Annotated in this window: 46 protein-coding genes and 6 pseudogenes; 19 read left to right on the top strand and 33 right to left on the bottom strand. The window is 69.0% G+C overall.

The genetic code is table 11. From position 1 onward, the window contains the following. Positions 1–497: 497 nt before the first annotated feature. Together ltrA and B9S61_RS22260 are read left to right on the top strand one after the other, a co-directional pair. Complete coding sequence (gene ltrA, locus B9S61_RS22255; RefSeq protein ID WP_181007482.1) at positions 498–2,219, top strand: group II intron reverse transcriptase/maturase; 1,722 nt, start codon at positions 498–500, stop codon at positions 2,217–2,219. Positions 2,220–2,400: 181 nt separating this feature from the next. Continuing rightward, a complete protein-coding gene (locus B9S61_RS22260) occupies positions 2,401–3,777 on the top strand; it encodes an IS1380 family transposase (protein ID WP_103543850.1) in 1,377 nt (458 codons plus the stop codon). A 427-nt stretch (positions 3,778–4,204) separates the two neighbouring features. Here the strand turns inward: B9S61_RS22260 and B9S61_RS22265 are convergent. The 3 genes and pseudogenes from B9S61_RS22265 to B9S61_RS22275 form a co-directional block, all read right to left on the bottom strand. Further along, a pseudogene (locus tag B9S61_RS22265) lies at positions 4,205–4,465 on the bottom strand (transposase); the annotation flags it as partial. 10 nt (positions 4,466–4,475) lie between these two features. After that, positions 4,476–4,946 carry an ArsI/CadI family heavy metal resistance metalloenzyme gene (locus B9S61_RS22270; RefSeq protein ID WP_103543852.1) on the bottom strand — a complete coding sequence of 157 codons (471 nt, stop codon included), beginning with the start codon at positions 4,944–4,946 and terminating at the stop codon, positions 4,476–4,478. Between the two features lie 30 nt (positions 4,947–4,976). Then, positions 4,977–5,741: pseudogene (locus B9S61_RS22275) on the bottom strand (flavoprotein); the annotation flags it as partial. Between B9S61_RS22275 and B9S61_RS22280 the strand changes: the two are divergent. Further along, positions 5,652–5,972 carry a hypothetical protein gene (locus tag B9S61_RS22280; protein ID WP_374936234.1) on the top strand — a complete coding sequence of 107 codons (321 nt, stop codon included), beginning with the start codon at positions 5,652–5,654 and terminating at the stop codon, positions 5,970–5,972. The pseudogene B9S61_RS22275 and the gene B9S61_RS22280 sit on opposite strands and share 90 nt — an antisense overlap. An 11-nt stretch (positions 5,973–5,983) precedes the next feature. Here B9S61_RS22280 and B9S61_RS22285 read toward each other — a convergent pair whose 3' ends face one another. The 3 genes from B9S61_RS22285 to B9S61_RS22295 all read right to left on the bottom strand — a co-directional run bounded on the left by B9S61_RS22285 (position 5,984) and on the right by B9S61_RS22295 (position 8,635). After that, positions 5,984–7,048 (bottom strand): ArsO family NAD(P)H-dependent flavin-containing monooxygenase, encoded by a 1,065-nt coding sequence (locus B9S61_RS22285; protein ID WP_103543853.1) that lies wholly within the window; start codon positions 7,046–7,048, stop codon positions 5,984–5,986. Positions 7,049–7,220: 172 nt separating this feature from the next. Further along, on the bottom strand, positions 7,221–8,330 hold the full coding sequence (gene arsB / locus B9S61_RS22290) for an ACR3 family arsenite efflux transporter (RefSeq protein ID WP_103543854.1): 1,110 nt from the start codon (positions 8,328–8,330) through the stop codon (positions 7,221–7,223). After that, positions 8,327–8,635, bottom strand: coding sequence for a helix-turn-helix transcriptional regulator (locus tag B9S61_RS22295; RefSeq protein WP_103543855.1), 309 nt, complete (start codon positions 8,633–8,635; stop codon positions 8,327–8,329). The genes arsB and B9S61_RS22295 overlap by 4 nt, the downstream gene beginning before the upstream one ends. A 92-nt stretch (positions 8,636–8,727) precedes the next feature. On the opposite strand from B9S61_RS22295, the gene B9S61_RS22300 reads away from it, so the two are divergent. From B9S61_RS22300 to trxA, 3 genes are read left to right on the top strand one after another with little or no spacing between them, the layout of a single operon-like run. Continuing rightward, a complete protein-coding gene (locus tag B9S61_RS22300; protein ID WP_103543856.1) occupies positions 8,728–9,141 on the top strand; it encodes an arsenate reductase ArsC in 414 nt (137 codons plus the stop codon). After that, positions 9,138–10,178 carry a thioredoxin-disulfide reductase gene (trxB, locus tag B9S61_RS22305; protein WP_103543857.1) on the top strand — a complete coding sequence of 347 codons (1,041 nt, stop codon included), beginning with the start codon at positions 9,138–9,140 and terminating at the stop codon, positions 10,176–10,178. The genes B9S61_RS22300 and trxB overlap by 4 nt, the downstream gene beginning before the upstream one ends. Positions 10,179–10,213: 35 nt before the next feature. Further along, positions 10,214–10,537 carry a thioredoxin gene (gene trxA, locus B9S61_RS22310; RefSeq protein WP_103543858.1) on the top strand — a complete coding sequence of 108 codons (324 nt, stop codon included), beginning with the start codon at positions 10,214–10,216 and terminating at the stop codon, positions 10,535–10,537. A 78-nt stretch (positions 10,538–10,615) separates the two neighbouring features. Here trxA and B9S61_RS22315 read toward each other — a convergent pair whose 3' ends face one another. Next, a complete protein-coding gene (locus B9S61_RS22315; protein ID WP_103543859.1) occupies positions 10,616–11,017 on the bottom strand; it encodes a helix-turn-helix transcriptional regulator in 402 nt (133 codons plus the stop codon). Positions 11,018–11,183: 166 nt separating this feature from the next. Here B9S61_RS22315 and B9S61_RS22320 point away from each other — a divergent pair, with 166 nt between their 5' ends. After that, on the top strand, positions 11,184–11,909 hold the full coding sequence (locus tag B9S61_RS22320) for a three-helix bundle dimerization domain-containing protein (protein WP_103543860.1): 726 nt from the start codon (positions 11,184–11,186) through the stop codon (positions 11,907–11,909). A gap of 70 nt (positions 11,910–11,979) precedes the next feature. Here B9S61_RS22320 and B9S61_RS22325 read toward each other — a convergent pair whose 3' ends face one another. The 6 genes from B9S61_RS22325 to B9S61_RS22350 form a co-directional block, all read right to left on the bottom strand. Continuing rightward, positions 11,980–12,267: a hypothetical protein gene (locus B9S61_RS22325; protein ID WP_103543861.1), complete on the bottom strand. Its 288-nt coding sequence runs from the start codon at positions 12,265–12,267 to the stop codon at positions 11,980–11,982. A 5-nt stretch (positions 12,268–12,272) separates the two neighbouring features. After that, a complete protein-coding gene (locus B9S61_RS22330) occupies positions 12,273–13,073 on the bottom strand; it encodes a response regulator transcription factor (RefSeq protein ID WP_258039789.1) in 801 nt (266 codons plus the stop codon). Positions 13,074–13,130: 57 nt separating this feature from the next. Beyond that, the gene (gene pstB, locus B9S61_RS22335) at positions 13,131–13,982 is read right to left on the bottom strand and encodes a phosphate ABC transporter ATP-binding protein PstB (protein WP_103543888.1); all 852 of its coding nucleotides are present in this window, start codon (positions 13,980–13,982) and stop codon (positions 13,131–13,133) included. A gap of 62 nt (positions 13,983–14,044) precedes the next feature. Next, on the bottom strand, positions 14,045–14,953 hold the full coding sequence (gene pstA / locus B9S61_RS22340) for a phosphate ABC transporter permease PstA (RefSeq protein ID WP_103543863.1): 909 nt from the start codon (positions 14,951–14,953) through the stop codon (positions 14,045–14,047). Then, complete coding sequence (gene pstC / locus B9S61_RS22345; protein WP_258039790.1) at positions 14,950–15,897, bottom strand: phosphate ABC transporter permease subunit PstC; 948 nt, start codon at positions 15,895–15,897, stop codon at positions 14,950–14,952. The genes pstA and pstC overlap by 4 nt, the downstream gene beginning before the upstream one ends. Continuing rightward, positions 15,894–16,871, bottom strand: coding sequence for a PstS family phosphate ABC transporter substrate-binding protein (locus B9S61_RS22350; protein ID WP_103543864.1), 978 nt, complete (start codon positions 16,869–16,871; stop codon positions 15,894–15,896). The genes pstC and B9S61_RS22350 overlap by 4 nt, the downstream gene beginning before the upstream one ends. Positions 16,872–17,230: 359 nt before the next feature. Between B9S61_RS22350 and B9S61_RS22355 the strand changes: the two are divergent. From B9S61_RS22355 to B9S61_RS22365, 4 genes and pseudogenes are all read left to right on the top strand, one after another. Further along, a pseudogene (locus tag B9S61_RS22355) lies at positions 17,231–19,253 on the top strand (PhoX family phosphatase). A gap of 647 nt (positions 19,254–19,900) precedes the next feature. Further along, positions 19,901–20,107, top strand: coding sequence for a hypothetical protein (locus B9S61_RS41630; RefSeq protein ID WP_219819941.1), 207 nt, complete (start codon positions 19,901–19,903; stop codon positions 20,105–20,107). After that, entirely contained in the window at positions 20,107–20,859 is a 753-nt protein-coding gene (locus tag B9S61_RS22360; protein ID WP_219819942.1) for an AAA family ATPase, read from the top strand. Before B9S61_RS41630 ends, B9S61_RS22360 begins: the two co-directional genes overlap by 1 nt. 9 nt (positions 20,860–20,868) lie before the next feature. Then, on the top strand, positions 20,869–21,285 hold the full coding sequence (locus B9S61_RS22365; RefSeq protein WP_103543865.1) for a MerR family transcriptional regulator: 417 nt from the start codon (positions 20,869–20,871) through the stop codon (positions 21,283–21,285). Positions 21,286–21,432: 147 nt separating this feature from the next. On the opposite strand, the gene B9S61_RS22370 is transcribed toward B9S61_RS22365, so the two are convergent. The 3 genes from B9S61_RS22370 to B9S61_RS22380 form a co-directional block, all read right to left on the bottom strand. After that, the gene (locus tag B9S61_RS22370) at positions 21,433–21,852 is read right to left on the bottom strand and encodes a hypothetical protein (RefSeq protein ID WP_103543866.1); all 420 of its coding nucleotides are present in this window, start codon (positions 21,850–21,852) and stop codon (positions 21,433–21,435) included. A gap of 980 nt (positions 21,853–22,832) precedes the next feature. Next, positions 22,833–24,434 carry a peptide chain release factor 3 gene (locus tag B9S61_RS22375; protein ID WP_103543867.1) on the bottom strand — a complete coding sequence of 534 codons (1,602 nt, stop codon included), beginning with the start codon at positions 24,432–24,434 and terminating at the stop codon, positions 22,833–22,835. Beyond that, positions 24,431–24,883 carry a MerR family transcriptional regulator gene (locus tag B9S61_RS22380; protein WP_103543868.1) on the bottom strand — a complete coding sequence of 151 codons (453 nt, stop codon included), beginning with the start codon at positions 24,881–24,883 and terminating at the stop codon, positions 24,431–24,433. The genes B9S61_RS22375 and B9S61_RS22380 overlap by 4 nt, the downstream gene beginning before the upstream one ends. Positions 24,884–25,848: 965 nt before the next feature. On the opposite strand from B9S61_RS22380, the gene B9S61_RS40980 reads away from it, so the two are divergent. Next, complete coding sequence (locus B9S61_RS40980) at positions 25,849–26,007, top strand: hypothetical protein (protein WP_181007480.1); 159 nt, start codon at positions 25,849–25,851, stop codon at positions 26,005–26,007. 145 nt (positions 26,008–26,152) lie between these two features. Here the strand turns inward: B9S61_RS40980 and B9S61_RS22385 are convergent, their stop codons facing one another. Together B9S61_RS22385 and B9S61_RS22390 are read right to left on the bottom strand one after the other, a co-directional pair. Then, entirely contained in the window at positions 26,153–26,623 is a 471-nt protein-coding gene (locus B9S61_RS22385; RefSeq protein ID WP_103543869.1) for a hemerythrin domain-containing protein, read from the bottom strand. Positions 26,624–26,927: 304 nt separating this feature from the next. Next, entirely contained in the window at positions 26,928–28,430 is a 1,503-nt protein-coding gene (locus tag B9S61_RS22390; protein WP_103543870.1) for a SulP family inorganic anion transporter, read from the bottom strand. 408 nt (positions 28,431–28,838) lie between these two features. Here B9S61_RS22390 and B9S61_RS22395 point away from each other — a divergent pair, with 408 nt between their 5' ends. After that, positions 28,839–29,237, top strand: a complete 399-nt coding sequence (locus B9S61_RS22395; protein WP_103543871.1) for a MerR family transcriptional regulator — start codon at positions 28,839–28,841, stop codon at positions 29,235–29,237. Between the two features lie 88 nt (positions 29,238–29,325). Here B9S61_RS22395 and B9S61_RS22400 read toward each other — a convergent pair whose 3' ends face one another. Continuing rightward, positions 29,326–29,769: a MerR family transcriptional regulator gene (locus B9S61_RS22400; RefSeq protein ID WP_103543872.1), complete on the bottom strand. Its 444-nt coding sequence runs from the start codon at positions 29,767–29,769 to the stop codon at positions 29,326–29,328. A 249-nt stretch (positions 29,770–30,018) separates the two neighbouring features. On the opposite strand from B9S61_RS22400, the gene B9S61_RS22405 reads away from it, so the two are divergent. After that, positions 30,019–30,759 carry a spermidine synthase gene (locus B9S61_RS22405; RefSeq protein ID WP_103543873.1) on the top strand — a complete coding sequence of 247 codons (741 nt, stop codon included), beginning with the start codon at positions 30,019–30,021 and terminating at the stop codon, positions 30,757–30,759. 114 nt (positions 30,760–30,873) lie between these two features. Here the strand turns inward: B9S61_RS22405 and B9S61_RS22410 are convergent, their stop codons facing one another. Together B9S61_RS22410 and B9S61_RS22415 are read right to left on the bottom strand one after the other, a co-directional pair. Then, positions 30,874–31,656 (bottom strand): hypothetical protein, encoded by a 783-nt coding sequence (locus B9S61_RS22410; protein ID WP_103543874.1) that lies wholly within the window; start codon positions 31,654–31,656, stop codon positions 30,874–30,876. A gap of 110 nt (positions 31,657–31,766) precedes the next feature. Then, positions 31,767–32,381 carry a TetR/AcrR family transcriptional regulator gene (locus B9S61_RS22415; protein ID WP_103543875.1) on the bottom strand — a complete coding sequence of 205 codons (615 nt, stop codon included), beginning with the start codon at positions 32,379–32,381 and terminating at the stop codon, positions 31,767–31,769. 110 nt (positions 32,382–32,491) lie between these two features. Between B9S61_RS22415 and B9S61_RS22420 the strand changes: the two genes are divergently transcribed. Continuing rightward, positions 32,492–33,931: an MFS transporter gene (locus B9S61_RS22420; RefSeq protein ID WP_258039791.1), complete on the top strand. Its 1,440-nt coding sequence runs from the start codon at positions 32,492–32,494 to the stop codon at positions 33,929–33,931. On the opposite strand, the pseudogene B9S61_RS22425 reads toward B9S61_RS22420, so the two are convergent. After that, positions 33,928–35,103 (bottom strand): annotated as a pseudogene (locus B9S61_RS22425) (ABC transporter ATP-binding protein); the annotation flags it as partial. The gene B9S61_RS22420 and the pseudogene B9S61_RS22425 sit on opposite strands and share 4 nt — an antisense overlap. Before the next feature lie 57 nt (positions 35,104–35,160). On the opposite strand from B9S61_RS22425, the gene B9S61_RS22430 reads away from it, so the two are divergent. Beyond that, complete coding sequence (locus B9S61_RS22430) at positions 35,161–35,841, top strand: TetR/AcrR family transcriptional regulator (protein WP_103543878.1); 681 nt, start codon at positions 35,161–35,163, stop codon at positions 35,839–35,841. A 441-nt stretch (positions 35,842–36,282) separates the two neighbouring features. Then, positions 36,283–36,831, top strand: a complete 549-nt coding sequence (locus B9S61_RS22435) for a restriction endonuclease (protein ID WP_258039792.1) — start codon at positions 36,283–36,285, stop codon at positions 36,829–36,831. Positions 36,832–36,869: 38 nt separating this feature from the next. Here B9S61_RS22435 and B9S61_RS22440 read toward each other — a convergent pair whose 3' ends face one another. The 4 genes from B9S61_RS22440 to B9S61_RS22455 form a co-directional block, all read right to left on the bottom strand. Continuing rightward, positions 36,870–40,622 (bottom strand): AAA domain-containing protein, encoded by a 3,753-nt coding sequence (locus tag B9S61_RS22440; RefSeq protein ID WP_103543880.1) that lies wholly within the window; start codon positions 40,620–40,622, stop codon positions 36,870–36,872. Next, positions 40,619–41,035, bottom strand: a complete 417-nt coding sequence (locus B9S61_RS22445; RefSeq protein WP_103543881.1) for a hypothetical protein — start codon at positions 41,033–41,035, stop codon at positions 40,619–40,621. The genes B9S61_RS22440 and B9S61_RS22445 overlap by 4 nt, the downstream gene beginning before the upstream one ends. Positions 41,036–41,179: 144 nt before the next feature. Continuing rightward, positions 41,180–42,091: a hypothetical protein gene (locus B9S61_RS22450; RefSeq protein ID WP_258039793.1), complete on the bottom strand. Its 912-nt coding sequence runs from the start codon at positions 42,089–42,091 to the stop codon at positions 41,180–41,182. An 893-nt stretch (positions 42,092–42,984) separates the two neighbouring features. Beyond that, positions 42,985–43,814, bottom strand: a protein-coding gene (locus tag B9S61_RS22455; protein ID WP_374936235.1) for an IS5 family transposase whose coding sequence is annotated in 2 segments (ribosomal slippage) — positions 42,985–43,464 and positions 43,467–43,814 — 828 coding nt in all. Because the reading frame shifts where the segments join, the coding sequence is not laid out codon by codon here. A 112-nt stretch (positions 43,815–43,926) separates the two neighbouring features. Between B9S61_RS22455 and B9S61_RS22460 the strand changes: the two are divergent. Then, a pseudogene (locus B9S61_RS22460) lies at positions 43,927–44,716 on the top strand (IS5 family transposase). A gap of 75 nt (positions 44,717–44,791) precedes the next feature. Here B9S61_RS22460 and B9S61_RS22465 read toward each other — a convergent pair. The 6 genes from B9S61_RS22465 to B9S61_RS22490 form a co-directional block, all read right to left on the bottom strand. Continuing rightward, a complete protein-coding gene (locus B9S61_RS22465; protein WP_103543883.1) occupies positions 44,792–45,655 on the bottom strand; it encodes a cytochrome c biogenesis CcdA family protein in 864 nt (287 codons plus the stop codon). Between the two features lie 7 nt (positions 45,656–45,662). Continuing rightward, positions 45,663–46,253, bottom strand: coding sequence for a redoxin domain-containing protein (locus B9S61_RS22470; RefSeq protein ID WP_103543884.1), 591 nt, complete (start codon positions 46,251–46,253; stop codon positions 45,663–45,665). A 90-nt stretch (positions 46,254–46,343) separates the two neighbouring features. Continuing rightward, positions 46,344–46,787, bottom strand: coding sequence for a Crp/Fnr family transcriptional regulator (locus tag B9S61_RS22475; protein WP_258039794.1), 444 nt, complete (start codon positions 46,785–46,787; stop codon positions 46,344–46,346). Positions 46,788–47,053: 266 nt separating this feature from the next. Then, positions 47,054–47,263: a hypothetical protein gene (locus B9S61_RS22480; protein ID WP_146064917.1), complete on the bottom strand. Its 210-nt coding sequence runs from the start codon at positions 47,261–47,263 to the stop codon at positions 47,054–47,056. Next, a complete protein-coding gene (locus B9S61_RS22485) occupies positions 47,260–48,906 on the bottom strand; it encodes a ricin-type beta-trefoil lectin domain protein (protein WP_103543886.1) in 1,647 nt (548 codons plus the stop codon). The genes B9S61_RS22480 and B9S61_RS22485 overlap by 4 nt, the downstream gene beginning before the upstream one ends. 250 nt (positions 48,907–49,156) lie before the next feature. Further along, the gene (locus B9S61_RS22490) at positions 49,157–50,170 is read right to left on the bottom strand and encodes a LacI family DNA-binding transcriptional regulator (protein ID WP_181007481.1); all 1,014 of its coding nucleotides are present in this window, start codon (positions 50,168–50,170) and stop codon (positions 49,157–49,159) included. 206 nt (positions 50,171–50,376) lie between these two features. Between B9S61_RS22490 and B9S61_RS22495 the strand changes: the two genes are divergently transcribed. Beyond that, positions 50,377–51,342 carry a glycoside hydrolase family 6 protein gene (locus B9S61_RS22495; protein WP_103543887.1) on the top strand — a complete coding sequence of 322 codons (966 nt, stop codon included), beginning with the start codon at positions 50,377–50,379 and terminating at the stop codon, positions 51,340–51,342. A gap of 232 nt (positions 51,343–51,574) precedes the next feature. Here B9S61_RS22495 and B9S61_RS22500 read toward each other — a convergent pair. Next, positions 51,575–51,780 (bottom strand): annotated as a pseudogene (locus B9S61_RS22500) (hypothetical protein); the annotation flags it as partial.

The following is a 51,780-nucleotide window of genomic DNA, read 5'->3' on the forward strand; positions in this document are numbered from 1 at the left end:
GACATGAGGAACACCGCGTCAATGGCAAAGCGGTCGGCGGTGGGAACTCCTTGCATTGAGAAGTGCGACACGACGCGAGCTGCATTGAAAGAGGCTCAAGGGAACCTCTGGTTTCCAGCGTAGGTCACCGTGGGAGTCGGTTTAGAGAGGGCGCCCTGTCCGGACGTAACTGTTGGCAGTGGAACACGGGAACCCCGTACGGGTCCGGCTGGTCAGCCGGTAAGCCGGAGGCAACGAAGGCAGAACTCCAGTGCGGGAACAGGATGTCCCAAGAAGCGAATGCCGCTGGGGCGAAAGCCCAGAGGAAAGCTCGGGTCTTGGGGACTCTCCCCCTCCGGGTATAACTCGGCGGATACCAGTTTTGTAGCTGGGCTTGAAAGAGCGCTGACGTGGGACAGGTAGGCCATGTAGAGCCAACGGGCAAAACCTTGCACCGAGGCGCAAGTTAGACAGGAGGAGGGGCGACAATGTCTTTGGTGTCGCAGTGCGCCCTCCCGATGAACGGACCCGAGGGCGACGCAGAATTCTGGGCCGGTATCGATTGGCGCTCAGAAGAAGCATCCGTAAAGCGGCTGCGCCAGAGGATCTACAGGGCTGCACGGAACGGCGACATGAAGCGGGTGCGCAACCTGCAAAAGCTCATGCTGCGATCCAAGGCGAACAGCTTGACAAGTGTTCGCCGGGTGGCACAGCAGAGCACCGGAAAGAAGACGGCGGGTATCGATGGGGTCGTCGCGCTGACTCCGAAAGATCGGGGTGCTCTGGCGAGGAAGACTCTCGCTGAACCGGGCATCCCGGCAAAGCCCGTCAAGCGTGTGTACATCCCGAAGGCAAACGGGAAGACCCGGCCGTTGGGCATTCCTGTCATACGCGACCGCGCAAATCAGGCGAGGGTGAAGAACGCTCTAGAGCCGGAATGGGAAGCGCGGTTCGACGGTCGAACCTACGGGTTCCGGCCGGGGCGCGGATGCGCTGACGCGATCGGGGCCATCTTCCAGATAGCCTGCCAGAAGACCGCAAAACGGCTGTGGGTTCTCGACGCGGACCTGTCGGCGGCCTTCGACCGCATCAGCCACAGTTACCTCATGGACTCCATCGGCCTGTTTCCGGGCCGGCAGCAGATCAGAGGATGGTTGCGTGCTGGGGTCATGGAGCAGGGCACTTACGCACACACGATCGAAGGCACGCCGCAAGGCGGAGTCGTCAGTCCTCTGTTGCTCAATGTGGCCCTGCACGGGATGGGGGGCGCGATTAACGCAAATGTTCCCGCCAGAGGGACAAGGCATGTTCCCCCCGCTCTTGTTCTGTACGCCGATGACTTCGTGGTGTTGTGCGCCTCGGAGACGGAGGCGCATGATCTGCAAACGAAGTTAGCTGTCTGGCTCCAGCCGAGAGGGCTTTCTTTCAACGAGGAAAAGACGCGTGTCGTCCATCTCGCTGATGGATTTGACTTCCTCGGATTCAATGTCAGGCGCTACGACCAGAAGCTGATCATCAAGCCGAGCAAGGATGCAGTACAACGGGTCAAGAAGAAGATAAGGACCATCATCCGACAACACCGGGGCGCACCCGCCGAACGTCTGGCTGGCGCCCTCGGACCTCTTGTTCGAGGATGGTCCATCTACTATCGGCACGTTGTCTCGAAGGAAACTTTCAGGAAGCTGGACGACTTCACGCACCACGCCTTGAGAAGGTGGGCGATCTACTGCAATCGACGGAAGACGCCCCGCTGGCTCCGGGAGCGGTATTGGGGGAAGTTCGACAAAAGTCGAGAGGACAGGTGGGTCTTCGGCTCCAAAGCCGGATACTTGCCCAAGTTCGCCTGGACCGGAATCGTCCGGCACGTGATGGTCAAGGGAGACTCCTCCCAGGACGACGCGGAACTGGACAGCTACTGGAGAAAACGAGCCCGAAAGCGGATGCCAGGAGTGGAATCCAAACGGATTCTTTTGCTAGCAGCCCGACAGAAGGGACTGTGCCCCAGATGCGGGCAGGACCTGATCGAAGGCGCAGGGTACGACCCTGATGACGTCAACGATTGGGCCCGTTGGTTCACGGCCTCATACCGGGGAATTCATGTGCACCATCTGCAATACCGCAGCCGGGGTGGAAGCGACCACCTCGACAATCTGGAAGTTGTACACACTCTGTGCCACCGGCAGCTGCACGCCGGTGACCGGAAGAATGGCACCGAACTGAGCGGCCATAGGCCCGCTTGAGCCGTGTGCGCTGGAAGGCGCAAGCACGGTTCTGAGGGGGCGGGGACGCAGCAATGCGTCCCCGCTACCCGACCGAGGTGGGGCGTCCGAGGCTTGATCAAATAGGCGGAGAGTACTCCTGACCTGCAACGATGTGACTTGTCTAGGGTCATGTCGCCGTAGGGAAAGAAGCACTCTCCAGGTGAAGAAGCGTATCGGGTCCTACCCGTCTGTCCGCACCGAGGGCGGCGGCCGGGCGGTGGTCTCGCAGGCCGGGGGCGTGCTGCTGGTCGAGACCGTCCGCAAGGCCGGCTTGGACACCGCGATATCCGCGGCGCTGACGCCGTGGCGGAAGCCGCGGGCGGTGCATGATCCGGGGAAGATCCTGCTGGACGTGGCCCTGGCGGCGGCGCTGGGCGGAGACTGCCTCGCCGATGTCGGCATGCCGCGGGCCGAGCCGGCCGTGTTCGGGCCTGTCGCCTCCGACCCGACGGTCTCCCGCCTGATCGACACCCTCGCCGCCTCCGGCGACCGAGCTCTGCAGGCCATCCGGGCCGCGCGCGCCGAAGCACGCGAACGAGTCTGGCGGTTGGCCGACCGGGAAGCGCCCGATGCCGACGGGACGGTGACCGTCGATCTCGACGGGGTGCTGGTGATCGCGCACTCCGACAAGGAGGACGCGGCCCCGACCTGGAAGCGGACCTGGGGCCACCACCCGCTGACGGCCTTCGTCGACCACGGGCCGGGCGGCACCGGAGAGCCGGTGGCAGCCCTGCTCAGGCCCGGGAACGCGGACTCGAACACCGCCACCGACCACATCACCGCCACTCAACTGGCCCTGGCCCAACTGCCGAAGAAGTACCGGCGCGGACGTCAGCCCCTGATCCGCACCGACTCCGCGGGCGGCACCCACGCCTTCGTGTCCTGGCTCGCGAAGCGAGGACGCTGGCTGTCCTACTCGGTCGGCATGACGGTCACCGAAGCGATCCACGAACACGTGCTGAAGGTCCCCGCCCCGGCCTGGACGGCGGCCATCGAGACCAATGGTGAGGTCCGTGACGGGGCCTGGGTCGCCGAGCTCACCGGCAGGCTGCTGGACGGCTGGCCCACGGGCATGCGACTGATCGTCCGAAAGGAACGGCCGCATCCCGGGGCCCAGTTGAGGATCACCGACGCGGACGGCATGCGGATCACCTGCTTCGCCACCAACACCTCTGACCGGCCGATCGCCGAACTCGAGCTCCGCCACCGCCTGCGGGCCCGGGCCGAGGACCGCATCCGGGCCGCCCGCACGACCGGACTACGCAACCTGCCCCCGCACCACACCGCCCAGAACAAGGTCTGGCTCGAGATCGTCCAGATCGCCCTCGACCTGCTGGCCTGGATGCCCATGCTCGCCCTGACCGGCCAGGCCCGCCTCTTCGAGCCCCGCCGGCTGCGGCTCCGCCTGTTCTCCGCGGCCGCCCAGCTCGTCACCACCGGTCGGCGCCGCATCCTCCGCCTCGCCCGCCACTGGCCCTGGACCCATGAAATTACCGGCGCCCTTGAACGGCTTGCGCTCCTGCCGAACCCCGGCTGAACAGCAGATTCGCCTGTCCCTACGAGAAGAGGATCCAGCCCGGAGCAGTGGAACCCGGCGCCCACCCGAGGCGACACTCGGGCCGTCGGAATGCCCGCCATCAGCCACCGAGAGCGAAACGGTCCACCGACTCCGTCGGCGGACCATGCAAGATCGAGGCTAGCCTTTCGGCGTGTACACGCGCCCCTGACGCAGCGTGCCTGCCAGCCGCACTCTTGCCCGGTCCTCGCACCAACGCGCTGCTTCCTCCATCAGCACAGCTGCCAGCCGTTCCGAGTTTGCAGCAAAGCATGCGGTGCCGTCCCGGAGGTCGGGATGACGTAGCCGGAAACCTTTCGGGCCACTCCGATCAGCCCACTGACAGCCACCCCTTGGGATACGCCGCCGAACTCACGCACGACCCTCCGCCTCACCGTGCAGGCCACTCGTTCGCCCGCTTCAACTCGGCGTTCTCCTTCTTCAGCGCCTTGAGCTGGGCGGACTCCTCCGTCGTCGTTCCCGGACGCTGCCCGGCGTCGACCTCCTGCTGCTTCACCCAGTTCCGCAGCGTCTCTCGGGAACCGATGTCCAGCTTCTCGACGACGGACTGCAGGGCTGCCGTCTCAGTCCGATGGTCGCCGCGCACCTCGGCGACCATGCGCACCGCACGACGGCGCAGCTCAAGGGGGTAACGGGAGGGTCGTGCCATGACTCAATCCTTACACGGAATCGAGTCTCCACTTCACTCGGGGCGGTTCAGCGGCGTCGGCCGCTTCCCTGGCGTCGGCGTCAGCGGGGCCTGCGCTCTGCTTGGTCAGGGTGTCGGTGTCGCCCTTGACCACGTAGACCTCGCAGGGCTCCTGGCCGGGGCCGCGGACCCAGACCTTGTCCTGCAGGGCGTAGCAGCAGACCGTATCGTTCTCCTCGGCCGTCGCCAGCCCCGCTGCGCTCAGCCGGGTGGTGGCGGCATGGACAGCTTCCGTGCTGTCGACCTCGACCCCGAGGTGGTCCATGCAGGTCGCCGCGTCCGCCTCGCCTTCGATGAGAACGAGTTTGAGTGGGGGCTCGGCGACGGCGAAGTTGGCGTAGCCTTCGCGGAGTTTGGCGGGCTCGGTGCCGAAGAGCTTCGTGTAGAAGGCGATGGAAGCGGAGAGATCCGGTACCCGTAGGGCGAGTTGCACGCGGGACATGGTCAACCTCCTGAGAACGGGGTCGGTGTGTCAGCAGCCACCCGAGGCGGCCGGTGCGCCGACACCGATCTGCAGCGTGGCGGGGGCGGCGCAGCAGCCTCCGCCTTCGGCGCTCTGCTCGGCGTCGGGCTCGTCGAACAGGCCCGCGCCGCCGCACACTCCGGTCTCCGGCAGGGTCAGCTCGACGCGTTCGGCCGCCTCGTGGTCGCCGGCGAGCGCGGCCGTGATGGAGCGGACCTGTTCGTAGCCGGTCATGGCGAGGAACGTGGGGGCGCGGCCGTAGGACTTCATGCCGGCCAGGTAGACGCCCTGCTCGGGGTGGGAGAGCTCCTTGACGCCGTGCGGGTAGACGGTGCCGCAGGAGTGGGCGTTCGGGTCGATCAGCGGGGCGAGTGCGGTCGGGGCCTGGAGGCGCTCGTCGAGGCCGAGACGGAGCTCGGAGAGGAAGGAGAGGTCGGGGCGGAAGCCGGTCAGGACGATGACCTCGTCGACCGGGTCCAGGCGGCGGCCGTCCTCGGCGACGAGGACCAGCCGGTCGCCGTCCCGTTCGACCGCTTCCGTACGGAATCCGGTGACGGCGCTGGCGTACCCCTTCTCCACCGCCGCCTTGGCGCGCAGGCCGAGGGCGCCGCGCGCAGGGAGTTGGTCGGCCTCGCCACCGCCGTAGGTGGCGTCGCCGATGCTCCGGCGCAGGATCCAGACGGCGTGCGTGTCCGCCTCATCCCCGGCCAGGTCGGCGAGCAGGGCGAGGGCGGTGAAGGCGGAGGCGCCGGAGCCGACGACCGCCGTGCGCTTCTGGAGTTCGACTACCGGACCTCCGCCGACGGCACGTATCCGATCGTGCTGGTCAGTTACGAGATCGTCTGCGACAAGGGCAATGACGCCGAGACCCTCCCGGCGCTCAAGTCATTCCTGACCTACACCGCCAGTGACGCGGGTCAGGCACCACTGTCCCGGATCCACTACGCGCCACTTCCGGCGTCCGTGGCCGCCGAGGTACGAGAGGTGATCGCCACCCTGGGCTGACCGCCTGCGGCTCATCTTCCGGCGTCGAGAAGCCCGGCGATCTCCCGCGCCGCGTCGCGGGCCGTCCGTCCGACGCCGATGAGCGTGGCGGAGGCGGGGCCCGTCCAGTCCCCGTATCCGAGGAGGTGCAGCCGGGGGTCCGCCACGGCGCGCGTGCCCTGGGTGGCGATGTGGCCGTGCGGGCCGCGCAGGCCCAGGGGCGACAGGTGCGAGAGGGCGGGCCGGAAGCCGGTGCACCAGATCACCGCGTCGGCGGGCGCCCGCGTGCCGTCGGCCCAGACGACGCCGTCACGGTCGAGCCGGACGAACATGGGCGACCCCTTGAGCCGCCCGGCGTCCCTGGCCTCGCGCACGGGCGCTACGGCGACGATGTCCCCCAGTGAGGCGACGCCCCCGGTGTCCGTGCGGCCCTCGTCGAGGGCGCGGCGGCGGGCGGTGGCCGCGTCGAACAGGGCACGGCCGTCGATGTCGTCGGCGAGGAAGCGGGGCGGACGCTGGGTCACCCAGGTCAGTTCGGTGTCGTGGGCGAGGTCGGCGGCAATCTGTGCGCCGGAGTTGCCGCCCCCGACGACGATCACGCGCTGGCCCGCGAAGTCCCGCGGTCTGCGGTAGGAGACGGTGTGCAGTTGCCTGCCCTCGAAGTCCCCGCGGCCGGGGACGCCGGGGAGGAAGGGACGCCACCAAGTGCCGGTCGCGCTGATCACCGCGCGTCCGTGCCACGTGCCGGAGTCGGTCTCCACTCGCAGCAGCCGTCCGTCGTCGTGCACGCCGACCACCCGGACCGGTCGCCGCACGGGGAGGTCGTAGCGCTTCTCGTAATCACTCAGATAGGCCACCACGTGCCCAGCGTCCGGGTACTCCTGGCCCGGCTGCGTCGGCATGAGGCGGCCGGGGAGGGAGGAGAAGGCGGCCGGGGAGAACAGGTGGAGCGAGTCCCAGGTGTGCTGCCAGGCCCCGCCGGGGGTGGCCTGGGCGTCGAGGACGACGAAGTCCAGGCCCTGGCGGCGCAGGTGGTAGCCGGCGGCGAGCCCTGCCTGGCCGCCGCCGATCACCACCACGTCGGTGTGCTGTGTCATGCCGCCTGTACCACCGCGCACGTGGTGCACCGAGCGGTGCGGGCCATGACCTTGCCGGGTCGTCCGAGGAGGGGTCCTCCGCGCACGACGCGATGGGCGACGAGCGTGTGCCCGTGGCAGACGCCGACGGCCGTGCTGGTCGTTCCCGGTGCGCGGCGGTCCAGGCAGTGCATCAGTGGTTCCCGCCCTCAGTGGTCAGAGCGGACGGGGTGAACTTCTTGCGCCAGGCCAGGGACACGTAGACGAGGCCGATCAGGACGGGCACCTCGATGAGCGGTCCCACGACGCCGGACAGGGCCTGGCCCGAGGTGACGCCGAAGGTGGCGATGGCGACGGCGATGGCCAGCTCGAAGTTGTTGCCGGCGGCGGTGAAGGCGAGGGTGGCCGTGCGGTCGTAGGCGAGGCCGATCGCCTTGCCCAGCAGGAAGGTGCCGGCCCACATCACGGCGAAGTACACCAGCAGCGGCAGTGCGATGCGTGCGACGTCGAACGGCTGGGAGGTGATCGTCTTCCCCTGGAGAGCGAAGAGGATGACGATCGTGAACAGCAGGCCGTAGAGCGCCCACGGGCCGATCTTCGGAAGGAACTTCGACTCGTACTTCTCGCGGCCGAGCTTCTTCTCGCCGATGCGGCGGGTGAGGAAGCCGGCCAGCAGGGGGACGCCGAGGAAGATGACGACGTTCAGGGCGATCTCCCACATGGAGATGTCCAGGTGTTCACCGTCGCCCAGGCCCAGCCAGCCGGGCAGCAGGTCGAGGTAGAACCAGCCGAGCAGACCGAACGCCAGGACCTGGAACACCGAGTTGAGCGCCACGAGCACGGCCGCCGCCTCGCGGTCGCCGCAGGCGAGGTCGTTCCAGATGATGACCATGGCGATGCAGCGGGCGAGCCCGACGATGATCAGGCCGGTGCGGTACTCGGGCAGGTCCGGCAGGAAGATCCACGCGAGCGCGAACATCACCGCCGGGCCGACGATCCAGTTGATCACCAGCGACGAGGCCATGAGCCTGCGGTCGCCCGTGACGGCGTCGAGCTTGTCGTAGCGGACCTTGGCCAGGACCGGATACATCATGATCAGCAGGCCGATGGCGATCGGCAGGGAGATGCCGCCGATCTCGACCTTGGCGAGGGCGTCGTTCAGGCCCGGGACGGCTCGGCCCAGACCGAGGCCGACGGCCATGGCGAGGAGGATCCAGACGGCGAGGAAGCGGTCGAGCGTCGACAGCTTCGCGACGACCGAGGACTCCTCGGTGCTCGTCGCGGGTGTTTCGGTGCGGGTCACGGACAGGCCCTCTTGTTGTCGGCGGCGTTGCGGGCGGACTCGGCCAGGTCGGCGAACTGACCGGCGAGCGAGGCGATGACGTCCGGACGCACCTTGTAGTACGTGTAGCGACCGCACGGCTCCGTCTCGACGACACCCGCCTCGCGCAGCACTCTCAGGTGGTTGGAGAGGTTGGTCTGCCGGGCGCCGGTCTCCTCCACGAGGTGGGAGGTGCACAGCGTCTCTCTGGCGAGCAGGGTCACGATCTGCAGCCTGAGCGGGTCCGCCAGAACCCGGATCAGGTCAGTGTCGACTGACGTCATCATGTACTGATACTCTCACATCAGTGGTGACTGACACCACCGGGTGCTGAAGTCATTCGCGCCTGATGCCGTCGTGAGACAAGAGAGACCTCCTGATGTCCGACAAGCCCTCCGTGCTGTTCGTCTGTGTCCACAACGCCGGCCGCTCGCAGATGGCCGCCGCGTGGCTGACCCACCTGGCCGGGGACCGCGTCGAGGTCCGTTCCGCCGGCTCCAACCCGGGCGACGACGTCAACCCCGCCGCCGTGGAAGCGATGCGCGAGGTCGGCATCGACATCTCCGCCGAGGTACCCAAGATGCTGACCGTGGACGCGGTCAAGGAGTCCGACGTCTGCATCACCATGGGCTGCGGCGACACCTGCCCGGTCTTCCCCGGCAAGCGGTACCTGGACTGGCAGCTGGAGGACCCGGCCGGCCAGGGCGTCGAGGCCGTCCGCCCCATCCGCGACGAGATCAAGGTGCTGGTCGAGGGCCTGATCAAGGAGATCGCCCCGGAGCCGCAGGCATGAGCACCGCCACGGACGTCCGCGACGTCATCATCATCGGGTCGGGACCGGCCGGCTATACCGCCGCCCTCTACACCGCCCGCGCCGGCCTGACCCCCCTCGTCTTCGGCGGCGCGATCCTCGTCGGCGGCTCGCTCACGACCACGACCGAGGTCGAGAACTTCCCCGGCTTCCCCGACGGTGTCCAGGGCCCCGAGCTCATGGAAAGCATGCGGGCCCAGGCCGAGAGGTTCGGCGCCGAGATGATCGACGACGACATCGTCGCCGTCGACCTGACCGGTGACGTCAAGACCGTCACCGACACCGCCGGTACCGTCCACCGCGCGAAGACGGTGATCGTCGCCACGGGCTCCGGCTACCGCAAGCTCGGCCTGCCCAAGGAGGACGAACTGTCCGGGCGAGGCGTGTCCTGGTGCGCGACCTGCGACGGCTTCTTCTTCCGCGCCCGCGACATCGTGGTCGTCGGCGGCGGCGACACCGCCATGGAGGAGGCCACCTTCCTCACCCGCTTCGCCCGGTCGGTGACCGTCGTGCACCGGCGCTCCACCCTGCGCGCCTCCCAGGTCATGCAGAACCGCGCCTTCTCCGACGACAAAATCTCCTTCGCCTTCGACAGCGAAGTCGCCGCACTCCACGAGGAGAACGGCATGCTGTCCGGCATGACGCTGCGCGACACCCTGACCGGCGAGACGCGTGAGCTGGCCGCGACCGGCCTGTTCATCGCCATCGGCCACGACCCGCGCACCGAGCTCTTCAAGGGGCAGCTGGACCTCGACTCCGAGGGTTACCTGCAGGTCGAGTCGCCTTCGACCCGCACGAACGTCCCGGGCGTCTTCGGCGCCGGCGACGTCGTCGATCACACCTACCGCCAGGCCATCACCGCGGCCGGCTCCGGCTGCGCCGCGGCGCTCGACGCCGAGCGGTATCTCGCGGCCCTGTCCGGTGCGGCCCTGTCCGACGCGGCCCTGTCCGACGCGGCCCTGTCCGACGCGGCCCTGTCCGGTGCGTCCGTGCCGGCCGAGGTCGTCGCGGTCGCCTGACGGCAACCCGTTCCACCCCGTACGAGGAGACCCACATGGCCCTCAAGAACGTCACCGACGACTCCTTCGACCAGGACGTCCTCCGGAGCGACAAGCCCGTGCTCGTCGACTTCTGGGCGGCCTGGTGCGGTCCCTGCCGCCAGCTCGCCCCCTCGCTGGAGGCGATCGCGGCCGAGCACGGCGACGCGATCGAGATCGTGAAGCTCAACATCGACGAGAACCCGGGCACCGCCGCCAGGTACGGCGTGATGTCCATCCCTACGATGAACGTCTACAAGGGCGGCGAAGTCGTCCAGACGATCGTCGGCGCCAAGCCGAAGGCCGCGCTGGAGCGTGAGCTGGCCGACCACCTCGGCTGAGCCGCGAAGGCAAGGGGCCGGCCTCGCGGAGGACCGGCCCTTGCGCCGCGTGCGGTTCCGACTCGCCCGGTACTGCGGTCACACCCGGTCGGGAGCGCGCGTCGCCGCGCTGCCGACCGCCGGGTCGAGGATCGCGCGCACCTTGTTCAGACCGTCGTAGTTCACCGAGTACCAGGACCAGGTACCGCGGCGTTCGCGGTTCAGCAGGCCCGCCTCGGTCATGATCTTCAGGTGGTGACTCACGGTCGGCTGCCGGAAACCCAGGCAGTCGGCGAGGTCGCAGACGCAGGCTTCGCCGGCCGGCGCACGCTCGATGATGCGGAAGATCTGCAGCCGCGTGGGGTCGGCGATGGCCTTGAGCATGAGGGCAAGGCGCTCGGCCTCGTACCGCTCGATGAGCAGGCACGCGAGGCCGGGGCTACAGGTCTCAGCCGTGGTCTCGCCCGCTTCCTCCGCGGCGCCCAGTTCAGTGATAGCCATCTATTCACCATAGGCGTGGCCCATCCGTCAACCGTGTGTTCGAGGACACAGCGGAGTCCTTGTTCACCAACCGTTCACTTAAGCCCGCACCTATCCAGAAGATAGACACTTGCCTATTATCTGTGGTGAGCGAGGCGGCGTGAGCCGTCCACCGAGGAGCCGCCCCATGGACGAGCACATTCCTCTCGGCCGACACCGCCGAGCAGCCCCACCCCTGCGGGACATCGCCCCTCTACTCGAACGGATCACGGCCCGCCTGGCCGCGCGCCACGGCAGGGCCTTCTCCGCCGAGACGGTCGAGCGCTACGTGGAGGAATGCTCGTGGGTGCTGTCGGCGAAGGCCCGTGTGGGCACCCACCTTGCGGTGTTGGTCGAGCGGTTCGCCGATCAGCGGCTCGGTGCCCTGGCCCGCGGGATGGGGCTGTCACCGAAGCCGGTGCCCGAGGTGCTGTTCGTGTGCACCGAGAACGCCGGCCGCTCTCAGCTGGCTGCGGCTCTGCTGCGGCACCGGGCGGGCGACGGCGTCCGGGTGCTGACGGCCGGTTCCGATCCCGGCCCGGCGATCGCGCCGGTCGTCCTCCGGCTGCTGGCTGAGGAGGACCTGGACCCGGGCGAGGAGTTCCCCAAGCCACTCACCGCCGAGGTCGTCACCGCTGCCGACGTCGTCGTCACCCTGGGCTGCGGCGACGCCTGCCCGGTCCGGCCCGGACGCCGCTACCTCGACTGGGACCTGCCCGACCTGGGCGGCCTGGACATCGAGAGCGCACGGGCGGTACGGGACGCGCTCGCCACACGCGTCGACGCGCTGGTGGGTGAACTCCTGGCGGCAGAGGTTCCCGGGCCTGAGAGTGCCCCGGTGCATCCTCCGGGGGGTCGGCCGCTCGGGCGCTGAGGCTGTTGCGTGAACCGGCCGGCGGGGCACCGCCAAGCAGCCCGCCGGCCGGAGTCCATGGGGTGCCCTCTCATGTGTCCGCGTCTGTCAGACACAGTGAGATCAGCGTCCGGGCCTCGGCCAGCGTGCCGGCCGTGATGATCTCCATGAGGGTCTTCGGGTCGGTGGTGAAGGTCTGCCACGCCGTCTGGTCCGCCGCCCGGAACCGGACCTGGACCTTCCTGGAGAGCCGGCCCTTGCGGTGGAAGAGGGTGCCGACGTCGGGGATGTGGTGTCGCCCGTGCACGATGCCCCACCTCGGGTAGCGCCTCGCCCACAGCGGCAGCTCGATGTAGGAGCCGTCCTCGGGTCCGGCCACCGTTCTCAGGTCCCTGTCCCCTTGGTGGCCCGCGTGGTGGACGGCTGCGGGCCCTTGGCCTGCGCGCAGGAGGATGCGCACTCCAGCCGGTATCCCATCCCGCGGATCGCGTCGATGGAGCAGCAGCTGTCCCCCTCTTCCCTCAGCTTGGTGCGCACCCGGCGCACGTGAACGGTGAGGGTGTTGCTCTCCGGCGCTTCCGTCCCCCACAGGGCCTGGGTCAGTTCGCGGCGGGTGATGAGCTTGTTGGGGCGCTCCATGAAGTAGCGCAGCAGCAAGAACTCACGGACCGGCAGCTGGAGTGAGCGGCCGCGGATATAGACGTGGAAGCCCGCGGGGTCGAGCTCTATGTCGCCGACCTTCAGGGGGACGGCGGAGCCGTCGCCCTCGTGCCGGCCGGAGCGGAGGAGGGGGGTGATCTCCTCGATCCGGTAGGGGCGGGCGACGAAGGCGATCGCGCCTGCCGCCACCGCCGCTGTCGCCTCCTCCGCTCCCTCGGCGCCGGCCCCCACCAGGACCGGCACCGGGTGGAGCCGGGCGATCAGCTCGGTGACTTGTGCGGCGCCCACGACGGGCAGGGGGGCGGCCAGCAGGACCGCGCGGGGTCGGCGTGCGCCGACCTGGAGCAGTGCTTCGGCGCCGTCGTGGCAGACGAGGGCGCGAATGCCCACGTCCTCGAAACGGGCCAGAGCCTGGGCGGCGAGTGCCTCGTCGGGCTCGGCCAGCAACAGGTCGGGCTGGCCGTCGTCAGGGCCACCGGAACCGCCGGCTGCGGTCGTCGGGGGCGGATGTGCCTCGGGTGTCACCCGTATTACTCCTTCACGTGCGGTGCGCAAAGGTGCGGACGTCGGAGTTGGCATCGGTCAGCCGAAGCGGCCGGAGATGTAGTCCTCGGTGCGCTGGTCGCAGGGGTTGGAGAAGATCAGTTCGGTCTCGTCGTACTCGACGAGACGGCCGTGGCGTACGCCCTTGTCGTCGACGTCGGCGGTGAAGAAGGCGGTGCGGTGCGAGACGCGGGCGGCCTGCTGCATGTTGTGCGTGACGATGACGATCGTGAACTCCTGGGCCAGGTGCTCCATGAGGTCCTCGATCTTCGCGGTGGCGATGGGGTCCAGGGCCGAGCAGGGCTCGTCCATGAGGATCACCTCCGGCTTCACCGCGATGGTGCGGGCGATGCACAGCCGCTGCTGCTGACCGCCGGAGAGGGCGAGCGCCGAGGTCTTGAGCTTGTCCTTGACCTCGTCCCACAGCGCGGCGTGGGTGAGGGTCTCCTCAACCAGGTCGTCGAGGTTGCCCCTGAAGCCGCCGACCCGGGGACCGTAGGCGATGTTGTCGTAGATCGACTTGGGGAACGGGTTGGGCTTCTGGAAGACCATGCCGATGCGGCGGCGCACCTCGATGGGGTCGACGTCGCGGCCGTACAGGTCCTCGTCGTGGTAGTGGATCTTCCCGGCGACGCGGGCGGTCGGGATGAGGTCGTTCATGCGGTTGAAGCAGCGCAGCACGGTGGACTTGCCGCAGCCGGACGGACCGATCATCGCGGTGATCTGCCGCTCTCCGATGGTCATGTTGACGTCGCGGACGGCCTCGTGGTCGCCGTAGAAGACGGAGAGGCCGCCGACTTCGAAGACGGGGCTGGTCAGGGCCGGTGCTTCGCGGAAGCTGACCTGTGGGGTCTTGGTGCCGCCGGTGGCGGCGTCGGAGGGTGAGGTCATGTCGGTCTCCTGCACAGCGGTCGCTGTCGTCTTGAGGGAGCTGGGCGTCTCGGGCACGGCGGTCACCACCGGCGGCTGTAGCGGTTGCGGAGCCAGATCGCGGCGGCGTTCATCACCAGCAGGATCGCCAGCAGGAGGATGATCGCGGCGGCGGCCAGGTGGTGGAACTCCTCCCGGGACTGGCTGATCCAGTTGTAGATCTGGACCGGGAGCACGGTGTACTCGCTCTGCAGGCCCTCGGGGTTGAACATGACGAAGGTGACCGCGCCCAGCATGATCACCGGCGCCGCCTCACCGATCGCGCGGGACAGCGCGAGAATCGATCCGGTCGCGATGCCCGGTACGGCGGCGGGAAGTACCTGACGCCAGATCGTCTGCCACTGGGTGGCGCCCAGGGCCAGCGACGCCTGCCGGATGGACCTGGGCACGGCCCTGATCGCCTCCCGAGAAGAGATGATCACCACGGGCAGCACCAGCAGGGACAGCGTCAGCGACGCGGTGAGCACCGTGGTGCCCAGGGCGAGTTGCCGGGCCAGCAGGCCGAGTCCGAGGATGCCGTAGATGATCGAGGGCACAGCGGCCAGGTTCTGGATGTTGACCTCGATCAGCCGGTTGTACCAGCGCTCCTGGTCCGCGTACTCCTCCAGGTAGACCGCCGCCATGATGCCGGTCGGCAGGCAGAACAGCGCGGTGAAGGAGATCACCCAGATCGTGCCGTAGATCGCGGACTGGGCGCCGGCGTTCTCGGGGCGGCGGATGGAGGGGAAGTTGGTCCACAGCCGGGAGTCCAGGCGGGGCCACGCCTCGACGAGGACGTAGGCCAGCAGGGAGACCAGGAAGACGATGCCGAGGGCGAGGCAGGCGAGCAGCAGCCAGCGGAACAGGCTCTCACCCGGCCGGAACCGCGGGCCGGCCAGCATCCCGCGGCGGGCCTCCGCCGTCGGCACCGCGTCCTTCACGGGGGCGGTCATTCGTACACCTCCCGGTACTTGCGGACCAGCCGGATGCTGATCAGGTTCATCACGAAGGTCGCCAGGAACAGGAGAGCGCCCACCGCGAAGATGGTGTTGTAGGAGATCGAGCCGACCGGGACGTCACCGGAGGCGGCGCGCGCGATGAACGCGGTCATGGTCTCCATCTCACCCAGCGGCTTGATGGTGAACTCGGCGCTCACGCCTGCCGCGATGAGCACGATCATCGTCTCGCCGACGGCCCGGGAGATGCCGAGGACGCAGGCGGCGACAATGCCGGACAGGGCGGCCGGGACGACGACGCGGACCGAGGTCGTACGCTTGCCGGAGCCGAGCGCGAAGGAACCCTCACGCAGTGCGTGCGGCACCGCGGACAGCGCGTCCTCGGTGAGCGAGGCGATGGTGGGCACGATCATCACGCCCATCACCAGACCCGCCGCCAGGCCGTTGCGGACGTCGAGTGTCCAGCCGCTCGGCAGGATGTCCTTCAGCAGCGGGGTGATGAAGGCCAGCGCGAAGAAGCCGTACACGACGGTGGGGATGCCCGCGAGGACCTCCAGACTGGGCTTGAGCCACTGCCGGAGCCGGGGGTCGGCGTACTCACTGAGGTAGATCGCCGCACCGAGACCGACCGGAATGGCGATCAGCAGGGCGATACTGGTGATGACGAGAGTGGCGGCGACCAGCGGCAGCACGCCGAAGTGCTTCTCGGCGAAGAGCGGCGTCCACTGCGTACCGGTGAGGAACTCGGAGACGCTGACCGTCCGGAAGAATTCCACGGCCGGGGGGATCAGCGAGACGACGATCCCCACGGTGGTGGCGACCGACACCAGGGCCGCGGTCAGCAGCATCCCCTTGATCACGGCTTCGCCGTAGCGCGGACGCGTCCGCCGCAGGGACCGGGAGACGGCCCCCGCGGCGGACGAAGCGTCGGAAGCGGTCACTTGGCGGATTCCTTCAGCTTCGCCAGTGCCGCATCGAGTTCCTTCTCCTGCTGGGCGTTGAGCGGGATGAACTTGGAGTCCTCGGCGATCTTCTTGTGGTTCTCCACGTAGTACTCGACGAAGTCGACCACCTCGGGCTTCTCCAGCGCCTTGGCCGAGGGGTAGATGAACAGCTGCCGGCCCAGCGGCTTGTACGAACCGTCCTGCACGGTTTCCACGCTCGGTGTGACACAGCCGTCGCCGCCGTCGACCTGGAGCAGCTTCAGCTTGTCCGCGTTCTCCTCGAAGTAGGAGAAGCCGAAGTAGCCCATGCCGCCCTTGGTCCCGGACACGCCGGTCACAGTGACGTTGTCGTCCTCGCTGCCGCTGTAGTCGGTGCGGGAGGCGCCCTCCTCGCCGTTGATGGCCTCGGTGAAGTAGTCGAAGGTGCCGGAGTCGGTGCCCGCGCCGAACAGTTTCAGCGGCTCGTCGGGGAACTTGGGGTCGACCTGGTTCCAGCTGTTCACCTTGGAGCCGGGCTCCCAGATCTTCTTGAGCTGCTCGACGGTCAGGCAGTCGGCCCAGTCGTTGTCCTTGCTGACCACGACGGAGAGGCCGTCGTTGGCGACGGAGAACTGCTCGTACTTGACCCCGTTCTCCTCGCAGGTCTTGATCTCCTCGTCCTTGATCGGACGGGAGGCGTTGGAGATGTCGGTCTCGCCGACGCAGAACTTCTTGAACCCGCCGCCCGTGCCGGACGTGGCGACCGTGACCCGGACCTTCGGCTGCTCCTCGGCGTAAAACTCGGAGGCTGCGCTGGTCAGCGGAGCCACGGTGCTGGAGCCGTCGATCTTGACCGCGCCCGACAGTTCATCACCGCTGCCACCGTCACCCGAGCCGGCGTCACCGCCGCCGCACGCGCTCGCCGCCAGCATCACAGCAGCCGTCAGGACCAGGGGTGCCTTGGCCCGGCGCAACGAAGTGGAAATGTTCACGACTCTCGACCCTCGCGTCTGCCGGATGTCCCGGCGGTGGACGGGTGCGCTGCGCGCTCCGCTCTGACACTTGGATCAAAGTCTGACTATATGAACACGCAGTGTATGGGAGACCTCTCCCGCATGAACTATAGCTACCCATCTATATAGACTGATCTTGTTCTATATGACGGCGGGATTCCGGAAGCCACAGGGTCCCGCCGGCCGCACGGGATCAGAGTTCGGCCGGTGTTCACCGTTCGGCTGCGTCGGCGCACGCGGGGCACACCCAGCGTCATTCATCGACATCCACCTATACATCGGTGGCGACACTCCCGTCCCCCAAACGCGTGGAGGAACTTGTGCCCGAACAGCCCGACATCCGCACCGGCCTGCCCCTGCTGCCCGCCGGCCACAACACTGCGCGGTCAGCCCTGACCTGCCGCTACCGCGGCGCCGACGCCTGCTCCCACGACGCCCCGAACCGCTCCCTCACCCCGTACTTCGGTGACATCGTGCAGCGGGCCCTCTCACGCAGAGGCGTCCTCAAAGGCAGTGCCGTGATCGCCCTGGCCGCCGGTGGAACCACCCTCGCGGCCTCTCCCGCACCCGCGGCGCCCACGGCAGGCCGCCGCCCTCCGCGCGGCCTCGGGTTCGAGCCGGTCGCCCCGAACACCGCGGACGCCGTGACGGTCCCCGACGGCTACGCCCAGCAGGTGGTCATCCGCTGGGGCGACCCGGTCCTCGCCGGGGCTCCGCGCTTCGACGCCCGCCGACAGAGCCCTCGGGCCCAGGCGTGGCAGTTCGGATACAACGCCGACTACATGGCCCTGCTCGGCCTGCCGCACCGCCGCGACCACCAGCTGCTCGTGGTCAACCACGAGTACACCAATGAAGAGATCATGCACTTCAGCTACGACCCGGCCGATCCGACACGTGACCAGGTGGAGATCGCCTGGGCCGCCCACGGCCTCACCGTCCTGGTGGTTCGCGCCGACAACCGTTCCGGCCGCCTGTGGCCGATGGCCGGCGACCCGTTGAACCGCCGCATCACGGCCACCACGCCCATCCGGTCCACTGGCCCGGCCGCGGGCAGCGACCTCCTCAAGACACACGCCGACCCCACCGGCCGCACGGTCCTGGGCACCCTGAACAACTGCGGCGGCGGCATCACGCCCTGGGCAACCGTCCTGTCGGGCGAGGAGAACTTCAACCAGTACTTCGCGAACGCAGCCACCGTCAACGACCCGGTCGCCAAGACGCGCCTGGCCCGGTACGGCCTGCCCACCGGGGCGAGCGGCCGCAAGTGGGGGCGCTTCGACGACCGCTTCGACATCGCCAAGGAGCCCAACGAGCCCAACCGGCACGGCTGGATCGTCGAAATCGACCCGTACGACCCGACGTCGACCCCGCGCAAGCGCACGGCCCTGAGCCGCTTCAAACACGAGGCCGCCGAGCCCCGCCTGACCCGCGACGGCCGGGTCGCGCTCTACATGGGTGACGACGAGCGCTTCGACTACCTCTACAAACACGTATCGCCCCACTCGTACCGCAAGGGTGTCAGCCGCACCGCCCGCGAGCACAACATGAGGCTGCTCGACGAAGGCACCCTGTACGTCGCCAAGTTCACCGGCGACAGTCCAGCAGATGAGGTCGACGGCACCGGCCGGCTGCCCGAGGACGGCGCCTTCGACGGCGGCGGCGAGTGGATCCCACTCGCCACGAGCGACATCTCCCACGTGCCCGGCATGAGCGCCGACGAGGTCGACGTCTTCACGCGACTGGCCGCCGACAAGGTCGGCGCCACGAAGATGGACCGCCCCGAGCACGTCGAACCCCACCCCCGCACGGGCCGCCTCTACGTCGCCCTGACCAACAACAAGGACCGCGGCGCCACCGGCAGAGCCGGCCCCGACGAGGCCCGCAAGGGCAACAAGCATGGTCACGTCCTGGAACTGGAAGAGCGACGCGGCGGCGCCGCCTCCAAGTCCTTCAGCTGGCGCCTGATGCTGGTCTGCGGCGACCCCGACGACCCGTCCACGTACTTCGTCGGCTTCGACAAGAGGCGGGTCAGTCCGATCTCCCGCCCGGACAACCTCGCCTTCGGCCCCCACGGCAACCTGTGGATCGCCACCGACGGCAACGCACTCGTCTCCAACGACGGGCTCTTCGCCGTGCCGGTCAAGGGGTCCGAACGCGGACATGTACAGCAGTTCCTCACCATGCCCAAGGGCGCCGAGTGCTGCGGCCCGACCATCACCGAGGACCGCGTCCTCGTGGCGCCCCAGCACCCGGGCGAAACCAACGGCGCCACGGCCGAGAACCCGGGCTCCGTGGCCCGACGGACCGGGCGGCATTCCGCGGCCGTCGGTCGTGACGGTGTGGAAGGAACGGCGCCAGTAAATGGTGCCAACCGCGCACCCGGGCGGTGACCGACTGCGCAGGCGGCAGCGGCCCCCTACGTCGGCTTTCCACCGACTGCACCCCAGAAGGCACAGGAGTACAGAACGCGCCGCATCACGTGCTGGCCGGACGCCAGCCCGGGTCGTCAACCAGCATGATCACGACCCTGACCCGCTTGCCCACCGCTTCGCGGGTCCAGCCTTCACCACCACATCCCCATCGGTCGTCGCCAGGATGGTCCGATGCACCGCGCGTGCATCGCTGCCACCGACGAGGGCCTCTCCGCACGGCGGCACTGAGACGCCTAGCGTGGCGGCTGCGCCCGGTTGAAAGCCTGCGCCGCCAGGACGCCGCCCGCTGAGATCCAGATTCGTCACCTTGCAGGCCGGCGATTGCTCACCGCCCACCGAGGAAGACGCCGCCGTGTTCTCGGTTGGGCCGGTCCGCGTCGGTCGTGATCTTCAAGTGGTGGCCACGGCCGGTCGTTGGACTCGGCGTCATTCTGAGCTCCCGGACAACCGGCCCCATCCCGGCAGCAACCGGTCGGCCTGGGCCGTACGATGCAGACGCTGGTGCTTCCACCGGCACCTGGGTACAGATCCAGCGGACCTCATTGACAGCGGCGGGCAAGAAAGGGTGACAGGCGTATGGCAGCGAACGCCGGCCACCTGAAGGCCCTGGTGCGCGCGCACGCCTCAGCGGACGACGATCTTTTCTACAGCGTCGCCTTGCAGGTGGCGGCGAAGTCGGCGCGTCAGGGCCAGGGGAAGTTCGCTGTGGAGCTGAGGGAACTGGTCGAGGCCGCTCGAACGAAGCAGAGCACAGAGCTGGTGGCCGTGCTGCCACTCCAGTAGTGCAGCCCCGGGGCGAGCTGTCGAGTCTGCTGACCGCGGGCTATCCCGACACCCAGCTCGATGACATGACCCTTGACTCGGAACTACGCGCATCGCTGGACCGGGTACTGCACGAACAGCGGCAACGCGCCCGTCTGGAGCGCTTTGGTTTCACCCCCGTGCACCGGATCCTGCTGTCCGGCCCCCCGGGAACCGGCAAGAGCATGACCGCCGCCGCCCTAGCCGGTGAGCTGAAGCTGCCGTTGTTCACCATCCGTCTAGACGGGTTGATCAGCCGGTTCATGGGCGAGACTGCGGCCAAGCTCCGCCTGGTCTTCGACGCCGTCGCCCAGACGAGAGCGGTGTACCTCTTCGATGAGTTCGACGCTCTGGGGGCGGAGCGGGCCGCGGGCAACGACGTCGGTGAAGCCCGGAGAATCCTGAACTCGTTCCTGCTGTTCCTGGACGAGGCTCCCTCGGAAAGCCTGGTCGTGGCGGGTACCAATCATCACCAGCTCCTGGACCGGGCGCTGTTCCGCCGCTTCGACATGATCGCCACTTACGGTCCGCCTACCGCTGACGAGGCCGTGCAGGTGATACAGCGTCGGCTAGCCGGAATGGACACAGGGACAGTACGGTGGGACGCCGTGACAGACAGTGCATCGGTGGTGCCCTGGCGGGCCACCACGCTGACACCGCGCTCCGAGCCTGCTGGCGGGGGCGGGCCGAGCTTGGCCCGCGTGAAGACCGCCATGGGCATGCCGCGACGCTGATGGACGGCCTTGAGACGGCCGAACGAGAGTCGGCACAGCTCGCCCAAGAGATACCCGACGCCTTCCAGCCGGACGGGCCTGTCCCTGCGCACGATCCGTCACTACGAGGAAGTGGGTCTCGCCGTACCCTCCGCCCGCAGCAGGGGCGGGTTCCGCCTCTACACAGAATCCGACGTCGAACGCCTCATGGTGATCCGCCGGATGAAGCCTCTGGACTTCTCCTTGGAGGAGACCCGGGAGCTGCTCGATCTCATCGACAGCCTCAAGGCGGCCGGTGAGGCCGGTGGAGACACCGAGCGTTTGCGGGAGCGGCTGGATTCCTACCGCCAGGTCGTCGACGCTCGGTGCGAGACGCTGCGTGCACGTCTGGAAATGGCCGAGGACTTCGCCGCCGCACTGCACCGCAGGCTTCCCACGAGCGACTGACCCCCCGTCCTTTCCACTGCGCAGCGTCCCCACTTCTGCACCCGCGCCTCGCGTCACCCGTGCAGCTCGAGGCTGTCCGGACCGGACGGCCGGGGTCAACCGAGAGCGGCTGCCGTGGCGGTACCACAGGTACTGCCTCGCCCGCGTTCACGGGTGGAGCAGGTGGAAACGGCCAGGCATGGGCTCCACACGCAACGGGGCGCGGACGTCGAGCGCTGAGGTGCCGTCGATGTCGAGCCGGTAGGCGCCCCATGGACGTGCGTAGCGCAGACGCCGGACGCGTCGGGTAGCGAAGGCGTCGCTGTGCACCTCGAGACGGCCCTGGACCGTCAGGTCGATACGGAGGGGCTGCTCGGCGGGGGCGGTGATTTTCTCGTTGTCCAGGAGCAGGGAGGCGCTGCCGGCGTGGGGCTGAAGACAGGTGATGGTTGCCTGGCGGACGGCGATATCGAGGTCGCCGCCGGGAAGATGGATGCCGATGACGTGTCGCCGGTGGGCGCTGAAGCCGATCAGTTCGGAAGGACTCCGGTCCGGTGGGCGTTCGACGAGCAGGGGCAGGTCCCACAAGGCCGCGGCGCGTAGGCCTGATCCCGCAAGGAGCCGCCCGCGTACAGCAGGAAGTGGACGCGGGGTCGTTGCCGGCTCCGGGGCGCACGAGGGCTCCGCTCGGTCGAGGGCACCGGGCTGAGCTCGACGCTCCGGACACCCTGGTTCGTCAGGCGCCGGCACAGAGTCACGGCCCGTTCGTGGTCCGCACTGCCCCCGCGCAGCACACCGACCACCGCCCGTGCCGCTGGCAGTTCGCCGGCGAGCCGCACGGCAGCGGACAGCAGGCGCTCCTGGTCGAGTTCACTGCCTGCCGGATCTGCCCCGGGAGTGCGGCTGGTGCGGGACGGCATACATGCTCCTGACGTGCTCATGGGATGCGGGTGCCAGAGCCGGGAGGGGCCGCGCTCGGACGGAAGGCGGATTCGCGAGACCAGGTCTGAGGTCAGGGCAGGACGCCCGGCCTCGCGAGCGGCAGTGCATGACTGCCCCGGGCGTACCCGCCTCGCCCCGACCACACCTTCCGGGGGCGGGACTTTAGCGGGCACCCGACCGCACATCTCTAACCTAACGCGAGAGTTACCCGTGTGGGAAATCGCTCGCGCAGTGGGGTCGAACGTCCCTTCAACTCTGCTTACACGATAGATTTGATCATGTCGGTGGGATTCCTGGACATGTCCCGCCAACGCGGCGGCCCCGGTAGGTCCTCCACTCGACGGTGGTACCGGGGCCGCCACCTCGCACGCCGGTCCGGGCCGACAGCTCCGCCTTCTTGCCGTCAGCCCCGGTTCCATGTCTCGCACCGTGGAACGAGGGTCCGCTCCCCCTTCCCAGGCCCGGCCGGCTGGCCGCCGCTGGGGCGCGCGGCCGAGTCCTCCGGGAGCACGACCATCATGCTCACCGACGCTTCTGGAAGGTGAGGTTCGGCTGCTCCCGAGACAGGACTTGCCAGGCGTGGCCCGGGCTGCGGTTTCTGCGAGAAGAGCCGGGTCCGGCGAGCATCACTCGTGCGCGGCGAGAAGGGTGTCGAGTCGGGCGGCAGGAAATTCGCGCTGGAAGGAGTTCGCCTGCCAGCGGTCCGGGAACAGCGCGAGCTGGGCCTTGTCGCGAATCCTGGTCAGTGCCTCGCCCTTGACCAGCCGGGAGCGGTTGAGGGCGTCGGCGCCGGCCGCGTCGGTGGCCCGCGCCAGGTGATAGGGCAGCATCTCCAATTTCACAGCGGCGGAGAATTCTCCCGCCATCCGTGCGCTGACGACGTCGAACTGCATCGGTCCCACCGCCGCGAGGACGGGCGCCTGATCGCCTCGCAGGTCGGAGACGAGGACCTGGACGACTCCTTCCTCGTCCAGCTGCGCGATGCCGCGCCGGAACTGCTTGGATCGGCTCAGGTCGACCGGGCGGACCACGGCGAAGTGTTCTGGCGCGAAGGTCGGCATGGCCGGGAACACGGCCGGCTGGCCGGCGTAGAGGGTGTCCCCCACGCGCAGGGCTGCGGCGTTGACGAGACCGACCACGTCACCGGGGTAGGCGATGTCGACCATGGAGCGGTCCTGGCCGAACACGCTGTGCGCGTACTTGGTGGCGAACGGCTTGCCGGAGGCTGCGCGAGTGACCGTCATACCGCGCTCGAAGATGCCCGAGCAGATCCGCATGAAGGCGATCCGGTCGCGGTGGGCGGGGTCCATGTTGGCCTGCACCTTGAACACCAGTCCGGAGAACGGGGCGCTCACCGGCCGGGCTCCCCCGCCCTCCAGCTCGCGCGGCCCGGGTGGCGGGGCGAGGTCGACGACCGCGTCGAGCAGCAGCCGTACGCCGATGTTGGAGACGGCCGCGCCGAAGAACACCGGCGTGGAACGGCCGGCCAGGAACGTCTCCTGGTCGTGTACGGCGCCGTCGATCTGCAGGAGGTCCAGTTCCTCGAGCGCCTTGCCCCAGTCCGCTCCCTCTTCCAGAGCGGCCTGGTGGGCGGAGACGGTTTCCTCGATCGCTTCGCGCGCGCCGCCGGGGGTGCGGGTGTAGCGCAGCATCCGTCCGGGCTGCCGTACGTCGACCAGTCCGCGCAGGTATCCGGCGTCGCCGACCGGCCAGGTGACGGGGGTGGGCTTGAGGCGGAACTCCCGCTCGATCTCGTCGAGGAGCTCCAGGGCCTCACGGCCGGGCCGGTCCCACTTGTTGACGAACGTGATCACCGGGATGCCCCGGTGACGGCAGACGTCGAAGAGCTTGCGGGTCTGCTCCTCCAGACCCTTGGCCGCGTCGATCAGCATCACGGCGCAGTCCACCGCGGCCAGCACCCGGTAGGTGTCCTCCGAGAAGTCCGCGTGACCAGGGGTGTCCAGCAGGTTCAGCACGCATTCCCGATGAGCGAACTGCAACACGGCGGAGGTGACCGAGATACCCCGGGCCTTCTCCATCTCCATCCAGTCCGAGGCGACCCCGCGCCTTCCGGCCTTGCCGTGCACCGCGCCCGCCTCGGTAATGGCGTGCGCGTGCAGGGCGAGGGCCTCGGTCAGCGTCGACTTGCCCGCGTCCGGGTGGCTGATCACCGCGAACGTCCGCCGACGGGCCGCCTCGGACGCCGCCCAGTCACTGCTCGCGCTCATCGGACGGCCTCCGTACCGCCGTCGGCCGCCGTGGCGGCGTCCATCACCCGGGCCAAGTGGTCGTGCAGGGAGCGGGCGAACTCCTCCGCCCGCCCCAGTTCCCGGCGCAGGTCGTCGCACCGCGCATCGGCATCGACCCAGTACTCGCGCAACTGTGTCACCAGTTCCTCGTGTGCTTCGCTGTCATTTTCCGGCAGCGGTGATCCGTCGGCGGGCAGCTGCTCCAGCAGGTCCAGCACGCCTCGTACGTCCTCCAGGCACAGCCCCAGGGGCCGCATGCGCCGCGCCAGCGCCAGCCGGCGCACCTCGGCCTCGGTGTAGAGCCGGAAGCCGCCTTCGCTGCGCTCGCTGGGGGTGACCACACCGACGTTCTCGTAGTGGCGGATCGTCCGCAGGGACAGACCCGTGCGCTCGGACACCTCGCCGATCTGCATCAGCCTTCCAGCCACGGCCTCACCGCCTCGCGTCGCCTGTCGGCTCATCTTGCAACTACAAATCTACCGTGACGTTAGGGTAGATTGACAATCGCTGCTACGAGGACGGTTCCGACAGGCCGCCGTCGTCGTCAAGCGGCGCCGTCCCCTTTCCCCCGAGGGACGGCGCCGCCCCCGATCTCCCACGGGCGGGGGCCAACCCTGGCCGTCGGCCGCCCACCCCGCTTCCCAGGAGTCCGAACGCCATGCGCATGGGTGTGGACCTCGTCTTCGCGGAAGGCTTGGGCCCGCCCCGGCCGCGGTCGGGGTCCGGGCTACGCCCGGATCTCGTCTGCCGCGCGCCGGGCAGGGTGAGCAGCTTCGGCGCCGTCCCCGAGCAGCGGCCGGCGCAACTTCCGCCACGGCCCGGGAACGGCTTCGAAAGCAGGCCGACAGCGGCAAGCGTCACTACTCTAACGGAAGGTAAGAGTTGAAGCTCAAGTCCTCCGCTCCAATGTCCTGCGCGCCTCCACGTGGGGAAAGAGTGCGCGCCCGGGCCGGCGGTGTTCGAAGGTGGACATCGACGGGCTGGGCACAACGGCCGGCTGGGAGCTGAGCCGTGAGCACGACGCAACCCCTCGCGCAGGCATGCCAGAGCCGCGCCGGGCCGCGAAACCTGCAAATGGCAGGGCTGCGCAGCGGTCTCGCGGTCCGCGGCCGGTGGCGGCCCCGGGATTGGCGCACCGACGCGCCCGCCCCTGTGGCCCGAGGCGGGACCAACGATCACCACCCTGGCCGCCATTTCTAACCTAACGCAAGAGTCAAGAGGCGCATAGACGCCGTCAGCGCGGGAGCGCCGAAGTCCACCCCTGCCGTACGGAAAGAGTGCGGACCCCAGTCGAGCCACTGCAGAGATCCCCCTCGGCACGGCACTTCCGGGCCGCCACTCCCCACAGGCGTGATGCCGGCAGCCTTGGTCGGCGCCGGCAAGCGACTCGTCCATGACGGGCGACGACGTGCTGTCTGCCCACGTGGACAAACCGCTTCTGCCGACGGTTTTCCTCCGCACCTTGCCCGAGTGCTACGACATGCACCTCGAGGAAGGCCGCGACGTACCTCGCCCGCGAGAAGCAGCCGCGGTCATTCCGCAGGGTGCGTGACAAGCAGCTCATGCCGCTGATCGAGCAGGCCCGCGCGGAGTCGAGCGGCACCTGCACCACCGGATCACCCGGGCCTGCGCCGCAGGGGTTCCGACGTGTCATCCGGCGAAGCGGTCACCACCGCCACCCGTTGTCCGGCACGGGGTCATATCGGACCCAGCACCTCTCCGGGTGCGGCTGCCAGCTCCAAGGTGTCGAGCACAGTGAGCAGTTGCCGCTCCTCGTACCGGAAATGGTTCTCCATGATCGCGGCGATGCCCTCGAGGTGACGGTCGAGCTCCTCGGGCGGCGCGGCCCGGTCGACCGCGGCACGGAGACTGCCGAGCAGGTGCGCGATCATCGCGTGATCCTGCTCGAGCGAGCGCAGCACCGGGCGGAGCTCCGGATGCGCAGCCGCGACGGCCGGGAACAGGGTGCGGTCTTCGCCCTGGTGATGGCCGTCGAGGGCTGTGCAGAAACCATGGCAGTACAGCAGCAGTTCACGGGTGGCGGCCTCACCGGGGGTGCCGCCGGCAAGGGAAGCGCGGGTCACGGACAGCGCTTCTCGTAGTCGGCTGTGCACCTGGCGGAGTTCCTGGCTCCAGGCGACGAGCCTGGTCGTCTCGCGCTCAGACACGCGCGAGCGAAGGGTGCGACGAGTGCATCGTCGACCTCCTTCGGTCCGGCGCCTCCATGCCTGACACGGTCTGCCACCGGCACGCGACGCTTGTCACACACTACCGGGCCTCATGCCCGTCGACACCGCTGTCGTCCCATCCGCTGAGCCTCCCTGGCCGCCCAGGAGCGAAGCAGGCGCTTGCCGTTCGGGAGAGCGGACGGACACGGACCGGACCTGCGGTGGGGACGGTCTCCCGAAACGCCCCTGCCATGGACAGGCCGCCTGCCCCGCGTGGGTGGTGCGGGGCAGGCGGCCTCACGGGTCAGTGACCGCCGGTGAGTTGTCCGGCCAGGCGCTGGTGCATGTCGGCGCTGGGCTCGTTGAGGCCGACGATGGTGACCTTCTTGCCGCGCTGGGCGTACTTGGTCTCGATGGCGTCGAGCGCGGCGACGGAGGAGGCGTCCCAGATGTGGGTGCCGGACAGGTCGATGACGACGTCGTCCGGGTCGTCCTTGTAGTTGAACTGGTAGACGAGGTCGTTGGAGGAAGCGAAGAACAGTTCGCCGGTGACCGCGTAGACGACCTGCTTGCCGTCGGGGTCGACGACGCCGGAGACGTTGGCGAGGTGCGCGACCCGCTTGGCGAAGATGATCATCGCGGCGATGGTGCCGACGACCACACCGATGGCCAGGTTGTGGGTGGCGACCACACAGATGACGGTGACCGCCATGACGATCGTCTCGCCGACCGGCATGCGCTTGAGCGTCTTGGGCTGGATCGAGTGCCAGTCGAACGTGCCCACCGAGACCATGATCATGACGGCGACCAGGGCGGCCATGGGGATGTCGGAGACGATGGGGCCGAAGACGACGACCAGGATGATCAGGAAGGTACCGGCCAGGAAGGTGGACAGACGGGTACGGGCACCCGAGACCTTCACGTTGATCATGGTCTGGCCGATCATGGCACAGCCGCCCATGCCGCCGAAGAAGCCGGTGACGATGTTGGCGATGCCCTGGCCGATCGACTCACGGGTCTTGCCCGAGTGGGTGTCGGTGATGTCGTCGACCAGCTTGGCCGTCATCAGCGACTCCATCAGGCCCACCAGCGCCATGGCGAGCGCGTAGGGCGCGATGGTGGTCAGGGTGTCCAGGGTGAAGGGCACGTCGGGCAGTCCGGGCACCGGCAGGGACGAGGGCAGTTCGCCCTTGTCGCCGACGTTGGGGACGGCGATGCCCGCGGCCACGGTGATCACCGTCAGCACGACGATGGAGACCAGCGGCGCCGGGATCACCTTGGTGACCTTCGGGAAGAACACCATGAGGGCCAGGCCGCCGGCGAGGAGCGGGTAGACGGCCCACGGGACGTCGTGCATCTCCGGCACCTGGGCCATGAAGATCAGGATGGCCAGGGCGTTGACGAAGCCGACCATCACCGAGCGCGGCACGAACCGCATCAGCTTCGCCACCCCGAGCGCGCCCAGGATCACCTGGAAGACACCGGCCAGGATGACGGCGGCGATCATGTAGCCGAGGCCGTACTCCTGGTTGAGCGGCGCGATGACCAGGGCGATGGCGCCGGTGGCGGCGGAGATCATCGCCTTGCGGCCACCCACCACGGAGATGACGACGGCCATGGTGAAGGAGGCGAACAGGCCGATGCTGGGGTCGACGCCGGCGATGATCGAGAAGGAGATCGCCTCGGGGATGAGCGCGAGGGCGACGACCAGGCCGGCCAGCACCTCGGTGCGCAGGACCTTCGGGGAGGCAAGCCAGTCGGGCTTGGACATGCGGAACCTGGGAGCCGCGGACAGCGGTGAGGACATGCAACCGTTCCTGTTCAGGCGCACGCGTCCGTTGCCGCTGGACACACGCGCAGGGCGTACGTGATTCCACGAGAGAGCGGAATCTCCCGGCAGCCCGGCCGCCTCGGCGGGGGCCTTGCCGGACAGGGCGGCAACCTTCTGGTCGCCGGTCAGGCATCATTGCCTGGAAGTCTTCGGTGCCGTTACAGGCTCCGTCGCGGCCTGCGCTGCGGCGGTTGCGCCCCTACCGTGCGTGGAACCGCGGAGGCGAGCACATCCGGAAGTCTACCCTGACGTGAGCACAGGGTGCGCGGTGCGGCTTGTGAATCGCAGGTGAACAGCACACGAGTTCCTGTGATTGTTCTCACGTAGACTGGCGCACTTGACTGTTTCGAAATCAGGCGGATCACAGAGGGAGATGGCTCAGCGATGACGGAACCCCGGCAGATGCAGATCGGCGAGGTAGCCGAGCGGACCGGTTTGTCGTTGCGCACCATCCGTCATTACGAGGAAGTCGGCCTGGTTATTCCCTCGGCCCGCAGCAAGGGCGGCTTCCGGCTGTACACGGCGGCGGACGTGGACCGGCTGATGGTGATCCGCCGCATGAAGCCGCTCGACTTCTCCCTGGAGGAGATGCGCGACCTGCTGGACATCACCGACCGGCTCTCCGCGTCCGACGATGCCCCCACCGGAGAGGAGAGGGACCGGCTGCGGGAGCGGCTCGACTCCTACCGGAAGGTGGCCGACGCGCGCTGCGAGACACTCCGCGCCCGGCTGGCGATGGCCGAGGACTTCGCCGCCACGCTCCGGCAGCGACTCACACACTGACCCGGCGGCAGAGCGCACGGCAGACGACCGATCACCACGAACGTCCGCCGCCCGACCGCCCCGGACGCCGCACAGTCGCTGCTCATGCTCACCGTGCCGCCTCCCGGCCGGCCTCGTCGGCTTCCATCAGGCGGGCCAGGTAACCATGCAGAGATTGGGCGAAGTCCTCGGCGGAGGCCAGCTGACGCCGGAGGTGCTCACACCTCGCGTCGGCCTCCACCCAGTACGAACGCAGTCGCGTCACCAGTTCGCCATGTACTTGCTCGTCGGTCTCCGGCAATGGCCTGCCGCCATCCGGAAGTTGTTCCAGTACGTCCAGCACGGCGCGGACGTCTTCGAGGCAGAAGCCCAGGGGCCGCATGCGCCGCGCCAGCGCCAGCCGCCGTACTTCGGCCTCGGTGTAGAGGCGGAACCCGCCGGCGCTGCGCTCGCTCGGCGCCACCACGCCGACCTCCTCGTAGTGGCGGATCGTCCGCAGGGAGAGTCCCGTGCGCTCGGACACTTCGCCGATCTGCATCAGCCTTCCGCCCATGGACTACCGCCTCACTCCGGATGTCGGCGCCCTCGCCGGCTACGAACTTACCCTCGCGTCAGGGTAAGTTCGCAAGAGTGAAACGAGGCCGACTCTCGCGCTCGAGCCAACGGCCGGATCCCCGGCCGCCATCGGTACCTGCCGTAGCGTCTGCCACGCAGCCCGCGTTGGCTGCCGCGTCGTCAACCACTGCACCATCCCGGCGCATACGACTCACCGGCATCGAGGCGATGACCGGGAAGGGATTCCATGAGTGTACGTTTCGAGGAGATCGACTGGCGTCCGACACGGCTGGGGGACATCAGCCTGCGGCGGCGTCGGCACCCGGCCTCGGGTGATGACGTGTACGAGGTCAAGCTCGGCGACGAGTTCCTCATGTCCAGCCTCTTCACCGAGGGCGAGATCGCCCTCGCCCGACTGGGTCTGGCAGGGACTCCCGGCGGCGACCTGGACGTCGCCGTAGGCGGACTCGGCCTCGGATACACCGCCCGGGCAGCATTGGACGACGCGCGCGTGCGCTCGCTGATCGTCGTGGAGGCGCTGGGGGAAGTGATCGGCTGGCACCAGCGCGGGCTTGTGCCTCTGGGTGACGCCCTGACGTCGGATCCCCGGTGCCGCATGGTGAACGGCGACTTCTTCGCCATGGCCGGCGACTCTCAAGGACTCGATCCGCAGGAACCCGGTCGCCGCTTCCACGCCATCCTGCTGGACATCGATCACTCACCGCAGCATGTCCTCCATCCGGGTCACACCGCGCTCTACCAGCCTGCGGGACTGCGTGCCCTCACGGACCGCCTCTATCCCGGCGGTGTCTTCGCGCTGTGGTCGAACGACCCGCCCGACGAACAGTTCGGCTCCGCACTCGCGCAGGTCTTCGCCGAACACGAGGCGCACGTGGTGACCTTCGACAACCCTCTGCAGGGCGGCACCGCAACCAACACGGTCTATCTCGCGAAGACGGACCCGGCATCCTCTCCCGTGCAGGAGTGACCCCAGACGGTAAGGCGCGCTCGTCCCAGTGAGGCGGCCCGCGCACCATCAGGAGCCGGCCGGCCGGTCTCCCCCTCCCTCGGTGAGCAGGTCGAAGGCTCGTCGTATGCCTGCTCAGCGCAGACCGGCGGCCGGGTCGGTGACGAGCCAGCCACGGGCGCCCCAGAAGTCGACCGCCCGGCAGATGGTGCCCACCGCCCGCCTCGAGCGGTCACTCCCGTCGGCCCAGTGGCCGTTGCACCAGTCGGCCAGTTGCCGGGCGGCGCCGTCCGTGTCCAGCACGCTCAGCCGGTTGTGGGAACCCAGGTGGGTGCCGAGCAGCAGCATGGCGGTCGCGTCGGCCTGGCCCGACGCCTCGGTCATGAAGGCGCTGATCGCCTGCCGCACGGTGGGCACCACGGGAGGCGGTGCCGTAGGCGTGGTCTTCCGGCGACCCGACCGCGACCTGGGCCTGGGCGTGCCCTCCGCCGCCCGCTTCGGCTCGGTCGAGGCCACTGCTTCCCGCGCGGGCGCCGCCGGTGGCGGCGTCTTCCCCTCCGTCGGCGGCGTTGCCCGCGTCACCGGCTCATGCCCCCCGCCGTTGAGGCAGAGTGCGACGTAGTCGCTGGGGACGGGTACGTTCTCGGCGATGGAGGTCTGGAGTGCTTCGGCGTCGCAGACCCGGCACAGCGGCAGCTCGCGCCAACCGATGATCGACAGCTGGGTACCGCGCGAATAGCGGGTCATAGCCTGCGGGCGGTGCACGATGTCCGTACCGCCACAGCCCGCGCAGCGAGGACCGCCACGCATCCACCGGGCCCCGCACCTCAGACAGGTGACCTTGATGTCGCCCTCGACCGGCTCGCCGCGCAGCTCCTCGCTCTCTCCGCACGACGGGCAGTCCGCTACCCCGGCCATGGCTCGTCCTCCCTCGCATGCGTACTGCGGAACTCCTGAAGAGTCTACGGTGACGTAAGGGTTGCCTCGGCGGGTAGGGCTCGGCTCAGCAGTACGCCTGCCGCTGCGGGTCAATGCGCCTCGGAGGACGTGAACAGTCGGTCGAGGTGATACCCCAGCAGTTGCGTGGCGGCCTGCGGGGTGCGCTGACCGACCATGACACACGTTCCGAGTCCGTGGCTCAGGGCAAGCAGCCGTGCCGCCTCGGCGTACGGATCGGCCACTGCGTCGAGCACGCCGTCGTTCTGTGCCTGCCGCAACAGCTCGGCGAGCTGTGCCTCCAGTCGGTTCGGCCCTTCGACGAAGGGCTGGGCAGCCAGCTCCGGGTCGGTCATCGCCAACATCGCGCAGGACGTCCACAGCAGGTGGAAGGTGCGGCTCGCCTCGTCCGTGGGCAGGGCCTCGGCGAGCAGGGCCTCAACGCGCTCACGCGGGGACGGCGGGTCCTGCCCGGTGGCCAGGCGGGCCGCCCAGCGGTCGTGACTGCGTTCTTCCAGATGCCCGAGCGCGGCAAGCAGCAGCTGGGCCTTGGTCTCGAAGTAGTACTGCACGAGCCGGACCGATACGCCCGCCTCCGCGGCGACCGCGCGCATCGTCACGGCATGGAGGCCGGTGCGGGTGGCCAGGCGGATGAGGCCGTTGATGATCTGGGCTTTGCGCTGCGCATGGTCAGCGGTCCTCGGCACGCTCGCTTCACCTTCCCGCGCGGTTTTGGTACGCCGTATCATAACGTCTGCCAGGTCCATTGAAGGTGACCGCACATGACCGGTGAGGGACTCGGGAGGGGCTGGGTGACGTGACGCAGGAGTACGGGGCGTCCGAGGGAAGCACGGTGCGGGCCGCCCCCGCCGTAGGGCGCCGTCGCGCGGCATGGATACTTGGTCTGGCCTGTGCTGCGCAGTTCATGGTGGTGCTGGACGTTTCCGTGGTGAACGTCGCCCTGCCGTCGATCCGCACCGCCCTCGGCTTCACGACGGCGGACCTGTCGTGGGTGGTCAACGCCTACGGGCTCGCGTTCGCCGGACTCCTGCTGTTGGGCGGTCGCCTCGCGGACGTCCTGGGGCACCGGCGGGCCTTCGTGCTGGGGCTGGCACTGTTCTCCGGTGCAAGCCTGGTGGGAGGACTTGCCTCGTCACCCGCAGCGCTGATCGCCGCTCGCGCGGTGCAGGGAGCCGGGGCGGCGCTGCTCGCCCCGGCCACCCTGACCGTACTGACCGGGACGTTCACCGAGGGGCCGTCGCGGACGCGCGCGCTGGGCGCCTGGACGGCGGTCGGGGTGGCCGGCGGCGCCGCGGGCAACCTGATCGGCGGCGCGCTGACCGAGTACCTGTCGTGGCGGTGGATCCTGCTGGTCAACGTGCCGATCGGCGCCGCGGGCGTCCTGCTGGGCGGGCGTCTGGTGCCGGGCGGGCGGGACGGTGGGCCCAGGCCGCGCCTCGACGTCGCGGGGGCCTCACTGGCGACGGCCGGAATCGCCGGCCTCACCTTCGGACTGGCGCAGACGAACTCACGCGGCGGGGACGATGCTCTCACCGCCGGGGCGACAGCGGCAGGGGTGCTGGCTCTGGCGGTCTTCGTCCGGGTGGAGGCCCGTGTGGTGCACACTCCCCTGGTGCCCGCGCGCCTCCTGCGGATCCGGTCGGTGGGCGTGGGCAACCTGGTCCTGCTGCTGACGGGGGCCTGCCTCATCCCGATGTGGTACTTCCTCTCCCTCTACATGCAGCAGGTACTGCACTACGGCCCTTTGCGGACGGCCGTGGGCTTCCTGCCGCACACGCTGGTGACCATGGCCGTCGGCGCCCGCCTCGCGCCACGCCTGATGGAGCGCACCGGCCCACGGACCCTGATCGTCACCAGCGCCGTCGTCTCGGCGGCCGGCTTCTGGTGGCAGAGCCGGATCAGCCCCGACAGCGGCTACGTCGACGGGATCCTGGGCCCGGCACTGGTCATCTCGATCGGCAGCGGGCTCCTGCTCACACCGATCACCACCGCGGTCACCAGCGACGTAGCTCCTGCCGACGCCGGGGCGGCTTCCGGGCTGATGAACACCACGAAGCAGGTCGGCGGCGCACTCGGTCTCGCCGTCCTGTCCACGCTCGCCGCCACCGACGGCGTCGGCGTACCGGCACTCACCGCCGGGTACGCGCGGGCCTTCCTGGCCATCGCGGCGGTGCTGACGGTCACGGCCGTCGTCGCGCTCGCCCTGCCGCGCCGCCCCGAGCGGCGGACCGGTTAAGCGAGTTGCGTGGCCACCCGGGCGAACTGGGCCGCGTACAGGCGTGCGTACGCGCCGTCGGCCGCCAGCAGTTCCTCGAGCCGGCCGTGTTCGACGATGCGTCCCTGCTCCATGACCAGGATGGTGTCCGCGTCGCGGATCGTGGAGAGGCGGTGGGCGATGACGAAGCTGGCCCGGTCTGTGCGCAGATCGGCCATGGCGTGCTGGATCAGCACCTCGGTGCGGGTGTCGACTGACGAGGTGGCCTCGTCCAGGACCAGGACCAGGATCGGCGGTTCGGTGAGGAAGGCGCGGGCGATGGTGAGGAGTTGGCGTTCGCCGTCGCTCAGGTTGGCGCCGTTCTCGTCGAGGAGGGTCTGGTAGCCGTCGGGCAGTGTGCGGATGAAGTGGTCGGCACGGGCTGCCGTCGCCGCCGCCACGATCTCCTCGTGAGTGGCGCTGTCCTTGCCGTAGGCGATGTTGGCGGCGATGGTGCCTTCGAAGAGCCAGGTGTCCTGGGGCACCATGCCGATGTGGCGGCGCAGTGCGGCGCGGGGAAGGGCGGCGATGTCGATGCCGTCGAGGGTGATGCGGCCGCTGGTGGGTTCGTAGAACCGCAGCAGCAGGTTGACCAGGGTGGTCTTGCCCGCGCCGGTGGGGCCGACGATGGCCACGGTTTCGTGCGGTGCGACCGCGAGGTCGAGTTTCTCGATCAGCGGCTCGTCCGGTTCGTAGCGGAAGGACACCTGCTCGAACTCGACCTTGCCCGAGATCCCCGGGAGCTGCCGCGGCTCCTGCGGGTCGGGTGTCTGCTCGTCGGCGTCGACGAGTTCGAAGACGCGCTCCGCGGAGGCGACGCCGGACTGCACGATGCTGACCAGGGCGGCGGCCTGGGTGAGGGGGTTGTTGAACTGCAGGGTGTAGGTGATGAATGCCTGGATCTCACCGACGGTCATCGCGCCGGACGCCACTCGCAGCCCACCGCACACGGCGACCGCGACGAAGGTGAGGTGCCCGAGGAAGGCTGTGGCCGGCTGAATGATGCCGGAGAGGAACTGGGCGCGGTGTGCGGCCTCGAAGACACCGTGGTTGCGCTCGTCGAAGACCCGCTGTGCGTCCTCGCCACGGCCGAAGAGCAGTACTTGGTCGTGCCCGGTGAACATCTCCTCGACGCGGGCGCCGAGTTCGCCGGTGTGAAGGGCACTAACGCATCAGAGGCTTCTCCGTACGGAAGGCTTAGGGTGACGTGCATGGCCATCCCGACCTCCGGTTCCGCCGCCGTCAGCAGTGCGGCCGACCGCGCCCTGCCCCTGCGCGAGCGCAAGAAGCAGCGCACCTTCCGCGCCCTGGCCGACGTGGCACTCACACGCTTCACCGAGCGGGGCTTCGACGAGGTGACCCTGGACGAACTCGTCGACGAGGTCGAGATCTCCAAGCGGACCTTCTTCCGCTACTACTCGTCCAAGGAGTCCGCGGCTCTCGCCGCGGAGGCCGAGCTGTGGATCGTCTACGTGGACGAGTTCACGGCGACCGACCTGCACGGCGATGTCCTCACCGCCCTACGGACCGCCCTGACCACCGCCATCACCGGCATGGACGAGGACTGGCCACGCCGCTTCCTGGCCACCCGCCGTCTCGCCGCCGGCCACAGTGGGCTGCGCAGGCACAGCCTCGTCATGGCCAGCCACCACCAGGAGCAGATCGTCGAGCAGCTCGAAGTCAAACTCGGTCGCGATGGCCGGGAGGAGATACGGCTGCGTCTGCTCGGAGAAATTGCCTTCGGCGCCTACCGCGTCGGCGCCAAGAACTGGACGGCCGGCCGCGGTGAAGGCGCCGGCAGCCGCGGCAGGGGCGGTCATGCGACACTCGCCGCCCGCGTGAGCGAGGCGTTCGACACCATCCCCGACGCGATCACCCTGACCACCGGCTGACGGAGCACCGGGCGGACCGCCTCATCGCCGGCCCGGCGGGGATCCGGCGAGGCGTGACCTCTTAGGTACGCTGCCCCAACTTCATCGACACAAAGGTGGACTCGGAGGACAACGCTTCCTGCATCTGTAGGTCGTGATCTTGCTGGTCGGCGCCTCACCGTCCTTCGCGTTGCCTGGAGCACGTTCGCCAGCCTGATCCGGCCAATGGCCGACTCCGCGCTCTACTCGGGCCGGCCTCCGTTGGTCAGACTGCGGAATCGAGGTGGCCGGGGACGGGAGGCAGGTATGGCAGCTCGGCGTGGACGAGGTGCGGCTGCGCGAAAGCGGAGGGCGATCCGGCTGAAGCAGGCGTCGGCGTGTGGGGCCATCGCCATAGCTCTCCTGGTGATGTTCTGGTCGGTAGTCTGGCCCTACGTCACGGGGGTACTACTGCTGGGCTGCGTGGCAGCGGTCGCTTGGTGGCTGTGGCGTACTGACCGGCTGGTGCGCAAGCGGGACCACGCCTGGCGACAGGCCGACATGATCGATGCCGGTCGGCGGACGCTGACCGAGGTGGATGCGATGACCGGTACACAGTTCGAGGAACTGGTCGCGAACCTCTGCCGACGAGACGGGTGCGTCGAGGTACGCCGGGTGGGCGGCGCGAACGACAACGGAGCTGACGTCGTCGGCCGATTGCCAGACGGCCGGAGCATGGTGATCCAGTGCAAGCGGTACGCACCGACCAGCACGATCGCGAGCCGTGAACTGCGGGACCTGCTCGGGGCTCGGGTGCATTTCGGTGCCGACCTGGCCGTGTTCGTGACGACCACGCGGTTCAGTCGGCCGTCCGAGAAGTTCGCGTTGCAGCACGGGATTCTCGCCGTACACCGTGACCACCTGGGGGTGTGGAACGGAGGGGCCTCCTTGATGTCACTCGCCGAGATCAACGGTGCCGGTCAGGGGAACGCCCGGCACCGGACACGCTGGAAGCAGGCGTACAGCGAGTAACCCCCTGTATAGGGGCAGGAGGCAGGGCTGCTGCCTGATCAGCTCCCTTTCGTGTCGTACAGCCGCCACGCCGGCCAGCGGATGGCTTCTTCTTTTTCGCCGCTGCCGCTCAGCAGGTTCCGTCGGTGCAGCGTCAGCCGCAGGTGACGTGCCGCGTCGGCACCTTCCTCTGGCCCTCGGTCGAGCAGTACGGCCCGGGTCGCTGTGCCATCGGTGCCGCGCACCAGCGCATCGGCCGGATGCCCGTGGAGGCTCTCACCCAAGGTGACGGTGGCCCCGGGTAGCCGGGAGAGGGCCTGATAGAGGCGCTTGGACAGGGGGTCGCCGGCCTGGTCCTGTGGCCTGGAGCCGTCGTAATCCGCTGCGTCGAGCAACGCGCCGGCCACACCGCCCCGCTTCCGCCAGCGGTCTTTGTCCCCCACCACGATGAGGTGACTGCGTGCTCTGGTGATGGCGACGTTCCAGAGATTCAGCTGGCCGGCGACCCATTCGACGGCGCCGGGGCGCATGCCCTCCCCGGCGACAAGTGAGAACACCATGACGTCGCGTTCGCCGCCTTGGAAAGTGTGCACCGTACCGACGCGCAGACGCTCCTCGTCATATCGGCTCAACCGACGGCGCAGTGCTTCGGCCTGCGCTGTGAAGGGGGTCACGACGCCGATGGTGGCTCCTGGGGGCAGTTGCTCCAAGAGATACCGGACGCTCGCATCCACTTTGTCCATCTCGACCTCGTTGACCCACGAGCCGCCGTACGGCGACCGGGCGGCCCGTCCGGGCACGTGGGTCCAGATGACTGCCGGACGCGGCAGGGCAGGCCGTCCGCGAGTGTCCGTGAGAACGGTCAGGTCACCGTCGTAGAAGAAGTCGTTGGAGATCGCGGCGATGCGCGGGTGGCAGCGGAAGTGTTCGTCGAGCAGCAGGGTGCCGCCGGCGGACTTCTCGGCGGCGTGGAAGGCGGAGTGGCGCCGGTAGGCAAGGCGATGCTTCTCCAGCCACTCCGATCGCAGTCCGAGTTTCCGTCGGACGAGCGCCTCGCGTTCCGGGCTGATCTTCGCGATGTGCGCCAACTGCATGGCGTCACCGATCACCAGAGCCCGCCGCGCGCGGAACAGCAGCGGCAGAACGTGCGGGATGGCGCACTGGCTGGCCTCGTCGATGACGACGAGGTCGAACAAAGCCGGGCCGGGTGGGAAACGCCGGGCGGAAAGGCTGGTCACCGCCCAGCCGGCCACTGCGGGCTGGGCCTTCTGCCCGTGGGCCCGGCCGAGGACTTCCCGTATGTCGGGCCAGTCGCTGCGGTCGCTGTCCCGTGCGCGGAGCAGGTCGAGGATGCGGCGACGCCCGGCCCGTGCGTGTGCCTGCACAGTGCTGGCGAGAAGGGTGCGCGACGCGGCATGCACAGCCGCCTCGGCGCCGTGCAGAGCTTTGGACAGATGTGTGTCATCGACGGAAGCCACCTGACGGTGCAGGTCACGCCAGTCGGCCTCGGCGGCGGCGAAGCCGGCGAGCGCGAGGCACCCTGCGACGTGATCACCGTCGTACGCGCCGAGGCCGTGCGTACGCAGAAAACGGGTGCGCCGCCAGCGCCCGAGGAACCACGCGCGGGCGAGGCGGCCCGCCTTCTCCTCCATCTCTTTCGGTTGCGTCGGCCCATTGAGTACCTGGTGCAGTTCGGTTACGGCAACACCGAGCTGCCTGGCGTGCTCCTCGCGGGCCTCACCGGCCTGGCGCAGCTGCCGTTCCGTGGTCGCGATATGCGCGAGAGCGTGCCGGTCACGGGCGAGCTGGTCGGCCGACACGTCGACCTCCACGGCGGCGGTGGCCACGTTGGGCGAGGGATCCGCCATGGTCCGCAACTCCTGCAGGGCGGCGATCTCGTGCTCCGCGTTGCTCGTCGCGTTCTTTCGGGCCGAGCCGGTGCGTACGACGCTGCCGGGGACCAGCCTGTCGCACCGACGCCAGACCTCGTCCACGGCCTCGTTGTTCGTGGACGCCACCAGGACAGTCTGCCCGTCGACGATGGCGGTGGCGACGAGATTGGCCACCAGCTGGCTCTTGCCGGTGCCGGGAGGACCCGTGGCAACGGTCAGGCGGCGGGTCATGGCAGAACGGATGACCTCGGCCTGGGCTTCGTTACAGGGCAGAGGCGTCACCAGGCGCTCCGGTTCCGTATCTGCCAGAGCCAGCGCACGTGCGCGCTGGGCGGCGTCGGGCGCGAGGGCGCCGAGGGCGGTCATCTGGATCTGGTCCGTCTGCTTTCCGATGTCCGTGAAGTCGTCGAGGAGCCGCTTCGTGAAGCCGGTTTCGGGAAGGGCCGTGAAGAGGACCGCGGCATTACGGGCACCGTGGCCGGGAGTGTGGACGTCGATACGGTCCGCAAGCTGGTCGGGGCGGAGTTCCTGCACGCACGGCAACTCGAAGTCCTCGGCCAGGAGATTGCGGGCCTCCACTGCCATACGGTCGTGCTGACCCCGGTGCCAGGAGGGCTGGAAGGTGTCCGCGAGCTGAGACGCTTGTTCCTCGCCGAGCCAGTCGACAGCGAGTCGTGGATGTGGCTGAACCGGGCCGTAGGGTTTCAGCCGCACCCCGCCCTCCCCTTGGACGATCTCGACGCGCCGTATGAGCAAGGGGGCGAACTTCGGATGCCGCCAGGAGCGACCGGTGCGCGGCCCCGTCAGGACCACGGCGGGATAGCCCGCCCAGAGCTCGGCGTCCTGCTCGGTCGCCGATTCGATGAGGGCGGCTGCCTCCTCGGGGAGGGCGACGCAGCCGTCGGCATCGACATCGCCCGAGAGGAAGCGTTCCGCCCCGGTCAGGCAGGCGTACGACGCGTTGTGATGCCCCACCTCCATCAGCGGCGTCTCGGTGTCACCGGCCAGGACGCACTCACGGTAGTAGTCCAGGAGGTCGGACCAGGTCGGCTGAGTTACCGCAGACTTCGCGGGGCCGGCTTGCGGCTGATCCGCGGCCTGACGTGGTCGGTGACTCAGCGGTTCGAGAATCGGGGCACGGCCGAGCGGAGAGGCGGCGATCACGATGCGGTCGTCGACACCGTGCGCCGAATGCACCGGTACCTGTCGGCCTCCTCGGGCCCGCATACGCCGGTTGACGTAGGCGAACAGGTCGTCCACCGACACTTCACTGCTGCCGTCCTTGCTGACCTTGCCCGTTCGGAGGGCTTCGATCACCTCGGCGGTGAATGCGGAAGGCTTCACGTCGGCGCCTTGACCGGCATCGGCGTACGAGTCCTCGCCGGCGCGCGAGGACGACAGGACGTAGACGCCCCGACTGGTCAGCAGGGCCGATTCGCCGGACTTGGCCACGGTGCCGTCCGGCTGCTGGTCGGAGGTGCGCAGGCCGACGGCGAAGCCACCGCTGCGACAGCAGTCGATCATCACCACCTTCTGCGGCGCGACGCACTGTTCCAGCAGCTCATTGACGAACCCGGCGCTGACACCGGTCTCGGCCACCCGGTCGAAGTCGGTGTCCCGGGCGACGACGTGGAACTCGCCGCCGTCCCTGACCCGTCTCACACCGTGCCCCGAGACGTACAGCAGTGCCAGTTCGTCCTCGTCGCACGCCGTGAGGAACTCGCCGATGGCCAGTCGCATGTCGTCGGCCGTGAGGTCGGTCTTCGTCTGGATGGAGACGAAGTTGCCGATATTTCGATGCCGCAGAACCTGAGCGAGCCCCCAGACATCCGCCTGTGTGGACGGCAGTGGCGCGAAGCGACCGTCGTCATGGTGCTCGGTGCCGATCAGCAGGGCGCGGCGTTTGTGCAGACGGGTCACGCTGCGCCGTCCTCCGGGCCCGGGCCCTCGCCAGTGGTGGCCCGGGCCAGGAACTCGTGGACCATCCGTTCCTGCGCCGCGTCCGGACGACCTGTGATCTTGACCGAGTTCTCCCCGTAAGACACCTCGACCTTGCGGTGCCGTTCCTTGGCACACCACTCTTTGATCAGGGTGATCAGCACTTGAGAGGCCGGACGGGCGACAGCGGTTGCCGTGGCCGCCCACAGCGCAACCTCGCCCACGCCCGCACCCTTGTGTCCAGGCTCGGCAGACGCTTCTTCGTCGGCGAAGCCGACGGCCAGGCCGTCTGCCGCCCGTAACGTGTCGTACAGGTCCCGGGTGAGGCGCTCTTGCCGAAGCGTGTCGCCGCCCGTGGGCACAACGAGTCGCCACTGGAATCCCCCGCCCTGCATGGGCTCTCCTTGCTGCCGTTCATCGCTTTTCTGCTCTGTGCACGTGACTTTGGCATGAGGTGCGCCTGCGGAGACAGTCGTGGAAGAGCGAGGGTGACGGCATTCGGCCAGACTCGCTCTTCCCCTCCGGTCGTCGTCCGCCGGTCAGCTCCGCTTCTTGGCCCGGCGCTTTCTGGGCGTCTCCGGCAGAAGGCTCATCGCCATGATTGAGCCGTCTTCACGTAGGGACACAGGTCCGTTCCAGTCGTCCTCGAACCGCGCGGAACGCCAGGACGCGCGCAGGGCGTGCGCCTCTCGCCGGTATTGCTCCACCCGGCCGTCCCGCAGGTGGCGGAAGAGGTTCTCGGCGAGTCCGGAGAACGTCTCGACCCGGGTGCCGTTCAGCCGGAACACATGGTCGGTGCCGACGAAGTTCACCCCGCCGATCTCGATTTCCACGTCCTGGACGATGCCGGTACCGGCATGGGTGAAGCCTTCGAAGTGCCGGCGGCCCTGCCGCTTCGTCAGGTACTGCGCGGTGAGTTCTCCGCCGCCGGTGAAGCCCGTCAACCCGGCAGCTCCCGCACGCGCGAGAGCACGCCGGAACCAGGCGTACTGGTCGGGCTGCACCTGGAATCCACTGACCCTCTGCTCTTCCCCGCCGTCAGGGTCCGGGACGCGGACGTCCGGGTAGATGTTCAGGTCGTCGAGTGCCCGATCGGCGTCCGCAGCCGGATCGTCGGGCGCGAAGGCCAACGCCCCGTCGCCGTTGGCCTGCAAGATGTGAACGGTGATGCCGCGCTGCCCGAGCAACTCGGTCGACGTCACCAGCACCGGCGTCTCGTTCCACGGGCCCACGTGCACCGCTTCCACCTGCGCCGAGGCGCTGGCCAGTTGGGTGTACACGTAGGGAGTCTTCCCATGCATCCCTTTACAGGCGAGGGGGACGACCTTCGACGGCTCGCCCGGCTTCCATGCCTCCAGGAAGAAGTTGGGCCGCTGCCGTACCCAGTCCCTGCGCCGCACGCCCTTGCCCACCAGTGCCCAGCCGGCCTGTAGCGCGATGTCGGCGTCCACGAGGGAAACGCTGTCCCGGACACCGTTTCCGGACTACGCGCTCGGCAACGGCGAGCGCGAAACCAATACCCAGCTCACCGGACTGAACGGTCTTGTAGTGCCGTCGCGGGTTCAGCCCCTCCTCGGACAGCTTCATGTACTTCCCGGAGCTGTCCTCCAACGCCTGGCAGTACTTCAGACACCCCCAGTGCTCGGCCAACCCGCGTCCCGCGCCCTGCCGGGAGAGTACGGTGGCACCCCCGAGGGCATGCAGAACCTCCCACGGCGTCACGGTGACCGACTGCCCTACCTCCACCGCGGGCACTCTCCGCAACTCCGGTTTGCGCCGAACCGGTTCCCGTCCGTCCTCCAGCCGCTCCGTGTCGTCCTTGGCCGCAGCGTCCGCCACGGCGCCGGCCAGAGCGGTGGTCGAGGCGACCTGCACGTGCCAGGGCTTCACCAGGTTTTCGAGTACGACTGACGTGTCCGTCACTGTGTGCTCCCCCTACGACATGCCGGATCTACACGGCAAAGGCGTGACGGTAGAAGGGGTACAAGGGGCGCATACAAGGGGGCATACCTGGCGTTGGCTCATATGGCACTAGAGGGCCAACGTGCGCTGGTCGGACGTGATGCCGGTGCACCTGCGGCTTTCTCTTACGAGGAGGAGTACCCGAAGCGCAGGCCGAAGAATAATAGGGGCTTGATCGCTTCCGGCTGTCGGAGACTGAGAGCTGCCGCTGTTACTCATGGCGGACAGGGCCGGCTCACGAGGAAGCGGTTCTGAACGATTACGCCGACCAACGATGCGGGATCATCAGGATGAAGCTTCTACCGGTGGGCGCACCATGTCACCGGGGTAACTGTAGTCCCCTGACATTTCGTCGGGTTCAGAGATGTATGAAAATCCGAGCTCAAGAGGATGTCTCACGTGGTGATCTGGCGAGTCTCTTGTAGCAGGTGAGGGCTGCGGCGAGGCCGAGGAAGGCGAGGAAGTGGCTGCCCTTGCGTTCGTACCGCACGGTGAGGCGGCGGTAGCCGAAGAGCCAGGCGATCGACCGCTCGATCTTCCAGCGGTGCCTGCCGAGGCGCTCGCCGGACTCGACGCCGGGGCGGGCGATCCGGGGGACGAGGTTGCGGTGGCGGAGCCAGTGCAGGTGTTCCGCGGAGTAGTACGCCTTGTCCGCGCGGATCTTCACAGGCCGCCTCCGGCGGGGTCCGCGCCGGGAGCGGACAGCGGGTATACCGAGGATCAGCGGCTTGAACGCCTGACTGTCGTGCAGGTTCGCACCGGACACCGCGACAGCCAGCGGCAGGCCCTGGGCCTCGGACAGCACGTGCAGTTTGCTGCCCTTCTTGCCGCGATCGACCGGATTCGGCCCGGTCGGCGAGCCCCCCTTTTCGCCCGCACCGACGCGGCATCGACGATCGCGGACGACCAGTCCAGCTCACCCCTGGCGCCGAGTTCATCCAGCACGGCCCGGTGCAGCCTGCGCCACAACCCGGCCTCGGTCCACACGGCGAACCGGCGGTGCGCGGTGGCCGGCGAAACACCGAACGACCCCGGCAGATACCGCCACGCGCACCCGCTCGTCAGCACGTACACCACGGCCGTGAACACCGCCCGCTCGTCCACCGGAGCCGTACCGCCACCCTGCGGACGGGACGTGAACCTCGGCAACAACGGAGCGGTCAGCTCCCACAGTTCGTCCGGCACAAGCCGACGCGACAGATCAGCACCCACGGAACAGCATCATGCCGCATCAGTGAACAACCACGTGAGACATCCTCTAAGACCGTGTCCTACGTGGTGAGGCGTCGTTGAACTCGACATGGGGCGGGGTACGTGAAGTTGAATTGTTCCGGACGGGTTGTGGGAGATCGCGAAGCCGCTGATCTCGCCGTCGAAGGTGCGGCCGCAGGGCGGCGGAACACAGGACACTCCTGATGAGACGCTGTTCGCCGCGATCATCTACGTCCTGGTGTCCGGCTGCGCCTGGCGTGCGTTGCCACCCTGCTTCGGGATATCGAAGTCGGCCGCCCATCGGCGGTTCCTCATCTGGTCGAGAGCCGGTGTCTGGGGCCGGCTGCACGAGGCCGTGCTGCATCGGCTCGACGACGCCGGCCTCCTCGACGTCACCCGCGTCGTCCTCGACACCGCCCACGTGAGGGCGAAAGAAGGGGCGAACACACAGGTCCGAGCCCCGTGGACCGGGCAAGCCGGGTTCCAAGATGCACATCCTGCCGGACACGAACGGACTGCCCCTCCTCGTTGGCGTCTCGGCCGGCAACACCCACGACAGCGAAGGGCTGAAGCCGATGGTGGAGGGTCACCAAACGAGACACGACCCCCACCGCGGCCGGTACTTCAAGCCTCAGCGCCTGCGCGCCGACAAAGCCTACGACCGGGCCGACCTGCGCAGATGGCTGCGAGGGAAGCGGATCGGCGTGCGCATCGCCCGCAAGGGCATCGAGGCCAGCGAGCGATCAGGGCACCGCCGCTGGGTGATCGAACGCACCATGTCGTGGCTGTCCGGCTACCGCCGCTTGAGTCCTCGCTACGAGCGAGATCCCCGCAACTACCTGGCCTTTCTCGGCCTCGCCGCCCTGTGCTGCTACAAACGACTCATCCGCCTCACCACGTAGGACACGGTATAAGGGTCGCCGACACGGCCTCTCCAGCAGGGGGAGGTGATCCTCCTCGTGTCCGGGAGTCCTTGATCACGGTTGGAAGCCGGTGTGCCGGCTCGTGCGCTTGCGGCGCCGGATCACCAATGTGACGAGGAGCAGGAGGACGAAGAGTACGACGATCACGGCCGGACCGGCGGTGTCCAGGGTGTCGGCAACGGCTCGCTGGACGGTGGCCGCCGTGTCGATGACGGGGTCGGTGGTGGTGGGGTTGCGCAGGGCGCGGATCTCGTACCAGCCGTAGTAGGCGACGTACGCGCCGACCAGGAGGAGCAGACCGCCGCCGAGCCGGGGGGCGATCGCGCCGAGGCGGCGCAGCCGGGTGACCGCGGTGGTGCGGGTGAGGGCGACGGTCAGGGAGGCAGCGCCGACGATCAGGCCCATCCCGGCGGCGTAGGCCGCGAACAGGGCGATGCCTTCCGCGGTGGAGCCGCTGCGGAAGGCGGAGACGACGATGGCGAGGAACGGGGCGATGGTGCAGCCGAGGGAGGCGGTGGCATACGCCATGCCGAACAGCGCCATCGAGGGCACGGAACGCGTGACGGCGGGGGCGCGGCGGAGTTTCGGGGCCAGGGTCGGCAGTTGGCGCCCGGCGAGGAGCCATGCTCCGGCCGTGGTGATGAGCAGGCCGAAAGCGATGGTGAACCAGGGCAGGTGCTCCTGGACCTGGCCGGCGACGGGCTGGATGACGAGTCCGAAGACGCCGAAGAAGGCGGCGAAGCCGGCGGTCATCGCAGCGGTGGCAGCGAGCGCCCGGCCGACGGCGACGGTGCGTCTGGGGCTGTCGTCGCCCAGGACGAGCAGGGAGAGGTAGGCGGGCAGCAGGGCGAAGCCGCACGGGTTGACGGCGGCGAGCATTCCGGCGCCGAGCGCGAGGGCGAGGGGCAGGTCGGCCATGGCGGGTTCAGCCGGTGAGGGCGGCGACCTTGTCCGCCAGTCCCTTGCCGCCGGGGAGCACGCCCTCGTAGACGGTCCTTCCGGTCTGGTCGAGGACCACGTAGAAGCTCTGCTGGGTGATCTCGAAACGCTTCCACACCTCGCCCTTCTCGTCGGACAGGTGGGGGAAGGAACCGGTGCCGGTGTCGGAGACGAACGCGCGCATGGCGGCGTTCTTGTCCAGGCCCGCGACACCGACGACGTTCGCCTTGCCCTGCTGGTCGGCGGCGACCTTTGCAGTCTCGGCAGCCTGGCCCTTGCACGTGGGGCACCAAGGCGCCCAGAACCACAGCACGGTGGGCTTGCCCGCGAGCGTCTTCGCGTCGAACGGCTTGCCGTCCACCGTGGTCGCGGAGAAGTTCAGCGCCTCGGGCACCTTCACACCCTGCGACCCGCTGCCGCTGTCGGGGGAGCCGACGGGCGACTGCGCGGGGGAAGACGCCTTCGAGGGGGAGGCGCCCACGTCGCCGGCGGACGCGGAGCCGTCGCCCGAGCCGCATGCGGTCAGGGTGAGAAGGGCGGCAGCGAGGACGGCCGGGAGGAGGATACGGGCACGCAAGGAGAACTCCTGTGAGGTCGGGACCGGTGGCGAGCGTAGTTCGTGGCGGCCCGAGCGGGCAGTGGGCCGGGACCTTACGGATGGGTGACGTCAGCCGGCGGCGTCCTTGAGCCGCTCGGCGTCGAGGACGGTGATGCGCCCGCGGGCCAGGCGGAGCAGGCCGTGTTCGGCGTATTCGCGCAAGACCTTGGTGCAGGTTTCGCGGGAGGTGCCGGCGAGGGCGGCGAGCTGTTCGTGGGTGAGGGCGATCTGCGGGTGGCGCCCCACCGGCCGCAAGGGGCCTGCCGGGGGCTGGGCGCTGGTCAGGGTGGTCAGCGTGGTGGCGACACGCTGGGCGACGGTTTTGAACACGCTGTCGGGCAGACGCTGTTCGAGGTCGGCCAGGCGGCGGCCGAGGATCGCGGTGATCCGGGCGGCGATCCGCGCGTCGGCCAGCAGCAGCCGGTTCACGTCCGTACGGCTCATCACGCACACGACGGTGTCGTCGAGGGCTTCGGCGTAGTTGTCGTACATGTGCTGTCCGAGCAGGACCATTTCGCCGAAGATGGTGCCCGGGGAGATGATCGCGGTGGTACCTGGTGGAGCGTCCGAGCCAGCCGGATCTGGGCTGCGCTGACGCCGCGGGAGCGGGCGATGGCGTGCGCCTCCGGGCTGTGCCCGGTGGTGGCGCCGGCGGTGCGCCGACGGTCGCGGGCTGCTCGACGACGCACTGCCTCACCACGTCGGGAACCACGGTGACGGCACGACGTCCTGAGCCGGGACCGTGTCCGCCCGGGAGATCTCCCGGGCGGACACGGCGCTCAGCCGCAGGCGGTGCCGTGCAGGGCGCAGGTGCTCGGCGGAAGGGTGTCGCCGGTGTGGGCGGTCGGCCTGGAAGCCGATGCAACGACGCCCGGGGTCCCGCCGCAGCCGGAGCCGGGGGCGGCCGTGCCGGCGGATGCGGCAGCCGTGCGGGAGGCCGTGGCCCGGGTGTTGTCGCTCCGGCCGTGGCCCAGTGCCGTGTCGCTCACGCGCGGGTCCACTTCTGGTTGGCCTGGCCGTTGCAGGTCCACAGCACCAGCGGGGTCCCGTTGGCGGTGTCGGCCCCGTTGGCGTCGAGGCACAGTCCGGAGTGGACGTTGCGGATCGAGCCGTCGGAGCCGACGGTCCACTTCTGGTTGTTCTGGCCGTTGCAGGGCCAGGTGATGACACGGGTGCCGTTGGTGGTGCCCTGGTTGTAGGCGTCCAGGCACTTGTCGCCGTAGACGCGGATCTCGCCGCCCGCCCATGTGGTCCACAGCTGGTTGGCGGCCGTGTGGCAGTCCCACAGCAGAGTCGCGGCGCCGGCGGCCGTGGAGGCGTTGTCCACGTCCACGCAGCGGCCGGACGCGTTGCCCCGCAGGCGTGAGGTGGTGGCGGCCAGCGGGCTGCCGCCGCTCACCCGGTACGCGGCGACGCCGTGCGCGGGGACGCTCGCCGAGATCTGCCCGGACGTGCTCGACGTGCCGCCGGTCCACAGGTCGGTGAGGGTGAACGGCCCTCCGCCCAGGCCGATCTGGGCAGCCGTCGTGGTGACCGTCGCCGCGCTCCCGCCCCGGTTGAACAGCCCCACCGCGACCGCACCGTCCGCCAGGGGCTTGGCGAACACCTCGATGTCGCCGTCGTCGCGCACCCTGCGGCCGCCCGCTCCCTGGGAGTCCTGGTTCACCGCCAGCAGGCGCGGGTTGCGCAGGATCGCGCTGACGTCGGCGGACATCGTGCGGATGTCGTTGCCGGCCATCAGCGGGGCACTCATCAGCGCCCACAGGGCGAAGTGGGAGCGGGACTCGGTCAGCGACAGGCCGGGGCGGCCGACGACCAGCATGTCGGGGTCGTTCCAGTGCCCCGGGCCGGACTGTGCGGCCAGCGGCGCGTTGACGTCCAGGACGTTGCCGACGCCCATCGGGTAGCTGTTGGTGATGCCGTTCTGCCAGATGTCGAGCAGGTCCTCGGTCGTCCGCCACAGGTCGGCGACCTCGCCCCAGTTGTACGTGGACCCCGTGATGGCGTGGAAGCTGTTGGGGTTGATGCTGTAGACGATCGGCCGACCGGTGGCGCGCAGGGCATCGCGCATCAGCTTGAACCGCGCGACCTGCTCGTCACGCGTGCCGCTCGAGGAACACCAGTCGTACTTGAGGTAGTCGACCCCCCACGAGGCGAACGTGGCGGCGTCCTGGACCTCGTGGCCCCTGCTGCCCGTGGAACCCGGGTACGTGCCCACGGTCTGCGCGCAGGTGCGCTCGCCCGGCACCTGGTAGATGCCGAACTTCAGGCCCTTGCTGTGGATGTAGTCCCCGAGGGCCTTCATCCCGCTCGGGAACTTCGTCGGGTTGGCCCGCAGGTTGCCCTGCGCGTCACGCTGCGGGTCGAACCAGCAGTCGTCGACCACCACGTACCGGTAGCCGGCGTCCCGCATGCCCGAGGACACCATCGCGTCGGCGGCCTGGCGGACCTGGGCCTCGGTGATCCCGCACCCGAAGCTGCTCCAGCTGTTCCACCCCAGCGGTGGGGTGAGCGCCGGACTGCCCGGCGCGGCCGTGGCGGTGGACTGCGCCGAGGCCGTCACGGACGCGGTCACCGTCAGCACGGCGGCCGTGAGGAGGCGGAACAGTCGTCCGCCTGATCGTCTGGGCACCGGGACTCCTTCGGCGGGGAAGAAAGGAGAGAAAAGAGTTCGAAATTTCGATCGCCGTTCGGAAACTTCGGATGCCCCACGGATACTAGAGAGGCGACCGACCATGTCAACACCGACTCCGCGCCAGACACTTCGAACCCTTCGCATCGGCGCACGACTCACGCGAGAAAGGGTTGACGGGGTACGCCAACCTCGCCTCTGCCCCGACGATGCACCACTCCGGGGCCCGCCCCTTCCGGACAGTGAGGAGTCAGGCGCTGGCCCGGACGGTCAGGCGGGTGGGGAGGACCAGCGGGGTGGGGTCCTGCCCGTTGACGAGCGCGACGAGCATGCGCGCCATCTCCCGTCCGAGAGCCTCCACAGGCTGATGGACGGTGGTGAGCGGTGGATCGGCGATCCGGGCGACCGTCAGGTCGTCGAAGCCGACCACGGCGACGTCGGCGGGGACCCGCCGGCCGGCCTCCCGCACGGTGCGCAGCGCTCCCGCCGCCATGTTGTCTTTGGCGGCGAACACTCCGTCCACGTCGGGGTGTTCGGCCAGCAGCGCGGTCATGGCTGCGGCTCCGCTGCGCTCCGTGAAGTCCCCCTCCAGCGGCGGGAACGGATCGAGACCGGCGCCCAGCATGGCGTCCCGGTAACCGCGGTACCGGGCGCGCCCGGCCTCGGTGTCCAGACGCCCGCAGATCACGGCCACGCGCCTCCGGCCGAGTGAGACCAGATGCTCGGTCGCCTCGCGCGCTCCGCCGACGTTGTCCACGTCCACGTACCACCGGGGAGCCGGACCGACCGGGCGCCCGCCGAACACGACGGGCATCTGCGCCTCATCGGCCATCCGGGTCAGCGGATCGTCCTCGCGCAGCGCCATCAGCATCACACCGTCCGCGCCCCTGGACCGCAGGAGCTCCTCGACCCGCTTGCGGCCTCGGTCGGAAGCGGCCAGGCACAGCATCAGATGCAGGTCCGCCTCGTCCAGGGCGGCCGACGCCCCCACGATCACCCGGGCGAAGAACGGATCGGCGAAGATCGACGGATCCTCTCCCGAGACGATCAGGGCGGCCGCTCCCGTCTGACGGGTGGCCAGCGCGCGGGCGGTCGGATTGGGTACGTAACCGAGTTGCCGCACGGCCCGTTCGACAGCCTCACGCTTGGCGCGGCTGACGTGCGGGGCGTTGTTGAGGGCGCGGGAGGCCACGGAGCGGGAAACACCGGCGCGTTCGGCCACCTCGTCGAGCGTCGGATGCCGACGCGGCGCTGCTTCTGCCATGGCTCGAAAGTCTTCCACAGGCGCGGAGCGCTCAGGGACGCAGCTATGGGACCGCTTCCAGTTCAGTGCCCCACGGGACCTATGCCACCTGTGAAAGTCCAATGTTGCGCCGACTATTGACACCCCAACCACTCACCCAGACGATTGGGACCGCTTCCAGTGGGAGCGCTCCCAAAGCGCACATCCTCTGAAACCGAGGTACTGTCTTGAGCCGCAGACTCCGCACCCTGATGGCAGCGCTCTGTGCTCTGCCGCTGGCGTTCGCCGCCGCACCGTCCGCCCACGCGGCCGACCCCACCACCATGACCCAGGGGTTCTACGTGGACCCCGACTCGAGCGCGAGGCGGTGGGCGGCCGCCAACCCCGGCGACGGCCGGGCCGCCGCGATCAACGCCTCCATCGCCAACACACCGATGGCCCGCTGGTTCGGTTCCTGGAGCGGCACCATCGGCACCGCGACAGGTGCCTACGTCGGCGCGGCGGACTCCCGGGACAAGCTGCCCATCCTCGTCGCCTACAACGTCTACCACCGTGACTACTGCGGCGGGCATTCCGCCGGCGGAGCCGCCTCGCCGTCCGCCTACGCCAGCTGGATCGCCCAGTTCGCCGGAGGCATCGCGGCCCGCCCGGCCGTCGTCATCCTCGAACCGGACTCCCTCGGAGACTACGGCTGCATGACCCAGGGCCAGATCGACGAACGCGAGGCCATGCTCACCGGTGCCCTCGCCGAGTTCAACCGCCAGGCCCCCAACACCTGGGTCTACATGGACGCCGGCAACCCGCGCTGGACCGACGCGGCGACCATGGCCCGGCGCCTCCACGAAGCCGGTCTCCGACAGGCCCACGGCTTCTCGCTCAACGTCTCCAACTACATCACCACCGCCGAGAACACCGCCTACGGCAGCGCCGTCAACAACGAACTGGCCGCCCGCTACGGCTACACCAAGCCGTTCGTCGTGGACACCAGCCGCAACGGCAACGGCTCCAACGGCCAGTGGTGCAACCCCTCCGGCCGCCGCATCGGCACGCCCACCCAGACGGGCGGAGGCGCCGAGATGCTCCTGTGGATCAAGACACCGGGCGAGTCCGACGGCAACTGCGGTGTCGGAACCGGCTCCACGGCCGGCCAGTTCCTCCCCGAGGTCGCCTACAAGATGATCTACGGCTACTGATCCAGGACTCCCGCCGCCCACAGGCGACCGGCAGTCCGCCGGGGCGGCGGGCATTCCCCCGGCCACCTCACCGGAGAGGGGCCGACGTGATCCCCCCTTTGAGGGCCTGGACATGCGATCCGTCCGCAGAGCAGTGCGCGACCGCGAGCGGGTGGGCGGGCTCCCGCACTCCGGTTCTGCTCAGGGGACATCCTCTCGGAGGCTCCGGCCGGTTACCGCTGCCCAGCCGCCGTCACCCCGGGCCGAGTTCGACCGTCGTCGTGACCCGGGTGACGGAGGGATTCCTCGGCGCAGAACCGAACCCGAAGCGCACGGGCGGCTCGACGGGTGCCTTCGCCCCGAGGTCCGCGCCCCCGTAGGCGGCCGAGACGGCACGGATCGGCAGCAGGTCCCGGGCGCCGTACCACTCCCGGCGGCCCTGCCCGGCGCTGCCGCGGG

Origin of the sequence: Streptomyces sp. SM1, from assembly GCF_002910825.1 — a bacterium.
GTDB classification, from domain to species: Bacteria; Actinomycetota; Actinomycetes; order Streptomycetales; family Streptomycetaceae; genus Streptomyces; species Streptomyces okerensis.

Excerpts from the sequence above, each read along its gene's own strand:
- B9S61_RS22410 (WP_103543874.1), bottom strand. The coding sequence starts at position 31,656 with ATGGCCGGGGTAGCGGACTGCCCGTCGTGCGGAGAGAGCGAGGAGCTG.
- B9S61_RS22465 (WP_103543883.1), bottom strand. The coding sequence starts at position 45,655 with ATGGCCGACCTGCCCCTCGCCCTCGCGCTCGGCGCCGGAATGCTCGCC.
- trxA (WP_103543858.1), top strand. The coding sequence starts at position 10,214 with ATGGCCCTCAAGAACGTCACCGACGACTCCTTCGACCAGGACGTCCTC.
- B9S61_RS22270 (WP_103543852.1), bottom strand. The coding sequence starts at position 4,946 with ATGTCCCGCGTGCAACTCGCCCTACGGGTACCGGATCTCTCCGCTTCC.
- ltrA (WP_181007482.1), top strand. The coding sequence starts at position 498 with ATGAACGGACCCGAGGGCGACGCAGAATTCTGGGCCGGTATCGATTGG.
- B9S61_RS22285 (WP_103543853.1), bottom strand. The coding sequence starts at position 7,048 with ATGACACAGCACACCGACGTGGTGGTGATCGGCGGCGGCCAGGCAGGG.
- pstA (WP_103543863.1), bottom strand. The coding sequence starts at position 14,953 with ATGACCGCCCCCGTGAAGGACGCGGTGCCGACGGCGGAGGCCCGCCGC.
- B9S61_RS22390 (WP_103543870.1), bottom strand. The coding sequence starts at position 28,430 with ATGTCCTCACCGCTGTCCGCGGCTCCCAGGTTCCGCATGTCCAAGCCC.
- B9S61_RS22375 (WP_103543867.1), bottom strand. The coding sequence starts at position 24,434 with ATGAGCGCGAGCAGTGACTGGGCGGCGTCCGAGGCGGCCCGTCGGCGG.
- B9S61_RS22315 (WP_103543859.1), bottom strand. The coding sequence starts at position 11,017 with ATGGCTATCACTGAACTGGGCGCCGCGGAGGAAGCGGGCGAGACCACG.
- B9S61_RS40980 (WP_181007480.1), top strand. The coding sequence starts at position 25,849 with ATGACGGGCGACGACGTGCTGTCTGCCCACGTGGACAAACCGCTTCTG.
- B9S61_RS22395 (WP_103543871.1), top strand. The coding sequence starts at position 28,839 with ATGACGGAACCCCGGCAGATGCAGATCGGCGAGGTAGCCGAGCGGACC.
- B9S61_RS22295 (WP_103543855.1), bottom strand. The coding sequence starts at position 8,635 with ATGATGACGTCAGTCGACACTGACCTGATCCGGGTTCTGGCGGACCCG.
- B9S61_RS22430 (WP_103543878.1), top strand. The coding sequence starts at position 35,161 with ATGGCCATCCCGACCTCCGGTTCCGCCGCCGTCAGCAGTGCGGCCGAC.
- B9S61_RS22300 (WP_103543856.1), top strand. The coding sequence starts at position 8,728 with ATGTCCGACAAGCCCTCCGTGCTGTTCGTCTGTGTCCACAACGCCGGC.
- B9S61_RS22320 (WP_103543860.1), top strand. The coding sequence starts at position 11,184 with ATGGACGAGCACATTCCTCTCGGCCGACACCGCCGAGCAGCCCCACCC.
- B9S61_RS22490 (WP_181007481.1), bottom strand. The coding sequence starts at position 50,170 with ATGGCAGAAGCAGCGCCGCGTCGGCATCCGACGCTCGACGAGGTGGCC.
- B9S61_RS41630 (WP_219819941.1), top strand. The coding sequence starts at position 19,901 with ATGGCAGCGAACGCCGGCCACCTGAAGGCCCTGGTGCGCGCGCACGCC.
- trxB (WP_103543857.1), top strand. The coding sequence starts at position 9,138 with ATGAGCACCGCCACGGACGTCCGCGACGTCATCATCATCGGGTCGGGA.
- pstB (WP_103543888.1), bottom strand. The coding sequence starts at position 13,982 with ATGACCTCACCCTCCGACGCCGCCACCGGCGGCACCAAGACCCCACAG.
- B9S61_RS22400 (WP_103543872.1), bottom strand. The coding sequence starts at position 29,769 with ATGGGCGGAAGGCTGATGCAGATCGGCGAAGTGTCCGAGCGCACGGGA.
- B9S61_RS22405 (WP_103543873.1), top strand. The coding sequence starts at position 30,019 with ATGAGTGTACGTTTCGAGGAGATCGACTGGCGTCCGACACGGCTGGGG.
- B9S61_RS22445 (WP_103543881.1), bottom strand. The coding sequence starts at position 41,035 with ATGCAGGGCGGGGGATTCCAGTGGCGACTCGTTGTGCCCACGGGCGGC.
- B9S61_RS22475 (WP_258039794.1), bottom strand. The coding sequence starts at position 46,787 with ATGGTCCTGCTCGGACAGCACATGTACGACAACTACGCCGAAGCCCTC.